Annotated in this window: 49 protein-coding genes (2 of these 49 only partly in view); 27 read left to right on the forward strand and 22 right to left on the reverse strand. The window is 63.5% G+C overall.

Annotation, left to right across the window (positions count from 1 at the left end):
* Positions 1-673 carry the 3' portion of an SDR family oxidoreductase gene (locus RLQ26_07120; GenBank protein ID MEQ9088495.1) on the forward strand. It extends 86 nt beyond the left edge of the window, so 673 of the gene's 759 nt are visible here — the last part of the coding sequence; its start codon lies off the left edge, out of view; the stop codon is at positions 671-673.
* Positions 674-792: 119 nt separating this feature from the next.
* Positions 793-2121, forward strand: a complete 1329-nt coding sequence (locus RLQ26_07125; protein ID MEQ9088496.1) for an LLM class flavin-dependent oxidoreductase — start codon at positions 793-795, stop codon at positions 2119-2121.
* On the opposite strand, the gene RLQ26_07130 is transcribed toward RLQ26_07125, so the two are convergent.
* Together RLQ26_07130 and RLQ26_07135 are read right to left on the reverse strand one after the other, a co-directional pair.
* Positions 2118-3416, reverse strand: coding sequence for a CoA transferase (locus tag RLQ26_07130; protein ID MEQ9088497.1), 1299 nt, complete (start codon positions 3414-3416; stop codon positions 2118-2120). The two genes, RLQ26_07125 and RLQ26_07130, sit on opposite strands and share 4 nt — an antisense overlap.
* 34 nt (positions 3417-3450) lie before the next feature.
* Positions 3451-3942: a MarR family winged helix-turn-helix transcriptional regulator gene (locus RLQ26_07135; GenBank protein MEQ9088498.1), complete on the reverse strand. Its 492-nt coding sequence runs from the start codon at positions 3940-3942 to the stop codon at positions 3451-3453.
* A gap of 293 nt (positions 3943-4235) precedes the next feature.
* On the opposite strand from RLQ26_07135, the gene ectA reads away from it, so the two are divergent.
* From ectA to RLQ26_07195, 12 genes are all read left to right on the forward strand, one after another.
* On the forward strand, positions 4236-4772 hold the full coding sequence (gene ectA, locus RLQ26_07140; protein MEQ9088499.1) for a diaminobutyrate acetyltransferase: 537 nt from the start codon (positions 4236-4238) through the stop codon (positions 4770-4772).
* A 79-nt stretch (positions 4773-4851) separates the two neighbouring features.
* Positions 4852-6168: a diaminobutyrate--2-oxoglutarate transaminase gene (ectB, locus tag RLQ26_07145; protein MEQ9088500.1), complete on the forward strand. Its 1317-nt coding sequence runs from the start codon at positions 4852-4854 to the stop codon at positions 6166-6168.
* A 60-nt stretch (positions 6169-6228) separates the two neighbouring features.
* Positions 6229-6636 (forward strand): ectoine synthase, encoded by a 408-nt coding sequence (locus tag RLQ26_07150; protein MEQ9088501.1) that lies wholly within the window; start codon positions 6229-6231, stop codon positions 6634-6636.
* 2 nt (positions 6637-6638) lie between these two features.
* Positions 6639-7562 carry an ectoine hydroxylase gene (thpD, locus tag RLQ26_07155; protein ID MEQ9088502.1) on the forward strand — a complete coding sequence of 308 codons (924 nt, stop codon included), beginning with the start codon at positions 6639-6641 and terminating at the stop codon, positions 7560-7562.
* A 12-nt stretch (positions 7563-7574) separates the two neighbouring features.
* Positions 7575-9029 (forward strand): aspartate kinase, encoded by a 1455-nt coding sequence (locus RLQ26_07160; GenBank protein ID MEQ9088503.1) that lies wholly within the window; start codon positions 7575-7577, stop codon positions 9027-9029.
* A gap of 129 nt (positions 9030-9158) precedes the next feature.
* A complete protein-coding gene (locus RLQ26_07165; GenBank protein MEQ9088504.1) occupies positions 9159-9335 on the forward strand; it encodes a hypothetical protein in 177 nt (58 codons plus the stop codon).
* Entirely contained in the window at positions 9332-10795 is a 1464-nt protein-coding gene (locus RLQ26_07170; protein MEQ9088505.1) for a sodium/proline symporter, read from the forward strand. Before RLQ26_07165 ends, RLQ26_07170 begins: the two co-directional genes overlap by 4 nt.
* Before the next feature lie 120 nt (positions 10796-10915).
* Entirely contained in the window at positions 10916-12136 is a 1221-nt protein-coding gene (locus RLQ26_07175; GenBank protein ID MEQ9088506.1) for an alpha/beta fold hydrolase, read from the forward strand.
* A 222-nt stretch (positions 12137-12358) separates the two neighbouring features.
* Entirely contained in the window at positions 12359-13120 is a 762-nt protein-coding gene (locus tag RLQ26_07180; protein MEQ9088507.1) for a GntR family transcriptional regulator, read from the forward strand.
* 163 nt (positions 13121-13283) lie between these two features.
* Positions 13284-13547 (forward strand): hypothetical protein, encoded by a 264-nt coding sequence (locus RLQ26_07185; GenBank protein MEQ9088508.1) that lies wholly within the window; start codon positions 13284-13286, stop codon positions 13545-13547.
* Positions 13548-13608: 61 nt separating this feature from the next.
* Entirely contained in the window at positions 13609-14436 is an 828-nt protein-coding gene (locus RLQ26_07190; protein MEQ9088509.1) for a protocatechuate 3,4-dioxygenase, read from the forward strand.
* A gap of 8 nt (positions 14437-14444) precedes the next feature.
* Positions 14445-15059, forward strand: coding sequence for a 2-hydroxychromene-2-carboxylate isomerase (locus tag RLQ26_07195; protein MEQ9088510.1), 615 nt, complete (start codon positions 14445-14447; stop codon positions 15057-15059).
* 55 nt (positions 15060-15114) lie between these two features.
* Here RLQ26_07195 and RLQ26_07200 read toward each other — a convergent pair whose 3' ends face one another.
* The 3 genes from RLQ26_07200 to RLQ26_07210 all read right to left on the reverse strand — a co-directional run bounded on the left by RLQ26_07200 (position 15115) and on the right by RLQ26_07210 (position 17818).
* A complete protein-coding gene (locus tag RLQ26_07200) occupies positions 15115-15735 on the reverse strand; it encodes a winged helix DNA-binding protein (GenBank protein MEQ9088511.1) in 621 nt (206 codons plus the stop codon).
* 96 nt (positions 15736-15831) lie between these two features.
* Positions 15832-16569: a nuclear transport factor 2 family protein gene (locus RLQ26_07205; protein MEQ9088512.1), complete on the reverse strand. Its 738-nt coding sequence runs from the start codon at positions 16567-16569 to the stop codon at positions 15832-15834.
* Positions 16570-16579: 10 nt separating this feature from the next.
* Complete coding sequence (locus RLQ26_07210; GenBank protein ID MEQ9088513.1) at positions 16580-17818, reverse strand: aromatic ring-hydroxylating dioxygenase subunit alpha; 1239 nt, start codon at positions 17816-17818, stop codon at positions 16580-16582.
* 294 nt (positions 17819-18112) lie between these two features.
* Between RLQ26_07210 and RLQ26_07215 the strand changes: the two genes are divergently transcribed.
* From RLQ26_07215 to RLQ26_07230, 4 genes are all read left to right on the forward strand, one after another.
* A complete protein-coding gene (locus tag RLQ26_07215; GenBank protein ID MEQ9088514.1) occupies positions 18113-19171 on the forward strand; it encodes an aromatic ring-hydroxylating dioxygenase subunit alpha in 1059 nt (352 codons plus the stop codon).
* A 142-nt stretch (positions 19172-19313) separates the two neighbouring features.
* Positions 19314-20378 (forward strand): aromatic ring-hydroxylating dioxygenase subunit alpha, encoded by a 1065-nt coding sequence (locus tag RLQ26_07220; protein MEQ9088515.1) that lies wholly within the window; start codon positions 19314-19316, stop codon positions 20376-20378.
* 39 nt (positions 20379-20417) lie between these two features.
* Positions 20418-20819: an EthD family reductase gene (locus tag RLQ26_07225; GenBank protein ID MEQ9088516.1), complete on the forward strand. Its 402-nt coding sequence runs from the start codon at positions 20418-20420 to the stop codon at positions 20817-20819.
* 42 nt (positions 20820-20861) lie between these two features.
* Entirely contained in the window at positions 20862-22115 is a 1254-nt protein-coding gene (locus RLQ26_07230; GenBank protein MEQ9088517.1) for a Rieske 2Fe-2S domain-containing protein, read from the forward strand.
* Positions 22116-22145: 30 nt separating this feature from the next.
* Here the strand turns inward: RLQ26_07230 and RLQ26_07235 are convergent, their stop codons facing one another.
* Positions 22146-23174 carry a dihydrodipicolinate synthase family protein gene (locus RLQ26_07235; protein ID MEQ9088518.1) on the reverse strand — a complete coding sequence of 343 codons (1029 nt, stop codon included), beginning with the start codon at positions 23172-23174 and terminating at the stop codon, positions 22146-22148.
* 303 nt (positions 23175-23477) lie between these two features.
* Here RLQ26_07235 and RLQ26_07240 point away from each other — a divergent pair, with 303 nt between their 5' ends.
* Positions 23478-24080, forward strand: a complete 603-nt coding sequence (locus tag RLQ26_07240; protein MEQ9088519.1) for a type 1 glutamine amidotransferase domain-containing protein — start codon at positions 23478-23480, stop codon at positions 24078-24080.
* Between the two features lie 77 nt (positions 24081-24157).
* On the opposite strand, the gene RLQ26_07245 is transcribed toward RLQ26_07240, so the two are convergent.
* From RLQ26_07245 to RLQ26_07310, 14 genes are all read right to left on the reverse strand, one after another.
* Positions 24158-24373, reverse strand: a complete 216-nt coding sequence (locus RLQ26_07245) for a hypothetical protein (GenBank protein MEQ9088520.1) — start codon at positions 24371-24373, stop codon at positions 24158-24160.
* 33 nt (positions 24374-24406) lie between these two features.
* On the reverse strand, positions 24407-25366 hold the full coding sequence (locus RLQ26_07250) for a TAXI family TRAP transporter solute-binding subunit (GenBank protein MEQ9088521.1): 960 nt from the start codon (positions 25364-25366) through the stop codon (positions 24407-24409).
* Between the two features lie 128 nt (positions 25367-25494).
* Positions 25495-27801, reverse strand: coding sequence for a hydantoinase B/oxoprolinase family protein (locus RLQ26_07255; protein ID MEQ9088522.1), 2307 nt, complete (start codon positions 27799-27801; stop codon positions 25495-25497).
* A gap of 43 nt (positions 27802-27844) precedes the next feature.
* Positions 27845-29965, reverse strand: a complete 2121-nt coding sequence (locus RLQ26_07260) for a hydantoinase/oxoprolinase family protein (GenBank protein MEQ9088523.1) — start codon at positions 29963-29965, stop codon at positions 27845-27847.
* A gap of 50 nt (positions 29966-30015) precedes the next feature.
* Complete coding sequence (locus RLQ26_07265; GenBank protein MEQ9088524.1) at positions 30016-30711, reverse strand: helix-turn-helix domain-containing protein; 696 nt, start codon at positions 30709-30711, stop codon at positions 30016-30018.
* Between the two features lie 6 nt (positions 30712-30717).
* Positions 30718-32379, reverse strand: a complete 1662-nt coding sequence (locus tag RLQ26_07270) for an FAD-dependent monooxygenase (GenBank protein ID MEQ9088525.1) — start codon at positions 32377-32379, stop codon at positions 30718-30720.
* Positions 32380-32562: 183 nt separating this feature from the next.
* Positions 32563-32787 (reverse strand): formate dehydrogenase subunit delta, encoded by a 225-nt coding sequence (locus RLQ26_07275; GenBank protein ID MEQ9088526.1) that lies wholly within the window; start codon positions 32785-32787, stop codon positions 32563-32565.
* A gap of 1 nt (position 32788) precedes the next feature.
* On the reverse strand, positions 32789-33613 hold the full coding sequence (gene fdhD, locus RLQ26_07280; GenBank protein ID MEQ9088527.1) for a formate dehydrogenase accessory sulfurtransferase FdhD: 825 nt from the start codon (positions 33611-33613) through the stop codon (positions 32789-32791).
* Positions 33614-33628: 15 nt separating this feature from the next.
* Complete coding sequence (gene fdhF, locus RLQ26_07285; GenBank protein MEQ9088528.1) at positions 33629-36466, reverse strand: formate dehydrogenase subunit alpha; 2838 nt, start codon at positions 36464-36466, stop codon at positions 33629-33631.
* Positions 36467-36490: 24 nt separating this feature from the next.
* On the reverse strand, positions 36491-38032 hold the full coding sequence (locus RLQ26_07290; protein MEQ9088529.1) for an NADH-quinone oxidoreductase subunit NuoF: 1542 nt from the start codon (positions 38030-38032) through the stop codon (positions 36491-36493).
* Positions 38029-38502, reverse strand: coding sequence for an NAD(P)H-dependent oxidoreductase subunit E (locus tag RLQ26_07295; protein ID MEQ9088530.1), 474 nt, complete (start codon positions 38500-38502; stop codon positions 38029-38031). Before RLQ26_07295 ends, RLQ26_07290 begins: the two co-directional genes overlap by 4 nt.
* A gap of 49 nt (positions 38503-38551) precedes the next feature.
* Complete coding sequence (locus RLQ26_07300) at positions 38552-39478, reverse strand: MBL fold metallo-hydrolase (GenBank protein ID MEQ9088531.1); 927 nt, start codon at positions 39476-39478, stop codon at positions 38552-38554.
* A 74-nt stretch (positions 39479-39552) separates the two neighbouring features.
* Positions 39553-41178: a Na/Pi symporter gene (locus RLQ26_07305; GenBank protein ID MEQ9088532.1), complete on the reverse strand. Its 1626-nt coding sequence runs from the start codon at positions 41176-41178 to the stop codon at positions 39553-39555.
* A 42-nt stretch (positions 41179-41220) separates the two neighbouring features.
* Positions 41221-42753 carry a CYTH and CHAD domain-containing protein gene (locus RLQ26_07310; GenBank protein ID MEQ9088533.1) on the reverse strand — a complete coding sequence of 511 codons (1533 nt, stop codon included), beginning with the start codon at positions 42751-42753 and terminating at the stop codon, positions 41221-41223.
* Positions 42754-43058: 305 nt separating this feature from the next.
* Between RLQ26_07310 and RLQ26_07315 the strand changes: the two genes are divergently transcribed.
* The 8 genes from RLQ26_07315 to RLQ26_07350 all read left to right on the forward strand — a co-directional run bounded on the left by RLQ26_07315 (position 43059) and on the right by RLQ26_07350 (position 55953).
* Positions 43059-43889 (forward strand): response regulator, encoded by an 831-nt coding sequence (locus RLQ26_07315; protein ID MEQ9088534.1) that lies wholly within the window; start codon positions 43059-43061, stop codon positions 43887-43889.
* 56 nt (positions 43890-43945) lie between these two features.
* Complete coding sequence (locus tag RLQ26_07320) at positions 43946-44335, forward strand: response regulator (protein ID MEQ9088535.1); 390 nt, start codon at positions 43946-43948, stop codon at positions 44333-44335.
* Positions 44336-44351: 16 nt separating this feature from the next.
* On the forward strand, positions 44352-44774 hold the full coding sequence (locus RLQ26_07325; GenBank protein MEQ9088536.1) for a response regulator: 423 nt from the start codon (positions 44352-44354) through the stop codon (positions 44772-44774).
* Complete coding sequence (locus tag RLQ26_07330; GenBank protein MEQ9088537.1) at positions 44771-47569, forward strand: ATP-binding protein; 2799 nt, start codon at positions 44771-44773, stop codon at positions 47567-47569. Before RLQ26_07325 ends, RLQ26_07330 begins: the two co-directional genes overlap by 4 nt.
* A gap of 53 nt (positions 47570-47622) precedes the next feature.
* The gene (locus RLQ26_07335) at positions 47623-49242 is read left to right on the forward strand and encodes a glycine betaine ABC transporter substrate-binding protein (protein MEQ9088538.1); all 1620 of its coding nucleotides are present in this window, start codon (positions 47623-47625) and stop codon (positions 49240-49242) included.
* A 226-nt stretch (positions 49243-49468) separates the two neighbouring features.
* Positions 49469-51334: an autotransporter assembly complex family protein gene (locus RLQ26_07340; GenBank protein MEQ9088539.1), complete on the forward strand. Its 1866-nt coding sequence runs from the start codon at positions 49469-49471 to the stop codon at positions 51332-51334.
* Positions 51335-51356: 22 nt separating this feature from the next.
* Complete coding sequence (locus tag RLQ26_07345) at positions 51357-55523, forward strand: translocation/assembly module TamB domain-containing protein (GenBank protein MEQ9088540.1); 4167 nt, start codon at positions 51357-51359, stop codon at positions 55521-55523.
* Between the two features lie 139 nt (positions 55524-55662).
* Positions 55663-55953, forward strand: coding sequence for a DUF1330 domain-containing protein (locus RLQ26_07350; GenBank protein MEQ9088541.1), 291 nt, complete (start codon positions 55663-55665; stop codon positions 55951-55953).
* Between the two features lie 99 nt (positions 55954-56052).
* On the opposite strand, the gene RLQ26_07355 is transcribed toward RLQ26_07350, so the two are convergent.
* Positions 56053-57402: a DUF1329 domain-containing protein gene (locus RLQ26_07355; protein MEQ9088542.1), complete on the reverse strand. Its 1350-nt coding sequence runs from the start codon at positions 57400-57402 to the stop codon at positions 56053-56055.
* Positions 57403-57493: 91 nt separating this feature from the next.
* A protein-coding gene (locus RLQ26_07360) for a glutathione S-transferase family protein (GenBank protein MEQ9088543.1) crosses the window boundary here: on the reverse strand, positions 57494-57671 show its final stretch. 527 nt of this gene lie beyond the right edge of the window; only the last 178 of its 705 coding nucleotides appear in the window; its start codon lies beyond the right edge, outside the window — the gene reads right to left on this strand; the stop codon is at positions 57494-57496.

A 57671-nucleotide genomic window follows, 5' to 3' on the forward strand; every position in this document is an offset into this window, starting at 1 on the left:
GATTACCGGCGCCTCCAGCGGGATCGGCGCGGCCACTGCCCGGCGCGCGGCCGAGGCCGGCTATCGGGTCGCGCTGGCCGCGCGTTCATCCGACAAGCTCGCCAAGCTCGCTGACGACATCGGCCGCGACGGGGCGTTCGCGATTCCGACCGATGTGACCGAATACGAAAGTCAGGAAAATATGGTGCGAGAGACCCTCGCGCATTTCGGACGGCTCGACGCCGTCATGGCGAACGCCGGGGTCGGGGGCAAGCCGGGCGGGTTCTCGGGCGCGCCGATCGAGGCATGGCAGCGGATCGTGAACGTCAACATCCTGGGCGTCGCCTATACGCTGCGCGCCAGTCTCGAGGCCATCCGCAACAGCCGCGGCCATGTCCTGCTGACAGGCTCGGTCGCGGGCCGGCGGATCATTGCGGGATCCATGTACGGGGCCTCGAAATGGGCTGTCTCGGCCATCGGCTATGCGCTGCGCGAGGAGTTGCGGGGCTCGGGCGTGCGGGTCACGCTACTCGAGCCCGGCATGGTGGACACACCCTTTTTCGATGAAGCGAAACCGGATGCGCTGGCGGCCGACGACATCGCGCGGGCGGCCCTTTATGCCCTGTCGCAGCCCAGGAGCGTCGATGTGCATGAGATGCTGGTCCTGCCGACGCCGCCCGTTGAAGGTGGCTGACCGCAAATCCCCCGGACATGTCGGGCAAATGAATCCTTGAGGCCCGGCCCCGGCCGCCTATGATTTCCGCCCGCGCGGTCCCAGCCGGACCGGACAGCCAGACAGGAAGACAGGCCCGCATGCCCGAGAAACGCCAGTTGCACATGGGCGCCTTCATGCGCCCCATCAGCATCCACACGGCCGCCTGGCGTTACCCCGGCGCCTATCCCGACGCCAATTTCAATTTCGCGCACATCAAGCGTTTTGCCCAAAGGCTCGAGGAAGGATGTTTCGACGCCTTCTTCATGGCCGACCATCTGGCCGTGCTCAACATGCCGATGAGCGCCCTCAAACGCAGCGCCACGGTCACCTCTTTCGATCCGCTGACGCTGCTCCCCGCGCTTGCCGCCGTGACAGAGCATCTCGGCCTTATCGCCACCGCCTCCACCACCTATAACGACCCCTATCACGTCGCGCGCAAGTTTGCGTCCCTCGACCATATCAGCGCCGGCCGGGCGGGCTGGAACGTCGTGACTTCGGCCAACCCGCACGAGGCGATGAATTTCGGCCTCGACGAGCATCTGGAGCACGACCTGCGGTACGAGCGAGGCCGCGAATTCTACGACGTGGTGACGGGGCTCTGGGACAGTTGGGCGGATGATGCCTTTATCCGCGATGTCGAAAGCGGCACGTATTTCGATCCCGAGCGCCTGCATGTCCTGAATCACAAGGGCAAGTATCTCTCGGTGCGCGGGCCGCTCAACGTCGCGCGGCCGGTTCAGGGCTGGCCCGTCATCGTCCAAGCCGGCGCTTCGGACGCGGGCCGCCAGCTCGCAGCCGAAACGGCCGAGGTGGTGTTCTCCAGCCCGGCCGACCTGGCCGCGGCACAGGCTTATTATGCGGATGTGAAGGGGCGCGCCGAAAAAGCCGGGCGCAATCCCGACCATCTCAAGATGCTGCCGGGCATGTTCGTCGTGATTGGCGACAGCCTGGATGAGGCACGGGAAAAGAAGGCACGACTGGACGGGCTCGTGCATATGGATAGCGGCCTCGCGACCTTGTCGGTGCTGTTGGGTCACGATGCGACCGCGTTTGAGCTGGATTCGCCACTGCCCGAGATTCCGGAAAGCAATGCCAGTCAGAGCGCACGCGCCAAGCTGGTCGACAAGGCGGCACGGGAAAATCTCACAGTGCGCCAACTCGCCCAGTATGTCGGCGGCAGCTATACGGCGCCCGAAATGCTCGGCACGCCCAGGATGATCGCTGACCAGATGGAGGAATGGCTGGAAACGCGCGGATCGGACGGGTTCAACGTCATGTTCCCCGACCTGCCGGGCGGGCTTGATGATTTCGTCGATCGGGTGGTGCCGGAGCTGCAGCACCGCGGCATTTTCCGCACCACATATCGCGGCAAGACGCTGCGGGAAAATCTGGGCCTGCCCCGGCCTGCCAACCGCTTCTTCGCCTAGGGGCGTCCGGCCCGCCCGCGACCGTATCCCGCCAGCCAGCCGCCCAACTTGCCGCCCAACTTGCCACCCACCTGGCCGCACAGGCGACGCCAGCGCGAGCGCCGGCCGGCCCGGCCGAGGCCCGCCAGGATGCGCGAACGGTCGCCGTCCAGGACCGGCACGCCGGCCCGCCGGGTTCCGCCCATCCGTCCCCCCAGTTTGATCGGATTACCGGCCACAGTCAGCGCCTCTCCGTTGGCGAGGTAGGCCGTCGCGACCATGTCGCGGGCATTCACGTGCGGGTCGGCAAGAACCTTGTCGACGGTATTGATCCGGGCCGCTGGAATGCCGCGTGCGACGCAGGCCTCGATCCATTCGGCCGCAGGCCGCGTCGCCAGCACCTTTTCGATCTCCCGCTTGAGGTCCTGCTGATGATCCGTGCGCGCGTCATTGCTGGCAAAGCGCGGATCCCCGGCGAGATCGCGCCGGCCCAGAAGATCGCACAAGGTTTGGAACATCTGGTCGTTGCCGGCGGCCACGACCAGAAAATCGTCGGCCGCGCGGAACATCTCGAATGGCGTGATGGAGGGGTGGCGGGCGCCGAGCGGGCCCGGGACCTGGCCGGTCGCGGCGAACCGCGCGATGGCGTTTTCGAGAATAGCGACCTGACAGTCCAGCATGGCGACATCGACCGTCTCGCCCCGCCCCGTCCGCGCACGGTCAAAAAGGGCCGAGACGATCCCGATGGCCGTGAAAAGCCCGGCCGTGATATCGCCGACCGAAGTCCCCACGCGGACCGGCGTCTCACCGGCCTGGCCCGTGACACTCATAATTCCGCCCATCGCCTGTACGATCATGTCGTAGGCGGGACGCGCGGCATACGGGCCCGTCTGGCCAAAACCGGATACTGCCGCGTAGACGAGGCGGGGGAAACGCTGGCGCAGCTTTGCGGCCCCGTAGCCGAGGCGCTCCATGGTGCCGGGCCGGTAATTTTCCACCAGCACGTCGGCCTCGGCCAGGAGGCGCTCGAAGAGGGCGCGGTCGGCCTCGTCCTTGAGATCCAGGGCGATGCTTTCCTTGCCACGGTTGAGAGAGCCGAAATAGGCCGATTCGCCCGCGAGAAAAGGCCCGTACCCACGCGAATCGTCGCCATCGCCGGGGCGCTCCACCTTGATGACGCGCGCCCCCAGATCGGCCAGCACCATGGTGCAGTAGGGTCCGGCCAGAACACGCGTCAGATCCAGAACCGTCACACCGGCGAGCGGGCCGCGGGTTAGGGCCGGTTCGCTGGCGGAAGCGGAGCTGGGATCGGTCACGGCGTGAGGTCCGGCAAGATCTGGTTGGGGATGCTTATTGCCCGTCTTTCACCGGCTCGTCCAGCGTGCCCACGTCAAGGATCGGCGGCACCTCGATGTTTTCCACATCCAGAAGGGCGGCGACGCGCTCGAAGGCGGAGATAATCATCGATTGCTCCCACGGCGCCAGCGCGGCGAACCGGGCCTGAAACCGCTCCTGCAGCACGTTCGGCGCTCCGGCGAGCGCCACGCGGCCTTTTTCCGTGACGGCAACAAGCACGCGGCGGCGATCGGTATCGTCCTTGCGGCGAAGGATGAAGCCCTGGCTCTCGAGCTTGTCCATCAGCGCTGTCACCGTTGCCTGGGTAATCGAGGCCTCGCGCGCCACGGCGCCCGGCGTCGCTTCGCCCATGCGGTCGAGGAGCTGCAGGATGACGAGCTGCGACGGAGTAAGCCCCGCTTCGCGGGCTAGCTTACGGGCGTTGATTTCCGTCGCCCGCAGAATGCGGCGGAGCGCAACAAGGGCGGTTTCCGATCGGTTCTCCATAACCCCGCTATCTATTCTCTTTTGCCGGCGAAAACGAGCGGCAAGACCCGACCCGGAACTGAAATTTAATTTGACACCTCAAAATATTATAAACCCTTGAAAAGCGACGCGTTTACACGCCCTTACCGCGATTTTTCCGGGAGATCACTTTTTTATTATTATTTTTCAATGATTTAATTCTCCTATTTCCGTTCGGCCCCCTTGAAGATATCCACAGACCCACTAGATATACCTTGACTTTTTGTTTCGTAAAGCTAAATAAACCTCGCCCGTTGGGAGCGGGTCCGGAACCCATGAGAGAACAGACGACCAGAGTGGAAGAGCGGCCTGAAGCGGCCGAGATCTCGTTCCGTCGGCCAACGGCCGAGGATGGCGAGGAAATCTGGAGTCTGGTCGGGGCCTGCCCCCCGCTCGATCAGAACACGCTCTATTGCTACCTCCTCCAATGCAGTCATTTCCGCGACACCTGCATCGTGGGCGAGCGCGACGGCCGGGCCGTGGGCTGGATATCCGGCTACCGGCCGCCGGAAGAGCCGGACACGCTTTTCGTCTGGCAGGTAGCGGTCCATTCGGACGCTCGCGGCGAGGCACTGGCCCGCCGCCTGATCCAGGCATTGCTGCACCGTGACAGCCTGGCCGACGTCAACTGGATCAAGACCACCGTCACGCCGGACAATGCGGCGTCCTGGGCCATGTTCCGTTCACTCGCGCAGGCCCTCGATGCGCCAATGGCGAGTGAGGAATGGTTTGAACAGGAAAGGCATTTCGGTGGCCGGCACCCGTCGGAGCACCTCGTGACAATCGGACCGTTCGGAGCCTCGCGGCCCTGATAGGAGACAAGAGTCCGAGCGAACGATTTTTGAAACAGCGAAATCGCAACCAACTACTGCCGAGAGCAAGGGGCCCCAGATGACACTGAATACTGTGACCAAAAAGGAAGACAAGCCGAGCGTTTTTGAACGACGTGAATCGGATGTGCGCAGCTATGCGCTGAATTTTCCGGCGAAATTCGTGCGGGCGCAGGGTGCTACTCTGGTCGACGACAAGGGCCGGGAATACATCGATTTCCTCGCGGGCTGCTCCTCGCTGAACTACGGCCACAACCCGTCCGAAATCAAGAAGGCGCTCCTTGAGTATATCGAGCGCGACGGGGTGACCCATGGTCTGGATATGGAAACCGATGCCAAGGAAGAGTTCCTCGAGGAATTCGAGCGGACCATTCTGAAGCCGAGAAACCTTGACTATGTTGTCCAGTTCCCGGGGCCGACGGGCGCAAACGCGGTCGAGGCGGCCATCAAGCTGGCGCGCAAGGTAACCGACCGGACGAACATCATCGCCTTCACGAACGGCTTTCACGGCTGCACCCTGGGCGCGCTGGCGCTGACCGGCAACGAGCATCATCGCGGCGGCGCAGGCGTCCCACTGACGGGCGTGTCGCGCATGCCCTTCGCCGATTATTACGGCGAAGAAGTGGACACAGTCTCGCAGATCGACCAGATGCTGGACGACCCGTCGAGCGGGATCGACGCTCCCGCCGCTATCGTCGTCGAGACGGTTCAGGGCGAGGGCGGGTTGAACGCTGCCTCCTTCGATTGGCTGAAAAAAATCGAAAAGCTGGCCCGCAAGCACGGCGCGCTTTTCATCGTCGACGATATCCAGGCCGGCATCGGCCGGACGGGGACGTTTTTCAGCTTTGAGCCTGCGGGTCTCCGTCCCGACATCGTCACCCTGGCGAAATCCGTTTCAGGCTACGGGCTGCCCATGGCACTTACCCTGATCCGCCGGGACCTCGATATCTGGAAGCCGGGCGAGCATAACGGCACGTTCCGCGGCAACTGCCATGCCTTTGTCACGGCAAAGGCCGCCATCGAGCATTTCTGGCGCGACGATGCCTTCGAGGCGGAAATCCGGCACAAGTCGGAGATCCTCGACGCCCGTTTCAAGGATATGGCGAAGGAATTTCCGCGCCACATCATCGGGCTCCGGGGCCGGGGCATGATGCGCGGGCTGGAGATGAAGTCGGGCGAGCTTGCCGGGAAAATCATCTCGGAGTGTTTCGCCAATGGACTCATCATCGAAACCAGCGGCGCCGACGACGAGGTGGTGAAGTGCCTCGCGCCCCTGACAATCGACGAGGCCCAGTTCCGCAAGGGGCTCGATATTCTCGCCAGCGCTATCAAGAAAGTTGTCGCTGAAGAGCTTAAATCCGCGAAATCGGCCGCGTAAGGGCGAACAGACGAACGAGAAGAAAAAGAAGAACCAGAAAAAATCCCCTGAAGGTGAGTGATGATTGTTCGCGACTACAACGAGGCGAAGAAAACCGAACGCAGAGTCGATTCAGACGGATGGCATAGCGTGCGGCTCTTGCTGAAAGACGACGGCATGGGATTTTCGTTCCACATCACGACAATCTACGAAGGTGCGGAACTGAAGATGCATTACAAGAACCATCTGGAATCGGTCTATTGCATCTCCGGCGAGGGCAGCATCGAGGACCTGGCGACGGGCGAGTCCCATGAAATCCGGCCTGGCGTGGTCTACGGGCTGGACCAGAACGATCGGCATGTTCTGCGGGCACGGAAGGAACTGACCCTGGCCTGCGTTTTCAATCCGCCCGTGACAGGCAAGGAAGTGCATGACGCCACTGGCGCGTACCCGCTGGAAATGGAGATCAAGCAGCAGGGACCGAAGTAAAAATGACGGAAGACCTTTATCCCTCCCGGGTCGATGTCTACTCCCGCCTCATCGACCGCCAGGAGCCGGTCGTCTACAGCGACTGGACGCGGGACGCGCCGCTGAGCGCCGAACAGGTCGTCGCTTACGAGCGCGACGGCTACCTGGTGCTGAAGGACATCTTCACCCCTGCGGAAATCAAGACCCTGCAAGGTGAGGCCTTCCGATTACGCACCAGCCCGGAAATGCTGGAAGCGGAGACCGCGATCGCGGAGCCGGGCGAAAATAACAGGGCGGTTCGATCGGTGTTCCGAATTCACAGGCAGAGCGAGATTTTCTCGCGCCTGGCAGCCGATGCCCGCCTGGTGCGGGTCGCCCAGTTTCTGCTGAACGATGAGGTGTATATCCACCAGTCGCGCCTTAATTATAAGCCGGGCTTCGAGGGCCGGGAGTTCTATTGGCATTCGGATTTCGAGACCTGGCATGTGGAGGACGGCATGCCCCGCATGCGCGCGCTTTCGGCCTCGGTGCTTTTAACCGAGAACGTGCCGGCCAATGGCCCCACCATGTTCATGCCGGGCTCGCACTGGCAATACGCAACCTGCATCGGTGAAACACCGGACGACCACTACAAGGAGTCTCTCAGAAAGCAGGAATTTGGTGTGCCCGATTACGAGACGCTGACCCGGCTCGCCCAAAACGGGATCGACGTGCCGACGGGGCCAGCCGGGACCGTTGTCCTGTTCGACTGCAACACGATGCACGGTTCCAACTCGAACATTACACCGCTACCGCGATCAAATGCGTTCTTCTGTTTCAACGCCCTGTCGAACCGACTGGAAGCGCCCTTCGGCCCGGACCGTCCGCGGCCGGAATTTATTGCGACGCGCGAAACAGTGAACGTGATCAAGCCGGCATACAGGCGGCTTGAGAAGACCGCGGCCTAAGGAGTGGATTTGATGAATACCCCCAGAAAACCTGTGAGCGTCGAGAAGATCGGTGGCACGTCCATGCGAGACACGGACGCGGTTCTGAACAACGTGCTGCTCCGAAAGAACGGAAAGGACAGCTATTACAACCGCGCCTTCGTCGTCTCCGCCTATGCGGGTCTCACCAACCTGCTGCTGGAACACAAAAAGACCGGCGAGCCGGGCGTCTACGCGCTCTTCGTGAGCTCGGAATCCGACGGGTCCTGGGGCGATGCCCTCAGCCGTGTCAGTGAGGAGATGCGCATGATCAACGCTGACATCTTCGGCGATCATGCGGACCGGACGACGGCGGACCACTTCGTGCGCGAGCGGATTGAAGGCGCGCGGTCCTGCCTTCTGGATCTCCAGCGCCTTTGCTCCTATGGGCATTTCAGGCTCGACGAGCATTTGATGACCATTCGCGAGATGCTTTCCGCCCTGGGTGAGGCCCATAGCGCCCATAACACGACGCTCTTGCTGCGCCAGAAGGGTGTCAATGCGACCTTTGTGGACCTGACCGGGTGGCGGGACGAATGCCATCCCACACTCGACGAGCGGATCGAGAAGGGCCTTGAAAACATCGACTTCGAGAAAGAGCTTCCCATCGTCACCGGATACGCTCACTGCCAGGACGGTCTCGTGAAGCGCTTCGACCGCGGCTACACGGAGGTGACGTTTTCATGGATCGCCCAGCATCTGAACGCGGAACAGGCGGTGATCCATAAGGAATTCCACCTGTCCAGCGCCGATCCCAATATCGTCGGAATCGACAACGTGCGCACGATCGGGCGGACCAATTACGATGTCGCCGACCAGCTCTCGAACATGGGCATGGAGGCGGTCCATCCCCGCGCCGCGAAGGGCCTTCGGCAGGCGGAAATTCCGCTTCTGGTCAAGAACACCTTCGATCCCGACGACGCGGGAACGGCGATTACCGGCAATTACGTATCCGACAAACCCCAGCCGGAGATCATCACCGGCCTGCGCTCGGTCATCGCGCTTGAGTTCTTCGAGCAGGACATGGTCGGGGTGAAGGGCTACGATTCGACGATCCTGGAAGTCCTGAAGCGGCACAACGTTCGCATCGTGACGAAATCCTCGAATGCCAACACGATCACGCATTACCTGGCGGGGTCGCTGAAGGCGGTCAAGCGGGTCGTCAGCAGCCTCGAGGAACGTTATCCCTCGGCGGATATCAATATGCGCAAAATCGCGATCGTCTCGGCCATCGGCAGTGATATGCGGGTCGACGGGATGACGCGTACGGCAGTCTCGGCACTGGCGGACGCCGGCGTACAGCTTCTTGGCATGCACCAGTTGATGCGCAATGTCGATATCCAGTTCATTGTTTCGGAAGATGATTACGACAAGGCGGTCAAGGCGCTGCATGAGGCGCTGATCGAGACTCGGACGCCGGCGGCGGCGTCGATCTCGGCCGCCGCCTGATCGGCAGGCCTTTTTCCGACAGGTGGCCACGGCACCTGGTGCCGCCGGGCGGCACGCGAGTTTGGGGGACAGCCGATGACACAACTGAGCGGTGCGTGACGCGGCATGCGAGCCAGGCGACGTCAGTTCATGTTTTCAAAAAAGCTGGAACGCAAGCGCAAGTGGCGGCGCCTGGCGCTTGCAGCCTCCGTGGTCGTGGGCCTGGTCGCGTTCGCCCTGCTACTGCTGTCGACCGACACGCTCGCAGGCGAGGCGACGCCGGGTGGCGTATCACCCCCTCTCGCCCGTGAAGACAACCGGGCATGATCGTCGCCAGTTTTCTTTTTTTTCTGATTTTGTTTCTCGGTATCGGCCTCGCCTCCGCCCTGCGGGCGCGCGGGTCACGGACCGATTACTACCTGGCCAGCCGGGAGGTCAGCCCGTGGCTGGCGGCCCTGTCGGCGGTCGCGACCAACAATTCCGGCTATATGTTCATCGGTGTTATCGGCTTCACCTACGCCACCGGACTGCCCGCCATCTGGCTCATGGTGGGATGGATACTGGGCGATTTCTGCGCTTCGCTGTTCATTCACGGGCATCTGCGCGAGGCAGCCGGACGCACCAACCAGGGCTCCTTCGCCGCCGTGCTCGCCACCTGGACGGGTGATAATTTCGCGACCTGGCGGCGCATCGCGGCGGTCATCATGGTTCTTTTTCTCGGTGCCTATTCGGCCGCCCAGATCAGCGCCGGCGGCAAGGCTCTGCAAGGCGTGCTCGGCTGGAACCCGGAGACCGGCGCCGTGGTCGTCGCCGCGATGATCCTCGCCTACAGCTCCGCCGGCGGGCTTCGGGCGTCGATCTGGACCGATGCCGCCCAGTCCCTCGTCATGCTGGCCGCCATGTCGGTGCTCTTCGCCGTGGGTGTGATGGAACTGGGAGGCCCCGCGGCCACGGTGGAACAGTTGCGCACTGTGCCCGGCTTTCTTGACTGGTTCCCGGATGATTTGCTGTTTCCGGGCGCGCTCGGCATGGGGCTGTTCGTGCTTGGCTGGATGTTCGCGGGATTCTCCGTCGTCGGCCAGCCCCATGTGATGGTGCGTTTCATGGCGCTCGACAACCCTCACCACATGTGGCGGGCGCGCGTCTGGTATTACGGATATTTTACCCTGTTCTACGCGCTCGCCACGGGGGTGGGGCTCCTCTCACGGCTGTACCTGCCCGAGCTTGGCAGTTACGACCCGGAACTGGCGCTGCCCAATATGGCGCTTCAGCTTCTGCCGGAAATTTTCGTGGGAATGATTCTGGCCGGCATATTCGCCGCCACCATGTCGACCGCCGATTCCCTGGTCCTGAGCTGCTCGGCCGCCCTGACCCATGATCTCCTGCCGCGACGACTGGAAAACCCGTGGCAGATGAAGGGGGCGACGGCGCTGGTGACAGCGCTGGCACTCGCCATCGCGCTCGGCGAACCGCGGAGCGTGTTCAGCCTCGTGATCCTCGCCTGGTCGACCCTCGCCTCCGCCTTCGCACCCCTTCTGACGATGTACGCGCTGGGCCGGCGGATCAGCGAAGGGGGCGCGATCCTTGCCATGGTGCTGGGCGCCGCAACGGCACTCATCTGGCGCTATCTCGACTGGCACGGCGATGTCTATGAGGGGCTGCCTGGCATCCTCGCGGGGCTTCTCGTCATCGCCCTGCTGTCTCGCCCGCGGGCCGCCGTTCCGGGACGGTCAGCCGGGCCCGAAACAGCGGCGGAAACACAACCCGGCCCTCCCTCCGCCCGCTGACCGGCTGGTTGAGTTTCGCCTCCCCCGGAGGCTGTGCCAAAGTCAGGGGCCGGAACACGACGATGCCAGGCCGCCCGGGGCGCGCCCGACAAACGGCAAACGTTTCATGGAGGATGTTTCATGGCGACGGAAAAAATACGTTTCGGCGGGCACGCGGAAAGCGAACTTGACGCGCGGCTCGACCGACCGGATGGGCCGGTCCGGGCGACAGCACTTTTCGCCCATTGCTTTACCTGCTCGAAAAGCATTCCGGCGGCGCGGCGGATTGCCTCGCGCCTGGCGGCCGAAGGCATCGCAGTGCTGCGTTTCGATTTTACCGGCCTCGGCCATTCCGAGGGCGAATTCGCCAACACCGATTTCACTTCCAATGTCGATGATCTGATCTGCGCGGCCCGACACCTCGAGAAGATGGGCCTCGCGCCCGACCTTCTGATCGGTCATTCACTGGGGGGCGCCGCCGTGCTGAAGGCCGCGGCCGAAATTCCATCCGCGAGGGCCGTTGTGACGATCGGCGCCCCGGCCGACCCGGCCCATGTGGCGGCGAATTTTCAGGACCGGATCGCCGAGATCGAGGAGAAGGGAGAAGCCGAAGTCAGCCTGGGCGGCCGGCCGTTCCGGGTGCGGCGGGAATTTCTTGACGATATCCGGTCGGCCGAGTTGCGCCCGGCGCTTGAAAATCTCAGGAAGGCGCTGCTCATCCTGCATGCACCCCGCGACGCGGTGGTGGGCATCGACAATGCCAGCGAAATTTTCACCGCCGCCAAACATCCCAAGAGTTTCATTACACTCGACGGGGCCGACCACCTCATCAGCAACAAGCGGGATGCCGAATATGCAGCCGAGGTCATCGCCGCCTGGGCTTCGCGCTATCTGGATCTCCCGCCGGCCTCCGAACCGGCCAAAGACGCTCCCGAAGCGGGCGTGCGTGTCATTGAAGCCGATCGGGACGGCTTCAAGCAGGATGTCCTGGCCGGCCGGCATCACATTCTCGCGGACGAGCCCGAGGATTACGGCGGCACCGATCTGGGACTCAGCCCCTACCAATTCCTCGCCGCCGGGCTCGGCGCCTGCACGTCAATGACGATCCGGCTCTATGCCCGACGGAAGGACTGGCCGCTCGACCATGTCCGTGTGGACGTTACGCACGACAAGGTCCACGCGAGCGATTGTGAGGGGGCCGACGCATCAGACAGCAAGGTGGATTGTTTTCGCCGGCGCATTGCGCTGACCGGCGAGTTGTCCGACGAGCAGCGCGCGCGGCTGATGGAGATCGCCGATAAATGCCCGGTTCACCGGACCCTCATGAACGACATCCGGATCGAGACAACCGGCGCCGACTAGGGCGGCGGGGCGGCCCGATCCCGACTTCCCCTACCCGCCCCGGTCTTGACATGCTAGTGTTGCAGAATTGGCTGTGACGGACGCGGTCACCGGCTGCCGACGACCTGGCCGGCTAGCTTGCGCCAATCCGCTTTGCTAGATTGCGCGCACCTGGCCAGTGCCGGGCAGAGCCACCCCGTCGGCTCTCCACCGTTGAATCCCGCGCCCGATAAGGAGAATGGCATGGATGCTCAACCCGTCACGTCGGGGAATTTCGAACGCCGCCTGCGTCATATTCTGGAAAGCCTCGAATCAGAGGACAGCCGACTGACGGGAAAGGCCGGGCGCATTTACGAGGCTCTCGAAAAGGACCTGCTGACGGGCCGCTACAAGTTCGGCGCCGATATCTCGGCGCCGGAGCTGGCCAAGCGCCTCGGGGTCAGCCGCCAGCCCGTGATGGCCGCGCTGAGCCAGTTGCGGGCGGCCGGATACGTGACGATTACGCCGCAGGTGGGCTGCCGGGTGGTGACGCCCACGACCGAGGAAATCAGCGACTTCTTCCGGCTTTTCGGCGCCATGGAGGGGGTCATGGCGCGGCTCGCGGCCGAGCGGGGCGAGCCGGGCGAAGGCGAGGTCCTGCGTCAACTGGCCCAGCAGATCCGGGAGGTCCCCACCGTCCCCGGCAACATCCCCCTCGAATATGCGGAACTTGTCGGCACCTACCATGATGTCATCCGGGCCATGGCACGCGCGCCGAATCTGGCGAGACGGGTTGGCCAGTTCTGGCGCATGTCCGATTTCCTGCTCTGGAACGGCGCGCCCAATGTGCACCCGGCCGGACTCAGGACGGCGAGCGAGCAACGCCTGGCGATCGCCGAAGCGATCGGGGCGCGCGATTCGGACAGGGCGGCGGCGCTGATGGAAGACCATGTGTGGGGCAAGCCGGAAAGGGCCGGCTTCCGCCCTCCCGAACAGCAAGGCAGGGCGCCGGGCGCCGAAGCCTGATCCCGTCGACCGAGGCGCATGGGCCGGCCCGGGGAACCCCCGCGCAAGCGCCGCTTGCGCGATCCCCGGGCTGTGCTAGCGTTTGCCGAGCGGTGGCCGGATCGCGATCGCAACGCCGTGGAAACCGGTTCAAGCGACGCAAGCAGGAGGGGGCAAGAGGCGCGTGAGCATGTACATGATGGAGAAGGTGCTTTGGGAGGTCGGGTCAGACCGTGAGAAGGCAAGCGCCTTCAACGAGGCGCCGGATGACTATCTTGCAGGTTTCCGGCTCGAGCCCGACGAGAAGCAGATGCTCAAGTCGCTCGATGTCCGGCGCATCGCCGACCGGGAGGTCAGCACGCTGCTCCTGTTCGGCGCCTGGCTGGCACTGCGCGGGCCGAAAGAGATTGGTGAATATCTCGGGCGCATGAATACACCGGCTGCATAAGGCAGCACTCCCTGTCTGCATAAGTCAAAGAAACAAAAGAAAATTCCCGGAGGAAACAGAGATGGCTGAGATCGTAGGCGGGTTTCTCATGGCGCATGATCCGCTGGCCGCCGCGGATCCGGGTCTGGCCGACCCGGAGCAGTGCAAGAATGTCATGGCCGCCTATGACGAGATCGCCCGCCGCCTCAAGGCGCTCGAGGTGGATACCGTGGTCACCGTAGGCGACGATCACTACCACATGTTTGGCCCCAACTGCGTGCCTCGCTGCCTGATCGGGGTGGGCGACGTGGAAGGGCCGCTGGAAGACTGGCTCGGCATCGAGCGCCGGCCGGTCCCCAACAATCAGCCTCTCGCCGAACACATCGTGCGCATGGGCTTCGCCGACGGGATCGACTGGTCCGTCGCCAAGACACTCATCGTCGACCATGCGGCCATGATCCCAATTCACTTCGTTATCGATCCGGATTCGGGCGTGCGCACCATTCCGGTCTACCTGAACGCATGCGTTGAACCCTTTATTTCATCGCAACGGGCCGCGGAAATCGGCGCCAGCATCCGCCGGGCGGTGCAAAGCTGGCCAGGCGACGAGCGGGTCGCCGTATTTGGCACGGGCGGCATCAGCCACTGGGTCGGCAGCGCGGAAATGGGCCGGGTCAACGAGGAATTCGATCAGAAGATCCTTTCCTTCGCCGCGGCCGGCGATATCGATTCCCTGCTGGCGCTCAGTGACGAGACCATCCTCGAGGAAGGCGGAAACGGCGCGCTTGAGATCAAGAACTGGATCTGCGCCATGGCCGCACTGCCCGGCTATAGGGCCGATGTCATCGCCTACGAGCCTATCCCGCAATGGATCTGCGGTTGTGGCTTCGCCGAACTCCGGGCCGCCTGAGAAACGGCGTGGCGGACAACCGGCACCTCGATTTCTTTTTCGATTTCCTGAGCCCGTTTGCCTATCTTGCCCATGGCGAGGTGATGGAGCTTTGCGAAAGGCATGATCTCGAGCTGCGCTATCTTCCCATCGATCTGGCGGCGGCGAAGGCGGCCGCGGGCAATACGGGCCCATCCAACCGCGACATCCCGGTCAAGCTGCGCTACCTCCTCAGGGATATCGAGCGATGGGCCGAGCATTATGGCGGCCTGCCTGTTAAATTTCCCAAAAGCCTCGAGTCGCGACGCATGAATATCGGGACCTTCTACGCCATCGCGCGGGGACAGGCCCCGGCCTACGTCACCGCCGGCTTCCACGCCGGCTGGGGCCTGGGCGGCGATCTGAACGATGACAGTGTGTTGCGCGCCCTTGCGCGCGAAATGGGTTGGGACGACGATGACTTCCTGGCGTTTCTCGCCGCGCCATCCGGCCAGGCGGCGTACGAGGCAAGCAACGCCGAGGCGCAGTCGCGCGGCGTTTTCGGCGTGCCCACGATGATGATCGCCGACGAAATGTGGTGGGGCAACGACCGGCTCTTTTTTATCGAGGCATTTCTCGGGCGCCACTCGGCCACGGGCGCCTGATCGCCGCCCTGGGCCGCCCTGAGGGGGCCTGGGGCGCCCCGGGCCGGTGCCGGTCCTAGCTCTCCGCCGGCGCTTCGGCCTCGATCGGCGCGCCGTCACCCGGGACCCGGTCAAGACCGGCATCCGTTGGCCGGTACATCCCCGTCCGCCGGGCGGCGTGGTCGTAAAGGCCGGTCAGCGTAATCAACAGCTTGGTTGCTTTTTCGAGGGTTTCCTCGAAGCCGGGCTCCTCCGGCAGGAGGGACAGGAGAAGCTCGCGGCGCAGCACCGCGTAGTAGTCGGTCGCCCGGCGCCCCTCCTCGGTCACCGCGTAGACCGTCTGGCTTTGCGGCGTCCCGGCAGCACGCTCGACCAGGCCCAGGCGTTCAAGTTTTTTCAACGTGTAGGCGACGTTTGCCGTGTCATCGCGATTGAGCGCCTGAGCGATTTCCGACCCGCTCTTCGGCCGGTCGCGCATCCGCAGCACCTGCAGGACAGACACATCCTGAAGCGGCAGGCTCTCGCCCGTGATGGAGGCATTCAACTCCACGCTCCAGCGCCGGAAGGCCTCGTGGATATGGTGCAGGGCGAATTCGAAATCGCTGAAATTCGCCTCGAACCGCGTCCGGGAGAGATGAGATGTCTTATGCAGGTAGTTGAAGGGCGACAGCGTCTCGTCGTCGGTTTTTTTTGCCATGTACCTAGTGCCCGGCCTTCTGCCTGGTGCCCGGCCTTCCGGCAGACGCCGGACACCCCGGCCCGAAATAGCCCGCTCGGGTTACTGTCTTTCGCGTCAAAGCTTAATGTTGAGATGAGCCCCGTCGCAAAGCGGCTTGGTCTTGGTCATCTTGCACCCGCACAGGACCACATCCTCGGTCTCCGCCAGTGTGAAAGGCACCGGCTCGAACTTGGTGCCTTCGTGCGATCCGTCGCAGAATGGCTGGTTCTTGGACTTGCCGCAGGCGCACCAGTAGTAGGTGCCCGGCTCCAGCTTCAGGAAGTAAGGCTGGGTCTTGGTGCCGTCGGGGAACCGTTTCTTGACCCAGTTTTCCGACGCCGGGCTCGCCATGTTCAGGATGAGCTCCATCTTGGTGAACAGCCACTTGCCGTCGATCTTCGCGACCTCCGTCTCGTAGGTCGCGCCGATCCAGTGTGGCGACGGCTCACCCGTGTGCTCGTCGGGAATCGTGGCGGATTCCCAAAGATACCAGAATGCGGTACCGGTCCGGCCATCGGGCGCGATATCGATCTGCGGCGAGATCATGTAGTGGAGAGACCACCAGATCTTCTCACCGGCAATGCCCTTGAGCCCGGCCGCGACGTTCTTGCGCCCTTCATAGCGGCCGAAGCCCTTGCATTCCCAAACACCATGCTCGGCGAAAAGCGGCGCGATCAGGGTCGGCTCATTCCCCTGGTCGCAGCCCCGCGCATAGGCGACGATCAGCCGGCGGATCTCCTCGAGATCGGACAGGCGCTGAACGTCGCCCTTGAGATCGGTGAGAAGTTGTTTGATTTCAGCGAGTTCACTCATTTTCGGTCCTTTATTCAGCGGCCTGTCGCCGAGGGGTGCCGCCAAGGTAGTCGGCCGCCGCACGATAGCGCTTGATCAGCCAGTTGTTGAATTGTGGCAGGGTTTTTTCTTTCGGCGCGTAACGGCTGCGATTGGCAAATCGCGACTTGAGTCCTTCGTGGGTCTTCGCATTGGCGACCGTATCCTGATCGTTGAACAGCATCAAGCCGTCAGCAACGGTTTTAAAGACGTGCTCGAAATTCGGCAGGGCCAGTGTCTTCTTCGGATACAGGAAGCCCACCTTCAGCGTCATGCTGTTGGCCCCGTGGGGCAGGATCACATAGTAGAAAACGCCGTCGGGCACCGCGCCAAAAAACAGATTGGGCGGCACCGTGGTGAACATTACCCGCTGGCGCTCTTCTTCCGTCAATGTCTCGATCACCGGAAACAGGCACTTGAACGCCATGTTGAAATTGCCATCAAGCTCGACAAAGCCTGTCGGGTGATAGACAGCTCCATCGTCGGCATCATCCCACTCGACGAAAGTCGCCAGCCGTGACGGGGCGAAATCGTGCGGGCCCTTGTGCAGATACCAGGTGTGATGCGGCTCGATCGCGTTCTCCTGCATGAACTTCCAGTTCCACGGATTGGGACCCCAGTATTCGTTGGGGGTCGCCCCCAGATCCGCCATGTGGTGATTGGCGATCTCGGCCGAGAGGCGCTTGAGCCGCGCCGCCAGTGGCGGAGCCTTGCCGTCGATATTCATAAAGATGAAGCCGTTCCAGATCTCGGACCTGATCTGGGGCAGGCAGGATTTTTTCCGGAGATCCTCGAAGGAGATCGTGCCCTCCATCTCGGGGGCACTCGTCAGATTGCCGCGGTCGTCATAGCTCCAGGCGTGAAAGGGGCAGGTCAGTTGCCGGGCGTTGCCCTGCTGGTCGCCCAGCACATGGCCGCGATGCTGGCAGACTGCCGAGATGATCCGGATTTCGTTGTCCTGGCCGCGCCAGACGAGCAAGGGATCATCGTTCATGTTGATATAGAAATAGTCGCCAGGATTTGGAATCGACCCCTGGTGACCGAGGCACACCCAGTCGCGGTCGTACACGGCCGCGCGCTCGAAATCGAACCATTCCTCGGATGTGTAGCATTCGGGCGGCAGGGTGACGGCGCTTTCCACCTCGCCCTCCGACGGATCGAGACGATCCAGGATTTCTCTCACCCGCTCGGTCAGCACGTCGCGGGAAACGGGATGTTCGTGCGTGGACATTTGTTCCTCCCTCTTGAGCCCCCGATCTTGCCCGCCGGTATTCCGGGGCCTGGGTCGGAGCTTGGACGCAGGCGACCGAGCCGGACGCTGATTTTTGTGGAGACATCTGCTTGTGCAGGAGAAAATCTATAAATATTTTGAAAAACTGTCAAATTATCTATTAAATGATTTTACCATCTGGCGCGGGTCACGACGGTCCCGTCGAAAGTAGGGCTTGCCGGCCTCGCGTTATTGCGGATGATCGGCTGGCCGCGCGGGCGCGGACCGCGCAGGGAGAACAGGGAGAGCACCAAGATGATCGTGAAAAACGCGTGGTATGTCGCCGCCCATACTGACGAGCTGAAGCCCGGCGGTGTGCTGGGACGGACCATCGCGGGTGAGGCCATGGTCCTGTGCCGCGACGATCAGGGGCAGATCTTTGTACTCGGAGATACCTGCCCGCACCGGCTGGCGCCCCTGTCACTCGGCGAGATGGTGGGCGCGCATCTGCGCTGCGGCTATCACGGCGCGATGTTCGATTCCACGGGTGCCTGCGTCAAGGCGCCCGGCGAGAAATCGGGCGCAGCCGAGGCCGGCGCGCGCCGGTTTCCGGCGCAGGACAAACATGGCTGCATCTGGGTCTGGCCCGGCGATCCGGCAAAAAGCCACGACGAAACCTCGATCCCCGAATTCATGGCCAAATACGGCGGGCCGCCCAACGAGTTGCGCAACGGGATGTTACCTGTAAAGGCGGACCACACGCTGCTGATCGACAATCTTCTCGATCCCACCCACGCGGAGTTCGTCCACCGCAACAGCTTCGGCGCGGCCGACTGGGCCTTCGTCGACGCAGCCTGGGACGGAGACGAGGCGAAACGGCCAAGCGCCCATTTCAACTCGAACGTGAGAGAGAAATCCATCGACTTCGTGTTCGATCTGCGCAACACGCCGGGCGGGCCCTATGCCCGCGCCTATGGCATGCGGATGGGACAGAACGACTTCGACGGGCTGATCGATTTGCGCATGGAGGTGGACTGGGCGCCGCCCGGGATTTTCTCCTATGCCCAGATCGTCAAGGGTGCTGGCGCCAACGAGGAACCGTTGCGGATGGTGAATCTCCATATCGTGACGCCGGAAACCGAGCGGACGACTCTTTATTTCTACCGCTGCTCGTTCCATGGGACAGGCGGTAATTCCGGCATCGCCGATTTCTGGTTCAAGGTGGCCGAAAAGGCTTTTGCCGAAGACAAATATATCATCGAGGCCCAGCAAACGCGCATCGGCACGCGCGAATTGATGGATTGTCCCATACAGAGCTTCGATTCCGATTATCTCAGCCTCAGGGGACGCGAGATCCTGGCGACAATGTCATAAAAATGGACCGCCGGGCCGCCGGGCCAGGGCGCCGGCACCCGCCGGTTTCCAAGCCTGTTGCGGGGCCCGGACTTGTCCGACAGAATGACCCAAGGCGGAGCCAGCGCCGAATGACCGGCTCCAAGGCCTGAGGGGAAACGCCATGATTGTCAAGAACGCCTGGTATATCGCCGCACATTCCGATGACCTGAAACACGGTGCTGTGCTGGGCCGCACCATCGCCGGCGAACCCATGGTTTTCTGCCGGGACGATCAGGGTCAGATCTTCGTGCTCGAGGACACCTGCCCGCACCGCCTGGCACCCCTGTCACTCGGCGAGATGGTGAATGGACACCTGCGTTGTGGCTATCACGGCGCCATGTTCGATTCCTCGGGCGCCTGCATCAAGGCGCCCGGTGAGAAATCCGGCGCGCCCGAGGCGGGCGTGCGCAGTTACCCCGTTCAGGAAAAATACGACTGCATCTGGGTCTGGCCAGGCGATCCGACGAAAAGCCATGACGAGAGCTCAATCCCCGAGTTCATGGAACGTTACGGGATGCCGCCCAACGAATGCCGGAGCGGCCTTCTCCCGGTTAAGGCCGACCACACGCTCCTGATAGACAATCTCCTCGATCCGTCCCACGCCGAATTCGTTCATCGCAACAGTTTTGGCGCGGCCGAATGGGAGTTCGGCGACGCGGATTGGGACGGAAAGCGCGAGGAAGACAAAGCCAGTTCGCATTTCTCCTCGAACGTGCACGAGAAAAGCATCGATTTCGCCTTCGACCTGCGCAACACACCGGGTGGCCCCGCTTTTTCGCGCGCTTACGGCATGAAGATCGGGAACGAGAGTTTCAACGCGCGGGTCGATCTCCGGATGGAGGTGGAATGGGCGCCGCCGGGGCTTTTCTCGTACGCGATTTTCCTCAAGAAGGCCGGGGCCAATGAAGAGCCGCTCCGAATCGTGAACCTGCACATCGTCACGCCCGAGACCGAGACAACCACCCACTACCTCTACCGCTGTTCGAGCTACTTCACAGGCGGCAATTCCGAAATCGCTGATTTCTGGTTCAATATCGGAGAGCGTGCCTTCGCCGAGGACAAGCGCGTGCTGGAAGCGCAACAGACGCGGATGGGCACCAGCGATCTCATGAACCTGCCGATCAAGAGCTTCCAGTCTGATTATCTCAGCCTCAAGGGACGGGAGATACTCGCAACTATGAGCTGATTACAGCCGGGGACACACCGGTGGAGGGGGGAGCCACGAATGTATTGCGTTCACATCATGTACCCGCGAAAGCCCGGGTCGGATTTCGACTACGACCATTATTTCCGCACTCATCTGACCATGGGGCTCGGCCTGTTCAGAAAGCATATGGGCTTCCTGCCCAAGCAGGTCTTCGTGCAAAAGGCCTGTTACGGCCCGGACCGCACGGAGGCGAGCGCCGATTACCACGCAATCTGCACGCTCATGTTCGAGAGCAAGGCGGATGCCGACAAGTTCATCGAACTTTTCGAGATTGATGAGGCCGCCAACCTGTTACGGGCCGACTGGCCCAAATACACCGAAATGGACCCCAGGGTCGTGGTCGGCGAAGTCATCGAAACCGATGTCGAGAGGTTTGCCGAGAAGGGCCAGAGCGTGATCGAGGAGGCCCTCGCGGGCTGAGCCGGCGCCTCGCCCGCCCGTCCGGCCCGAAAGGATAATGCCATGACGGACACGACCAGGGAGCTCATTCGGTCCACGGCCAGCCACGCCACGCGCGCCAGAGCACCCGCCAAGAAGCCGTGGCAGGGCTGGCTCGACGCGGAACTGGGTTTCCGAAATCACTGGTACCCGGCTGCCCTGTCCAGCCATATCGCGGAAGGAGCGGCCCGGGGCGTGACGCTCCTGGGCGAGGAAATCCTGCTCACTCGCCAGGACGGCCGGCTTTTCGCCGTCGAGGACCGCTGCTGCCATCGTGGCGTCCGCTTCTCCGCCCGGCCGCTTTTCTATACCAGGGATACGGTGACCTGCTGGTACCACACCTGGACCTATGATCTGGAAACGGGCCGGCTTTTCACGATCCTGACGGAGCCCCAAGCGCCAATCATCGGAAAATGCGGCCTGAAACCCTATCCCGTCACGGAAGCCCAGGGTGCCGTTTTCATCTTCGTCGGCGATATCGAGCCGCCGGAGCTGTCTAGCGACGTACCGCCCGGATTTCTCGACGACAATATCGCGGTCGCCGCCGTCGAGCCCTATGACATCAAGGCGAACTGGCGGCTTGCCTGCGAGAACGGTTACGACCCGGGGCATCATTTCATTCATAACTGGTCGAAACTCTGCATCGATGCCGACGCGCCTGTGCCGTTCGGCTGGGTGACGAGCCGCGAGGACATTGCGAAAACCACTCATTACGAGACACGCGAACCCGGCCCCAAGGGCTTCACGCGCACCATCGCACATACCGAGATGCCGTTTGAGGCGACCATCCCGGCGAAGGGCAACCGGGCCGAGGTGACCGTGCGTCCGCCGCTGGCGGAAGGCAAGTCGCCCGACGTGCTGGCGGCGGCCCAGGCGGATGCGGAGCACGGCAAGGTGGGGCTCTGGCTGCCCTGCGGCCTCAAGGTGGAGGACTGGCCGTTCAAGGATGTGTGGCACGTGGAATTCTACGTACCCAAGGATGCGGGGACACACACTTACTTCCAGTTCGGCTGCAAGCGCGTCGCAGACGAGACGGCCCGCCGGCGCTGGCTCGAAAGCGAACATGCCGAGCTCTGGAAGGCGATCCCGGACGACTTCACGGGCGAGGATGCCTTCGCCCGCGAGAATATGGAAAAATTTTACGCCGAAGAGGATGGCTGGCATCGCGAGCGTCTGTTCCGGCCCGACATCGAATTGACGATGTGGCGACGGTTCGCGTCCGAGCACGCCCGCGGCATCCAGACTCGCGACCACGCCAAGGGCGTCGCGCGTCCCTGATTTCCCGCTGTCCTCCGAGGGCCGGCGAAGTTATTGCGCCGCCGGTGCCCGGCGTGATGCGGCCAGTGACCCGCCCTCGAGACGCGCGCAGAGCGCTGCCCAGCGCCGGCCCGATTCGCGCGCGCCCTCGAGATAGGGCTCCGGCACCAGGTGGTAGGGCGGTCGCGGCGGCCCCGCCGTCATCCAGCCGGCCGCGTCCATCCGCGCTTTTTCAAGGCCGATATTGTATTTGGAGAACTCCTCGAAACTGCCGCCGGGAAAGAGGGTCTCGAAACTGTGTGTGATGGCCCCGGAAATTTCCCGGGCCCGTGACCAGTCCCCGGTTGCCTTTGCCTCGGCGACGGTATCGCGCAGCCGCGTCACCACGCCGGGGCCGCACACCGCACCGCTGGTCCAGAAGGCCGTGCACTCCTCGGGCGCCATGCGGGCGGCAGCGTAATAATCGATATCGATCGGCAGAAAGCGGATTTGCCCCCTGGTCAGCGCGAGATCCATAAGCAGGCTCGCGACGCCGATATATTTGCACGTCACGACTTGCGGGATTTCGGCGACCTGCGCCCAGAACGGCCGCGGAAAATCAAACTTGAAGGCCTGGGGGTTCGCATAGACACAGATCGCTGTCCCGGGGCAGGCCTCGGCCAGGTCGCGATAGAACTGGACGGCGGTCGGCACGTCGGCCCGGCACCACATGGGCGGACCCACCATCGTGCCATCCACGCCGATATCGGCCGCAACCCGGGTCTGGCGGACGGATTCGCGGGTGTTGAGGCTGGTGGTTCCGCCAAACACGGGGATTCGCCCGCGGGCCGTTTCGACCACGGTCGCGATGAAAGCCTGTTTCTCGTCCCAGGTCAGCGTGCTGCCTTCACCGAAGGTGCCGAGACTGAGAATGCCGTCGACCCCGGCCGCGATCAGCCCGTCCACAACCCGCGCCGTCTCGTCGAGATCGATCGTATTGGCCTCGCGCCAATCCGATGCCCGGGCCGTCGCCGGCGTCGGGATGATGGCCCAGGCGCCCTGGATGTCGTCCGGGGTGAGACGAGGTTTCGAGCGTGACATGGCGGTCCTCTCCATTTTCCTCGGGCCAGTTTTTGGGGCCAGTTTTCTTTGGGGCCATTTTTCGGCGCCAGCTTTTCTCGCGCCCGGCGCGCTGCCTTGCAGGCTAGAATTATTTCAGGTCTGGGGTCGGCCGGCAACTCCCGGACCGCCTGTCCCGACTGCGCCATGCCCGGCCGACGCCCCGGCAACGACAGGCGAAACACGGGGAAACACGGGGAAGCACAGGGAAACATAGGTGAAGGCGGCGCGCGCCCGCCTGCCCTAATCTGGGTTCAGCGCAACCGACAAGCGGGAGGCAGAACCATGGCGACCCGATCCTTGGACCAATCAACGCGCACCGTGGCTTTTCTGGTCACCGACGGTTTCGAGGAAAGCGAGCTGACCGTCCCGCTGGCCCGCCTCAGGAGCGAACGGGCCGGGGTGAAGATCGTCTCGCCCAAGAAGGACACGGTCCGGGCCTGGGACCGCGGTACCTGGAGTGGTGACTATCCCGTCGATGTTCCCCTTTTGGAGGCGGATGTCGACAGCTTCGACGCCCTTGTCCTGCCGGGTGGCGTGATCAACGCGGATTTCTTGCGCATGGACCCGCCGGCGGTGGATTTCGTCCGGGCGTTTTTCGATGGCGGAAACCCGGCCCCCCTCGAGCCTGCCCGACGGCCCGTGGCAGCCATTTGCCACGCGCCCTGGATCCTGATCGAAGCGGGCGTCGTCTCGGGCCGCCGGCTCACCTCTTACCCGTCGCTCAGATCGGATCTCGAAAATGCCGGCGCCATCTGGATGGACGAGGAGGTGGTCGAGGATGGCGGGCTGATTACCAGCCGGCGTCCCGACGATCTGCCGGCCTTCAATGATGCCCTCGTGGCCGCCGTCCGGCGCCACCTCTCGGCAGCGCGCGGTCGCGCCTAGGCCGGGCACGTCGGACCAGCCGTTTCCCCGTCGTTTCCCCGTCGTTTCCCCGTCGTTACCCGGTCGTTACCCGGTCGTTACATAGTATCGGAACTGCCGTTATCCGGCCGGCCTGCGCGACGTGCGGGCGCGCCGGGCCTTGCAGCGTAGCGGGCGATGGCGGCCTCGAGACGGGCCAGCTCCGCATTCCCGGTCGCCGAAGCTCCCGCCTCGCGCAAAGCACCGGCCCGGCGCAGGGCATCGCGGTATTCCTCCGGCGTGGAAATGACGATTTCGGGCGCACGCTCAACCATGGAACACTCGATCTCTCCGGCAGCCCCGGCTCCCTACATATAGCCGTGTTCTCGATAATAGCGCTCGGCGGCCGGGTGCAACGGCAGATCGCCAGTATTTTTCCAGACCTCGCGCGGATCGATCGGATAAGTGAGGTCGCTTTCCTCGATCGGCAGCATGCGAAACGGCATCTCCATCATGTCACGGCTATGCTCGATGAAAATCCGCGTAATGGTGTAGGCAAGCTCATCCGGCATATCGTCACGCACGAACATGAGCCAGTCCGAGAAATCTATGCAAGGGACATCGGTCTCGACGCCGGGGTAGCTGCCACGCGGCAGCATTGCCCGGCGGTAACCATAGTCGTCCTCCAGCATCGTCAGCACGTCGTCGCGGATCGGCAGGAACCGCATGCTCCCCGATTGTGCGAGCTGGCGCCAATGGGGGGTCTTGCGCCCCTCGTGAATGACCGCGTCCGCGTCGCCGCGGATGACGTGCAGCGGGATGGTCAGGCACCGGCTATCCTCGATCAAGGTCCAGCCCGCCGCCTGCAATTCGTCGAGCGACGTGCCGTAAGCCTCGAGGATACGCTCGACAGCAAAACGAACCGGAAAATCAGGTCCGGGCAGCGCGAGGCGCATCGGGTGATCCTTCATTTCGCTGATATCGGTGATGGGCGAGGCAGCCGGCACGGCCCAGAGCATCCGGTCGTCGTGGGGAAAGGACCCGATGGCGCGGAGGTTGGTCATCTTTTCGGCGAATGGCCCGATGCCCCGATAAGCCATGGTGGCGCAGGCCGCCGGCGTGGTGAAACCCATGTCCGCCTGGCCCTTCGACACGGCCGCCACGGTCGGGAATTCCTCGGTAATCATCTGGATGGTCGTCTTGCGCAACGTCGGCATTTCGTAATCGATCATCTGGGCGATGCTGGCGAAGAACCAGGCCCAGAAATAAACGACGTCCGATCGGAAGGTCAGCTCGAATTCCTGGTTGTCGAGGGGGCTGTCAGGCATGTCCGTCTCCTGGGTTGCGGTGACCTGCAGGCCCAGCATGAAGTCGCGCGCACCCGGATGCAACGTCCGAATGTCCCCGCCCGGAAAGGCCGCCCGGAAAGGCCGCCTGGCAATCGCGGCCGACAGGCCTAATCGGCGAGCGCGAAGCCGTTGATCGAAAGCGCCTTTTCTTTTGGTGCGATCGAGGTATGCACCGCCGTCATGCAGCCCGGGCAAAGCAACTGATTGAACACCACGGGCGTGTCGAGGAAAAACTCCGGCGCAGTCCGCACCGACGGCCCGGCGAGGCTGGTCGCCCCCTCGATGCGGGCGAGATGGAGAGTTTTCTCCGCATCGCTCAATACCTGCCCGCAGTGGCGGCAGGCTACCCTGCTCTGTCCGTCACCCCCAGCGACCAGCGTCATATTGTCATCGATCGGCCGACCGGCTGACGTATCTGCCTTCCCGTCAAGCGGCTTCACGGGTGTGGCCTCCCGGCGGCGCTTTTCATGTAGCTCCTCGCGCCGCTTCGCTGTGGCGTCGGGATTGGCCGAGCCGTCATTGGAAAGCACCACGCCGTAGATGTTTTCCACCGCCGTCATGGTGATGAGATCGTCCTGATAATCCCGGGCGACCGCTTCCGGATCGCGCAGCAGCGGGTCGCCATACCCCCCGCCCCCCTGGCAGTTGAGGTAGATCACGTCGCCCGGCGACAGCATGCTCTCGGCGAAACACTGGGTGATTTCGGCATTGCCCGGCAGTTCGTCGAGCGAGGCCGGGATCCGGCCGGCGGCCAGCATGCCGGTCACGCCGCCATCCTCGCCCCCGTGGACGATCACATCGTGGCCGAGCCCCCCCGCATAGCCGCCGGCAAGCCCCGGATTCTGGGCCGTCGCCTTGCCCGACGTGGCCAGCACGACCCCGGCCGGCAACGACGTGCCATGGGGCGTCAGCGCCACGGCGCAACTGGCCCCGCCGCGCTGGCGGCCGGCCCCGCCCGAATCGGGCTCCTCCCGGCGCCACAGGACGAGCAGCGGATACAGGAGTTCGGTAATCTCCGCATCGGGCACCCGCCCCATCGGGATGCAGAAGGAGCCGCCCGTGTTGATGCCGTCGCGCTCGGGCCGGGCACCGTAGCCGCCGGCCATGGTTTCCATCACGACGTTGAGGAACGGCACCGGTTGTTCCGGACGCTCGTCCACCCCGGCGACGGCGACGAAATCATAGGTGCCGCAACAGGACGCCTGCACGTTGCGCCGGAAATCGATACTGCTGTCCAGCATTTCCGACAGGCACTGGGCCACCAGATTGCCGATCATCCAGCCCGTTGCGAGCGGCGCACGGTTCACGGCTGTGGGAAAGGTACAGTTCACCAGCGAGCCCTCGGGCGCGATGATATCGAAGCACCGCATCAACCCGCTGGCAGACCACGGAATGTCTCCCGCCAGAATGGGCAGAAAAGCGTGCATCACCCCGCCCCGACACCCGCCAAAAGTGCAACTGATGACCCCCGCTTGCGGGTCCGTCCCCGTAAAATCGAAAGTCAGATGACCGTCCTTCTTGGTCATGTTGAGAACGACCTTGTAGGCCTTGCGGTCCCGCGTGTGCGCCTGGTCCTGATAGCCGATGGCTTCCCATGTGCCGTCCGGCGCTGCGCGCAGCTTTTCGCGCAGGCGGAGTTCGGCGTCATCCATCATTCTCTTCATTACTGCCTTGACCACGTCGGGGCCATATTGCTCGATCACGGCAAGAAGTCGCTGGCGGCCGATATTGTTGGCGCCAATCTTGGCCCGAAGGTCGAGATTGACCAGCATCGGCACGCGCGAGCGTCGGATCCACACATCGACCACGTCACTCTGAATCTGAAAATTGCGCATCACCTTGATCGGAGGTGTCGGCACTGATTCCGAGAATACATCCACATTGTCGATCGGCGCCGAGCCAATGGCCGAGCCGCCAAGATCGGGCTCATGGCAGACAGCGCTGGTCCAGCCGAACAACTGCCCCTCGTAGAAAATGGGTTGAAAGACCACCACATCGCTCTGATGCAGCCCGCCGCCGACCCAGGGATCGTTGCAGAGGAACATGTCGCCCTCCTCAATACCCGGATTGACTGCGCGGTTCTGGAGCGTCCAGGTGATCGCAAGGTCGATCGCGCCAATCAGCATGGTGTTGTAAAGGCCAACCTGCGCCTGCTGGCCGACTTCGTCGTTGATGGTGAAATCGAAATCGTTGGCGTCCGTCACCACGGGTGAACCGGACATGCGCTTCAGCGTCTCACCCATCTCGTCCGTGACCGACCAGAGCCGATGGCGCACCACCTCGTAAGTGAGGGGATCGAGCCCGTCGATCTGTTCCTGGCTGACCGTGTGCACCTTGAGCTTGCTCGGTAACTGGCGCAGAAGGTCTTCGGGGGCGATGGCCTTGGTGGCGAATTGCTCTGATCCGGGGATCATGGGAACGCTCCTTCGGGAATTGCCGGGCTTTCGGTCGGCCGGTTCAGGCCGGCACGACCTGGCTCCGGGTTTCAATCTTGAGAATGCCGATGCTGTCGATTTCGCCCCGTGTGCCGTCGGGGATCACGACTGAGGTGGTCGGCACCTGGATCACGGCGGGGCCGGTGATGACATGACCCGCGCAGAGCTTCTGATAATCGTAGACGGGCGTTTCGACGAAGCCTTTCCGCCCGTCGAGGCAGACGGGCCGGGTCGTCAGCAGGGCCGGGGCGGGGTCGGGACTGGCGGCGGCGGGAATTTTCGCGAAAGCGGGATTGGCCTCGAGCACGCCGACACCACGGATGCGGAACGTGATGCCATGAATGCCGGCGCCCGCGAAGCCCGAGCCTTCACCGTAAAGTTTGGCATAGAGCCGCTCGAAATCATCTACACTTTTTTCAAGGACTTCCTTGGACAGCGGCCCCGGCGGCAGGGGGGTCGTCACCTCGCCCATTTGCAATCCGTAACGGATATCGATCTCGCGGTGCAGGATTATCCTGTCCAGCTTAAGCCCCTGGCGGGTCATGGCCTCGCGCACCTGGGTTTCGAGCAGCGCGAAATTCTCCCCCACGCGCGCGGGGTCGAATGGCGCCACCATGGGATCGGAATGTTCGCGCACCAATACGATATCGGATGAGGCCAGCCCGAAGGCGGAAAAGGCGGAAGCCACCGGGCCAAGGGGCACCACCACCTCGCTCACCCCGACCTGGGCGGCGTAGGCAGCGCAATGCGCAGGCCCGGCGCCGCCGAAGGCATAGACCGTAAAGCTGCGCGGGTCGTGCCCGCTTTCAACGACGATCTTGCGCAACAGATCACCCGTCTGAGCGTTCTGGACCGTGTGGATCGCCGCCGCCGCCTCCTCTACCGTGAGGCCGAGGGGTTCCGCGATTTTTTCCCGGATCGCCTTTTCGGCCAGGTCCTTGCGGATAGGCCGGAGGCCGCCCAGGAGGCCGGTTTCGGGCAGGATGCCGAGCACCAGATTGGCGTCTGTGTTGGTGGGCTCGGTCCCGCCGGCGCCATAACAGGCGGGGCCCGGATCGGCCTGGGCGGAATAGGGCCCGACACGCAGGTTGCGGCCCGTGTCGATCCAGGCGATCGCACCGCCGCCAGATCCGATGGCCTCCACCTTCAATGTCGGCACGTTGACCGGATGCTGGTTGACCGTGGTCTGGGCGGCGCGCACGGGTTCGCCCTCCACCAGAAGGCCGGCCAGGAAGGTGGTGCCCCCCACATCGGTCGCGATGACGTTCTTGTGTCCAAGCCGTTCGGCCAGTTGCACGCAACCGACCACACCGCCCGTCAGCACGCCGCCGATTGTGGTGATCGCCGAAGCCGCGGCCTCGGCTGCCGCGATCGCACCGCCGGCACTCTGCATAACCAGGAGCGCGCCACTCAGGCCGCGATCCTTGAGCCGCTCCTCCAAATCGGACAGGTACAAGTCGAGCCCGGGACCGATCTGCGTGCTCATGATGGTGGTCGAATTGCGCGCAAATTCCCGGATGCGCGGGCTGACCTCGGACGAAAGCGCCACGAACACGTCCGGGTCTTCCTCGTGGATCATTTCGCGCAGCCGTTTTTCGTGGGCGGAGTTGCGAAACGACCAGAGAAGGGAGACGGCAATCGCCCGCACGCCCTCCGCCAGAACTTCGCGGATCACCGTGCGTGCCTCATCCTCGTCAAGCGCCACGATGACATTGCCCTCCCGGTCCACGCGCTCGGTAATCTCCCGCGCGAGGCGGCGTTCCACCAGGCCACGCGGCTTGGATTGGGACATCAGATCCTGCAATTCGTGCTGCGGCCGTCCCAGGTACCGGCCCTCGACGTTCATGATGAAGATCGAGTCCCGGTGGCCACGGGTAGTCAGAAATCCGATGCGCGGGACTTTTCCCATGACCAGTGCGTTGAGCGACGATGTCGTGCCATGCGCGATATGGTCGGTGTTGGCCAATATCTCCTCGATTGGACAATCCAGCTCTTCTGCGACGAGTGCGATGGATTCGAGCACGCCATCGCCGTAATTGGGCGGTGTCGACGGTGTCTTGGACGATACCATGTGCCCGTCCGAGCGAATCGCAACCGCGTCCGTGAACGTGCCACCCACATCGACACCGATGACGTATCTCAAATCCTGCGTTGCCATCCTGTTACCCGTCCCGTTGGAAAAACCGTAAGATGTCAGGCCCCCTGCCGTTTAGGAACCGAGGCGCGCCGGCCGTGAGTGACGGGCGAAGCGCCTTCTTCCGCTGCCATTCGGGCGTTCAGCGCGTCGAACAAAGTAAAAAGCTGTTCGAATACCCTTTGCAGATCGGGACCGTCGCCGAAATCCCAGGCGAAGAACGCTCCGTCGATCACCGATCGGGAAAACTCCGCATAGTCCCGGGCCACGGCACGGGCCGTCTCGGCTCCCCGTTCCGCGAATTGCGCCTCCAGCGCCGTCATCCACCAGTGGCGGGCGGTCTCGCGGATTTCGCGGATTACCTCGCGCACCTCCGGCGGCATGTCCTGACGTTCCAGCCCCAGCAACATCAGAAACCGTAGAAACAGCGGGTCTTCCTGAAGCGCGCGCCCGACCATTTCGGCGATCTCTTCCATCGTGCCGATGGTCCGGGCGTCCGCACCCGTCCGCCGCGGGATGATGCTGAAAAACTGGTTCGACTTGGCCCGCACCACCTCGGCGAACAGGTTCTCCTTGCTCGAAAAATGCCAGTAGAGCGAGCTGGCAGGGTACCCCGCCGCCTTGCAGATGGCCGAGATCGACGTGCCCGAGAAGCCCCGCACGGCCATGATGCGGGCCGCCGCCTCGAGGATTGCGTCTCGGGAAGGGCTGTCGGACGCGTTCTCCTGTGCCAGCCTGATGCTCTTGCCCGCCATCCCCGGTCAGGCCGCCGCCCCGCGGACCCGGTCGATCACATGGGCCGGATTGTCGGGCGCGGCGTTCGACCGCCAGGCGATCCTGTCGTCCGGCCGTACCAGGATGAGCTTGTGTTCGTAGTGCGGCCGCGCCCGGGGTTCGTGGGCGATATCCACGATATCAAGCGGCAGGTCACATTTCTTCGCCGCCCCCGTGAGGCCCGAAATATCCACATCGTCATCGTTGACGAGCAGCGTGAAGCCAGCCCCCATGCGGTCGAGCAACGGTTCGCCTGTCTCGATAAAGGTGAAGTGAGGCGCCCGGCACCCGGGCACGGTGCTGGGCGTGTAGCGTGACACCTCGTAAGGCGGCGCTTCCTCGCCATCATAGATGATCAGGGGCGAGTCTTCATAATGCCAGCCGAAATTCATGCCTTCGGCATTGAACTGGCGGGAATCGATCTCGAGCAGCTCCGCCCGCACCTTCTTTCGGATGGCCGCGCCCTCGGGGCCGGGATCCTCGATGCGGGCCCGCATATCCATGTCCTGTGTCACCTTGTGCTGGGCGCGGGCCATGCCGGACGCGGTGTGGGAGACCAGGTCATCGATCGGCAGCCGCTCGGCCTCGTAAGCGTCGAGAATGGATTCCGGCGCCCAGCCCCGGAGCACGCCTGCCAGCATCCAGGTCAGGCCGACGCCGTCCTCGATGCCGGTATTCATGCCATGCCCCGCATAGGGCGGCCAGGAATGAGCTGCGTCGCCCGCCAGAAAGACATTGCCCTCGCGGAACTTCGTCGCCAGCACACGATTAAACTGCCAGGTCTCGACGCTGAGCACCTCGTAATCGATGTCGCAGCCCATGGTCTCGCGAATCTGGCGGTCGTATTGCTCTTCGCTGACACCCTCGGCCCCCTCCGGAATCATGCAATGGGTCAGCCAGAGATCATCGCCGTTAATCGAGATGATATTGCCGAAATTGTCCGAGTTGATGACCCAGTTCATCCAGCCGGGGGGCGCGTTGAAATTGGCGAGCACGTCCCTGGAACGGAAGAAGATCGATTGGGTGCGCCCGCTGCCCGTGGCACCTCCCTCCATCTTGATGCCAAGCTGCCGGCGAACGGTGGATTTGCCGCCATCGCACGCCATGACGTAACGCGCGCTGAGGGTGCCGGTGCTGTCATCCCGGGTATCGCGATAGCCGAGCGTCACCCCGCGATTGGACTGATTGACGCTGGTCACCTCATGAAAATATCGGATTTCGATATTGGGCTGCTCGAGAGCATGGGCACGCAGTACGCGCTCAAGGAACATCTGGCTGCTGCGATGGGGGCGCTCGACGGAATTCCAGTTGGCGTCAAAGGAAAACCGGTCTTCCTCGAACCGCGCGCCGGACCCCGCCAGCTTGAAACGGGTGATTTCGATCCCGTTGATCCGCGTCATATACAGGACGTCCGTCGGATAGTCGGGCGGCAGCCCCGCTTCGCGGTAGGGCATGTTGCAGCCGTAACGGCGCAGCAGCTCCATCGAGCGCGCGCTCGTCGTGTTGCACCTCGAATGCATCGGATCGACGTCGGTCCGCCGCTCCAGGACAAGGACCGGAATCCCGCGGTAGGAAAGGTCCAGCGCCGAAATCAGGCCCACCGGGCCTGCCCCCACGATGATGACATCGCGGTCCTGCCCACCACTCATGGCCGCTCCCTGCAGATGTGTATGGTGCCCTGTTGCGGGCATCCTTGTCGCTCTGTATCGATCGTTACACACCCCGAGGGGCGGGCGCAAATGGATTCTGAGTGCCGGCGGCGCGCGACTTCAGTCTGGAAGTTATCCGGGTTTTCACCGCGCCCGGGGGTGCCGGCGCGGGTCAGCGCCAGATCAGGCGGAGACCGTACCTTCGTCGAGGCGACGGGCGGCAGCGAGCGCGATTGGTGAGAGTCCCTCACCCCCTGCCGCCAGGTGAAGGACCAGTTCGCGGCGCATGCGCCGCTCCCAGAACCGGCGGAAATGATTTTCCGTCGCGGCGATCGCTTCCTCTTCCGGATAGGCGTCGAAAAAATCCGCGATCTGGTTGGCCATGTGAACGAGGCGCGTGGCTTCCATGTCAGATCACCCGCTCGCCATGGGTGTAAAGGTTGAAATGGTCGCCCCGTGCGAAGGCGGCAACCGTCAGATTGCTGGCCTCGGCCAGGTCAAGCGCCAGCGAGGTTGGCGCTGAAACCGCCACCAGGACCGGACAGCCGAAGGTCACGGTCTTCTGTACCATTTCCATGGAGCACCGGCTGGTCACGACGATAAATCCATCCGCCGGATCGATGCCGCCTCGCGCGGCGGCGCCAATCAACTTGTCGAGCGCGTTGTGCCGGCCGACATCCTCTCGCACCACGAGAAGCTTGCCAGCCTGGTCCGCGAACCCGGCGGCGTGCACCGCGCCCGATTCGTGGTTGAGCGACTGCTGTTCGGGCAGCGCCGCAAGCGCGCGACGGATCGCCGCCGCCGGAACCGGCCGGCTCGGGCGCAGTGCCTCGAGCGGGCGCAGCGCCTGGCCGATATCGGCGATGCCGCACAGACCGCAGCCCGTCCGACCCTCCAGATTGCGCCGCCGCGAACCCAGCGCCACCGCCCGGTCTTCGGGAATGGTGACAAAAAGCAGCAGGCCGGATCCCTTGGGCGTGATATGCACCTCGCCGATCTCACCCACGTTGCCGACGATGCCTTCAGCGATGGTGAAACCGTAGGCCAGATCTTCCAGATCGCGCGGCGTGCCCATCATCACAGCGTGGTTTTCGCAGTTATAGAGGAATGCGATGGGCGCCTCGACAGCGACACGATCCCTCGTTTCCGCCCGGCTGGCCGGATCCACGCGAGAGACCGCCGTGGCCGCGAGGGCCGGAAGCTCGTCGGTCTTGATTGTCGTGCCGGCTGCCATCTTTCCTCGCTCGCGCTATTCGGCTGCAGGCGCGACACGCGTGGTGCGGGCGATAAACGTCTCGTGCTCCTCCTGCCAGTCGGACCAGCGGTTGGTAGGTCGCACCTCGACCGCCGTGACCTTGTATTCGGGGCAATTCGTCGCCCAGTCGGAATATTCCGTCGTGACCACGTTGGCCCCGGTCTCCGGGTGGTGGAAGGTCGTATAGACCACGCCGGGCTGCACGCGTTCGGTGATCTGCGCCGTCAGGGTAATCTCGCCCGACCGGCTCTGCAGGGCCACTCGGTCACCATCTCGAATGCCGCGATTTTCCGCATCATGGGGATGGATTTCGAGGACATCCTCGTCATGCCAGATGGAATTCTGCGTCCGGCGCGACTGCGCGCCCACATTATATTGTGTGAGAATCCGGCCCGTCGTCAGCAGCAGCGGGAAACGCGGGCCGGTACGCTCATCCGTCGGAACGTATTCGGTGATCATGAGCCGGCCCTTGCCGCGCGCGAACCCGCCCTCGTGCATGACGGGCGTGCCAAGGGGTGCCTTGTCATTGCACGGCCATTGCACGCTGCCCTCCCGGTCCAGCAATTCGTAGCTGACGCCGGCGAAGGTCGGGGTCAGGCGCGCGATCTCGTCCATGATCTCCGAGGGATGCGTGTAATGCATGGGATAGCCGAGCGCGTTGGAGAGCGCGACCGTCACCTCCCAATCCGCCATCCCGGCGAGCGGGCGAATGGCGCGCCGCACGCGGCCGATGCGCCGCTCCGCATTGGTGAAGGTGCCATCCTTCTCGAGGAACGACGCGCCGGGCAGAAAGACATGGGCGTAAGCCGCGGTTTCGTTCAGGAACAGATCCTGAATGACGACGCACTCCATCGCGGCCAGGGCCGCGGTCACGTGTTTCGTGTTCGGGTCGGACTGGGCGATATCCTCGCCCTGGACGTAGAGTCCCCTGAAACTGCCGTCGAGCGCAGCATCCAGCATATTGGGGATGCGCAGGCCCGGTTCGGGATCGAGCGACACGCCCCAGGCGCCCTCGAAGGCCCCGCGCGTATCATCGTCCGACACGTGGCGGTAACCCGGCAACTCATGGGGGAAAGACCCCATGTCGCACGAGCCCTGGACGTTGTTTTGCCCTCTGAGCGGGTTCACGCCGACACCCGGCCGACCCAGATTGCCGGTCACCATGGCAAGATTGGCCATCGCCATGACCATGGTGGTGCCCTGGCTGTGTTCCGTCACGCCGAGCCCGTAATAGATGGCCGCATTGCCGGCTTGGCCATAGAGCCGGGCGGCGGCCCGGATTTCGTCGGCCGGGACGCCCGTGGTCTCCGCCACGACCTCGGGCGCGTTCTCGGGACGGGCGATAAAGTCGAGCCAGCGCCGATTGTCCTCGGCCTCGCAGCGCTCGGCCATGAAGGCTTCATCCATCAGTCCTTCGGTCGCGATCACATGGCTCATCGCGTTGACCAGGGCGACATTGGTCCCCGGCAACAGCGCCAGATGATGGGCGGCTGCGACATGCGGCGAACGGACGAGATCGATACGCCGCGGGTCGAGGACGATCAGCTTCGCTCCCTGACGCAGACGCCGTTTCATCTGCGAGGCAAAAACCGGATGCGCATCGGTCGGGTTGGCGCCAATGACCATGATGACGTCGGCCTGCTCGACGGAATCGAAATTCTGTGTACCGGCCGAGGTTCCAAAGGCGGTCTTGAGTCCATAGCCCGTGGGCGAATGACAAACCCGCGCGCAGGTGTCCGTGTTGTTGTTGCCAAAGGCGGCCCGGACCATTTTCTGCACCAGATATGTTTCTTCATTGGTGCAGCGTGAACTTGTGATCCCGCCAACGGCGCCCTTGCCGTATTTCTCCTGGATGCGCCGGAATTCGCTGGCGGCATAGCCGATCGCCTCGTCCCAGCTCACCTCGCGCCAGGGCGCCTCGATCGACTGGCGGATCATCGGCCGGGTAATGCGGTCCTTGTGCGTGGCATACCCCCACGCGAAACGCCCCTTGACGCAGGAATGGCCGTGATTGGCCTTGCCGTCCTTGTTGGGAGTCATGCGGACGACCCTTTCGCCCTGCAGCTCGGCGACAAAGGAGCAGCCCACCCCGCAATAGGCGCAGGTAGTTTCCACCTGCCGCTCCGGCTGGCCGTGGGTCACGACACTCTTTTCCATCAGTGTCGCCGTCGGACAGGCGTTGACGCAGGCGCCGCACGATACGCATTCGGATTCGAGGAAAGCCTCGTCCATGCCGGCGGCTACCTTGGACAGGAAACCGCGGCCCTGAATGGTCAGCGCGAAAGTGCCCTGCTGCTCTTCACAGGCGCGCACACAGCGGGAGCAGACGATGCATTTGGACGGATCGAAGGTGAAATATGGATTTGACTCGTCCTTCTCCGCATCCAGATGGTTTTCGCCATCGAAGCCGTAGCGCACTTCACGCAGACCAACCGCGCCAGCCATATCCTGCAATTCGCAGTCGCCATTGGCCGAGCAGGTGAGACAATCCAGCGGATGGTCGCTGATATAGAGCTCCATCACCCCCCGGCGCAGCCGAGCCAGCCGGTCTGTCTGGGTTGACACCTTGATCCCGTCGGCGACCGGGGTCGTGCAGGACGCGGGCGTGCCCCGCCGGCCCTCTATTTCGACCAGGCACAGCCGGCAGGACCCGAACGGTTCGAGCGAATCGGTGGCGCAAAGCTTCGGGATGCTGGAGCCGGCGAGCCGGGCTGCCCGCATCACCGAGGTACCCGCCGGAACCGAGACACGCGTGCCGTCGATTTCAAGCGTGACGGCTTCCGCATTCTGCGGCGCAGGCGTGCCGTAATCGGTCTCAAAATGCCTCGTCATGACTGCCGTGTCCTATCCTGGGTTTTATTCCGCCGCGCGCCGGGCGTTTCTCGCGAAATCTTCCGGAAAATGATCGAGGGCGCTGAGCACCGGCATCGGCGTGAGCCCCCCCAGCGCGCAGAGCGACCCGTCGCGGAGCACTTCGCAAAGGTCGCGAACCAGATCGATCTGTCCTGCGACGTTCTCGCCGCGCAAAATCCTGTCCATCGTTTCCACGCCGCGCGTCGAGCCGATCCGGCAGGGCGTGCACTTGCCACAGGATTCGATGGCGCAGAATTCCAGCGCGAACCGCGCCTGCCGGGCCAGATCCACCGAATCGTCGAATACTACCACACCCCCGTGGCCGATCATCCCGCCCTTCTCGAGGAAGGATTCGTAGTCGAAGGGGGTATCGAAAAGCCGGGTAGGCCAGTACGCGCCCAGGGGTCCGCCCACCTGCGCCGCGCGCACCGCGCGGCCCGACCGGGTGCCGGCGCCGTATTCCTCGATGATCTCGCCCAAAGTCAGGCCGAAGGCCCGCTCGATCAGTCCGCCCTGCTTCACGTTCCCGCCAAGCTGGATGGGCATCGTGCCCCGGGAGCGGCCCGTGCCGAAATCGCGATAGTAAGCCGCCCCTTCCGCCAGGATGGTAGGGACGGCCGCGAAGGAGAGCACATTATTGAGCGCGGTCGGCCGCGCGAACAGCCCCGATATGGCGGGCACCGGCGGCTTGGCCCGGACCTGGCCCCGCTTGCCCTCGAGACTGTCGAGGAGAGAGGTTTCCTCGCCACAGATATAGGCGCCCGCTCCCAGACGCAGTTCGAGATCAAAAGCATGCCTGCTGTCCAGTATATCGCCGCCCAGCAACCCGCCGCGATAAGCCGCGTCGATGGCGCGCCCCAGTTGAAGGCCGGCATGGGGATATTCGGAGCGCAGATAGATAAAACCCCGGTTCGCGCCCACCGCGAGGCCGGCGATCACCATCCCCTCGATCAGAAGAAACGGGTCGCCCTCCATGAGCATACGGTCGGCGAAAGTGCCGCTATCGCCTTCATCGGCATTGCAGACGATATATTTCTGCGCGCTCTCCGTCTCCAGTACCGTGCGCCACTTGATCCCGGTAGGAAATCCCGCGCCACCACGACCGCGCAGACCCGATTCCGTCACCTCCGAAACGATTTCCGCCGGGCTCATCCCGAGTGCCCGCCGGAGCCCCTTGAGACCGCCATGGGCTTCATAATCGGCCAGCGAGAGCGGGTCGATCACACCGCACCGCGCGAAGGTCAGCCGCTGCTGGGTCTTGAGATAGGGTATCTCCTCGACCGGCCCGAGGCAGGCGGAGTGACGCGTATCGCCAGCTACAATCGCGGCCGCTTCCGCCGCCGTCGCCGGGCCGAAACCGATCCGCCCCGAATTGGTCTCCACCTCCACCAGGGGCTCGAGCCAGAAGAGTCCGCGCGAGCCGGTGCGCACAATAGTGGCGTCGCTCTGCTGCGCGGCGATCTCTGCCTCGACGGCGCGGGCGACATCGTCCGCCCCCACGGACAGGGCGGCCGCATCCATCGGAATGAAAATACGTGCGCTCATGCGCGAACTTTCTTCAGCGTGCCTTCGGTATCGAGTCGGCCATACAGTGTCCCGTCGATCAGCGCGGCGGGAGAGAGGGCGCAATTGCCGAGGCAGAACACTTCGCGCACCTCGATATCCTCGTCCCCGGCGCAGGCTGCCGTCACCTCGTCGAACAACCGCGTCGCCCCCATGGACTGGCAGGCCTCGGCGCGGCAAATCTGCACCTGCCGGGCTGGGGCGGGGCGGCGACGGAAGTCATGGTAGAAGGAGATCACACCATGGACATCCGCCCGCGTCAGGTTGAGCGTCTCGGCGATTACCGGCACGGCCCCGTCGTCGATGTAGCCGAAGGCCGCCTGCACGGCGTGCAGCACGGGCAGGAGCGGGCCGTCCAGATGCATCAGGCTCTCGGTCATCTGGCGCGTGAGTTCGGGACCGGTCGCAGGATCCCATGGCCCCGCCCGGCCGCTGCTGAATTTTTCTGTCATGGGCTGGATTATCCCGCCGGACCCTTGGGAATCCAACAGCTTTTCGCGTTTACGCCGGCTCTTCCGGGTTGGCAGGACGGAAATCGAACCCGGCGTCCGCAACGCTGAGAAAGCCCGCACTTGGCAAAGGGAAATGGGCCGGCAGAAGAAGGCTGCCGTGCTCGACGCAGGATTCGAGCAGGGCGCGCCGCGTGCGGCGGGACGCCTCGGCATCGGCGCAGAAATGTGACGTGATGTCGGGGTAGCGACATTGCAGGGGCGTGTGGATCACATCGCCCGAGAAGACTCCCCGCGCCCCCTGCGACCGGGCCTCCACGATCATGTTGCCCGCCGTATGCCCGGGCGCGAGCGCCACCGTCAGGCCGCTGTCGAGCGCGAACCCGTCATCGACGAATTCGGCCAGCCCCGCCTCCAGCACTGGCAGCACGCTATCCTCGAAATAGGGACCGGTGGGATCGGGCTCGGTGCGGGTCCGGGCAACTTCCTGCCAGAAATCGAATTCCAGCTTTCCGAACAGGTATTTCGCGTTGGGAAAAGTCGGCACCCATTTGCCGTTTTCAAGCCGGGTGTTCCAGCCCACGTGATCCATGTGCAGATGGGTGCAGAAAACGAAATCGACATCCTCGGGCGTGAAGCCGGCGGCGGCGAGATTGTCCAGCCAGGGCCAGGTCTTGTCGTGAAAGGGCGGCATGAGCCGCTCCTTGTGCTCGCCCACGCAGGCGTCGATCAGAATGAGGTGCCTGGGTGTTTTAACGAGATAAGACTGCATGACCAGAACCAGCAGCCCCTGATCCAGATCGATGATGCCTGGATGAAGCCAATCGCGATGCGCGGCGAATGCCTCCAGATCGATGTCGGGGAAAAGATCGGCGACGCCGAAACCCGGTGGTATGGATTCGACGATCTGCCAGATTTCCAGGTTGCCGAGTCGGCGATGGATGACATGGTTTTCGGCGGGCGAGTGGGGCTGGGACATGAGCGAAGTCTAGGGACAAGCTCCCTGCCCGTCAAAGCGGATCGGGCGAAAAAGCGCGGCCCGACCCTCGACGGTCAGTCATCCATAATATCAAGGGCACGATCCGTCCCCTCGAGCGGTCCCGGATGCTCTTCTCCCGCCCGGCCAAGATGATGATAGATCCGCCAGAGATGGTAGCTGACACGGTTGAGCCACCGCATGCTATCCAGCCGGTGGAGGGTCGTCTGCGCGCCAAACTCGCGCCGCGCCGCGCCGGCCACCGCCCCTTCACGGAAGCGCTGGCGCTGCCGGCGAAAAACATCCCAGAGCCATTCCAGGCGATCCCTGACGGTATCGGGCGTCTCGGCCGCGAGGGCGCGCGCCACGGTCGCGTGCAACAACGACGAAAGGCGACGCAATCGCGGCTGGGTGTGAAGGATTTCCACCCGCCTTGTCTGGCGGCACCGGTTGGACAGACGAAACAAGTGATCCAGCGCATGCATGGCTGCCATGTGACGCGCATACAGGCTTTCCTCCTCGGGGCCGGTACGGATGCGCTCGAGAAAGCTTCGCGTCGCCTCGAGGCCTTCATCGACGATACGCAGTTTCGCCAGGTCCAGTCGGGCCGGTCGCCGAGGGTCGGTGAGACCGACCAGTATCTCAAGCAGCAATCTCGTGATGTCGCGCACGGTCTCCACGGCTGCGGCCAGGGCCGCGTGCGGCTCGCGGAGGAGCCGCTCTTCAAGCCGGCGCAACAGCGGCGGTCCGCGCTCGGGCACGAGACGGATGATCAGGCGCGCGAAGGGACCGGCAAGCGGAACGGCCAGCGCCGTGCCCAACACATTGAAGGCCGTGTGGAAGGTGACCAGTGCGATCTCGGGCTCGGAGAGGCCGTCCCCGCCAAACCACGCCGATGCCACCGCGACATAGGGTCCCAGAAGAAAGAACGCCACCACACCTGTCAGAACATTGTAGACGACATGGGCGTACCCCGTCTGACGCATGGCTGTGGAACCGCCGATGGTCGCCACCAGCGCGGTAATTGTTGTGCCGACGTTCATGCCGATGACCATGGCTGCGGCCTGGGCGAAGGAGATCGAGCCCGTGCTCAGGGCGACGAGGGCTGCGGCCACGCCGGCGCTGGAGGACTGGGTGAGGACCGTGACCGCGATACCGATCGCGACCAGTTGCAACCGCCCCAGATAGGTATCTTCGGGAAAGCTGGCCGGCGTGACGACGTTCTGGAATTGCGACAGCCCCTGCTGCATGGCGTCGATTCCGACGAAGAGAAGGCCGAAGCCGGCGATCGCCCAGCCGACCTGCCGCGCCCGCCCCCGGCCGAAAAGGTGCAGCAGCGCGCCCGCCAGGACGAACATCAGCGCCACCGGCCCCAGCTTGAGCTTGAATCCGATAATGGCGACCATCCAGCCGGTGATCGTGGTGCCGACATTGGCGCCGAAAACGATGCCAAGCCCTTGCGAGAAGCTCAGTACGCCGGCGCCGACGAACCCCACGGCGAGCACAGTGGTCGCGCTGGAGGATTGCATGGCCGCTGTCGCGGCGGCGCCGGCCAGCGCCCCTCTGAGCGGCGTCGAGGTGAAGCGCACAAGGATCTGGCGCAGCCCGTCACCGGTAATGTCCCGCAGGCTGCTGGTGAGGATGGCCATCCCCAGCAGAAAGAGCCCCACGCCACCGAGGCCGAGCATGATGTCCGCAGTCATGGCGGCAGTATGGGCCTCGTGCGGCCCGGCGGGCAATTCGCCTCAGCCCTGCCAGAAGGGCCGGATCCGCCGAAACTTCTTCCACCGCGCCCGGAGACGGGGTTCCAACTTCGCGCGCCGATATGTCGCCCAGGCCTCGACCTGCCCGAGTTCGGCCGCGATGGGCGTCCCGGCATCCCTGCCGGCGCCGTCCGGGGTCTGACCGGGCGGTGGAGGGGTGAACCCGGCCAGCCGGGCCGCAAGCTTGGGCGCCAAGCGCGCGTCATTCGCCCGGCCCAGATATTTCTGCATCTGCGACAGGCCCTTGATGTATCTCTGTGCCCGCTTCCGGGGAAAGAGGCTCTCGAAGAATGTCGCGGCGTAGTGAAGTTTCTTGAGTTTGAGACGCAGCTTGTGCCGTTCTTCCGGAGTCAGGTGCCGGAATTTTTTTCCGGCCCGGATCAGTTTCCGGTGTCGCTTCGCGAGGCGACGACGCGCGATCGGCAGAACCGGACCGCTCCCGTACAAGGTCGCATCATTCGCCCTGGCCGACGCCAGGCACAATTCGATCACCAAAAGGCTGAACACTGGATCCGTCACCAGGTGGCGCACCTCGGCATAGGCGATCGCCTGCTGCGCCCGTACATGCGCGGCGAGTTGACCCAATCCGCCAACGTCGCCCGCATTCCCGCCGGTCGCCGTCTTCTCGATCGCCGGCAGCGTCTCGTACAGGAAAACATCGAGATCGCGGGCCGGCCCCAGTATTTTCAGTGCCTGCTCGACTTCCTTGTCCAGGCTGCGCAAAGCGGGGGCCAGAAGCGGACGGAACAGGCCCAACCCCGCATGCAGGCGACGCAGCCCGAGGCGCAGTTGGTGCACGCCTTCGGGATCGCGGCCGTCCGCCGCGGCGGCGAGATTACCGACGATCTGGCGCACCGTCGCGCCGATGATCCGGCGGAGCGCCTGTTCGGCCGATGCTCGACCATCCAGCCTCGGCGCTGGCGCCGTGACCGTCCGTGGCGGGCCGTCATCGATGAGCGCGAGCGCGCGTTCGAATTTGGATCGGGCCTCGAGATGAAACGGATGATCGCGCAACAGGCGGCGGGCGAGATGAAAAAGGGCGGCGTCATCGCCTTCCAGCAGTTCGATTTCGATCTCGCAAACCGGCCACCGGTGAACACCGGCCTGAATTTCACCCTCGTCCAGCGACACCGCCAGGAGACCGTCTGCCTGGCGCAGCCGCATCGTTACACGTTCGATATCGGTGACGATCCAGGGTCTCAGGGAGTCGGGTGGCGCCAGCGCGAGCACCGCCCGCGCGTCCGCCGGCAGGAGAGCCGGGTCCACCACGGGGCTGTCGAGGCAGGCCGTCCATTCTCCACGCCGGAACACGTCGCCGCCCGCCGATTTGAGAGTGAGCTCGTGGCCAGCCGGAGTCTCGCGAAGCCGCAAGGTGTGCCCGGCCCGCCACAGCCGCCCATCGGACGTATCGTAATATGTGCTGACAAGGCGCGCCGGCTCCCCGTCACCCGGCAGCCCGGCAAAGCCAGCGCGGACGCGTGTGGCGTCCCCTGTGAGTTTGAGTTCGATTTCCAACCGGTTTTTCGCTCCCTGACGCGGCCCGCCAATGCGGTGGACATCATCCCGGGCATATCCCGGGCACGTAAAGTATCCAAACTCGAGCGGGAATTCAGGCCCGACGCGGCCCGGCGATTCCCGCAATGGCCGATTACGGCGCCATCCAGGCGAAAGCCTTTCAATCAATCCAATATGAACATGATCCAAGTTACATACTGCATCGAATAAGAGTACGGATAACGAAAAATTAATAAGTAACCAGATGTCGAACACGGGACAATTTTCCCAGTGCCGTTATCCAGGCGTCCATGTAGGAAAAGGCTTTGAGTCTCCTGAACCCAGGCAAAAATTTATACCGAGAAACCGAGATCCTCGTGGTGGACGACGACGCGGGCAGCCGCGAGGAACTCAGCGACGTGATCAGCACGCTCGGCTTCGTTTGCCATCAGGCAGGTGATGGTGAGGCTGCGCTTTACAATTTTGCCCAGAATCCGGATGTCGGCGTTGTTGTCACCGACCTCTGCATGCCTGGCGAGAACGGCCTCGACCTTGTGCAGAAGATCTCGCTGCACGCCGAATCCCGGCGCCCGCCGGAAACACTGGTCGTGACCGGATTCGCCGACCTCGACAAAGCAATCGGCGCGCTCCGGCTATCCGTCACCGACTTCCTTAAGAAGCCGGTTTCCCGGGAGGCGCTGGTGATCGCCGTTCACCGAGCAGTCGGACGCTGGCAAAGCCGCGACCGGCGTGCCGATTTCGGCAGTCATCGTCGCTCAGCTGTCCAGGGTGAAGCGACAGGACGTTTTAGCGCCGCCGAGGCGGATACGCTCAAGCGTCTTATCGACAATCATGTATGTCGGGAGCGGTATTTCGATGCACAACTTTTTTCGGACCCAATCTGGGCCATGCTTCTGGACCTGGCCCTCGCCGAAGCCCAGGGCCAAAGCGTATCAGTCACCAGCCTCTGCGCCGCCTCAGGCGCTCCTTACGCGACAGCGTTCCGGAAACTTGATCTGCTATTGACCCGGCGCATGATCTCGCGGCGGCGGGATCCGAAAGACAAACGCCGCGTGATTGTCGAATTGACAGCCGACACCCGGGAAAAGCTGAAGAACTTGGTTGGTGATATTCGCCAACAAGAAATGATGGCCTGAGGAATCGTTCGATTGATTCAGGCCTATACGGACCAGCGGCGGCGAAAGGGAACTTCATGACTGCCATCGAAAAACGGAATCTGCCGGCCGAACCGATTGTCGTGGCCGACGATGATCCTGCGCAGCTTGAGGAAATCTCCGACTATTTGCGCCGGCGAGGTCACGATGTGGTGGAGGCGCGAGACGGTTTTTCAGCTCTAGCGGCGATCAAGAAATACCAGCCACGCATCGCGCTGATCGACGTGAACATGCCAAACTGGGATGGCGTCCGGGTGGCGGAGGTAGCGAGTAGCTTCAATCACAAGCTCGCCCTGATTCTGTTTTCCGGAGACAGCGAGGCAATCGTAAGGGCCAATCAGAGCCACACCCATGCCTTTGCCGTCATTGAGAAGCCCCTAGCCATGCGCCATGTCGAGCGCTTCGTCAACGCCGCCCAGGCGCAATAGACGGCTGCGGATCCCCATGGCCAATGCCGATCGGCCCGGGCCGGCCCTCCTGCTTGTCGACGATGATTCGGACACGCTGGACGAATTGTTGGATTTTTTCGAGAATCGTGGAGTCCGGGCGCACGGCGCTTCAAATGTCGATGGTGCGATCGAGCTTCTCAGCCTTAATACCTACATCGATGTCGTCATCACCGACATCCGTATGCCGGACCGGCCGGGACAGCACCTGCTGGCCGAAATCGCATCGCTCAGACGCGAGCGCGGTCGTGCCGTCGTGGCAATCGTGATGACGGGACATGCAGGCCAAGCAGAGGCCAATGAGTCCGACGCGCTTGGGGCGGCTGCCTTCCTCACCAAGCCCGTCAGCCCGCGCCGTTTGATCAAAGAGGTCATAAAGGCCCGCCAGTGCCTGGCCGGCGGCGCCGGAGATAGGCCGTGACGTTCGTCACCCGGAAAAACGGGGATATGAGAGGTCGCGCTGTGACGGCGCGGCCCCGCAACGATTTGACGGGCTGGCACTTGCTTGCCGGCGGCCTCGCTCTCGGGCTCGCGGGGCTCGGCCTCAATGCGCTGGCCATCCCCCTAGGCTTCAGCCTGCATTTCCTTCTGGGCAACATCGTTATTTATATTGCAATCCGGTTCTTCGGGCCCGGCGCCGGCGTGCTGGCCGGCGCACTGGCTGGCGCCTCCACCGTGGCTTTATGGGGCCATCCATGGGCGTGGATGATCTTCGCGATCGAGGCGGTCGCTGTCTCGCTGGCAGGAAGTCGCAACGTTCCCTTTGCCATCGCTGACGGCGTCTTCTGGGTCCTCGGCGGCATTCCACTGGTTTGGCTGACCTATGGTGGGATCATGGGCATGGACGCCTCCTCCGTCTGGCTCGTGGCCTTAAAGCAGTCCTGCAACGGGGTTCTGCTTGCATCGCTCGGCAGCCTGATTGGCCTTATCAGCGCCCGAACGGGCGGGCGACCCCATTCCCTGCGAGTGGTCACGGTCGACCTGTTGTTCATGTTCTCGCTATTGCCCGTTATCGCCTCGATGCTCTGGAATATCACCCATTTCGAGAATGAGGCGATTCGGGACATCAAACACCAAACCAGGTCTGAAATTACCCACCTCACGTTGGCGCTGGACACCTGGGTGGAAGGTCAAAGCACCCTCCTTTCAACCTTGGCCTTACCGTCTCTTACCTCAACCCGAGATATCGAAATAACAAGGGAAGGCCGCATATCAGGCCTCGATAAACGCCACGTCGACGCCGTGGCCGTGGCCGTGTTTGATCCATCGGGGCAGCGGCGCAGCCAATGGCCGGCCGCCTCGCCGGTGGCCCCTCTGGCCCTGAGTTCCGCACAAATCGATACCATTGTTCGCAAAGACGCGGAGTCTGGCGGCCCTGTCCTGCGCTATTTGCCCAATGGGGGCGGCATTATCGAACTTTGTCTCCCGCTGTTCCGAGACGGCAATCTGCTTGGCATGGTCCTCGCGTTTTATGACCGTGACCGGATCGGGGACCAGCTTGCCCTGACCGACCGGAAAATCCGGTACACCCTACTCGCGCCGGACGGGACGCCCATCCTCTGGTCGGAAAAGCGCCTGTCCGGCCCAGCGTCGTTTGCAACCAGAGAGTTCGTGTCCTGGGGCGGCCTGTCGCTGTCCTTGCCCGCCGCTATTCCCGGGCAATCGACTATGCAGGGCTGGAATAACGCCTTCGTTATTGTCGAGAAGGACTTGGATGTCCCTGGCAGCGCATCAAGGGTCCGGTTCTACATTCCATTCTCCGAGACTGTTCTGCGCTTCCGCCAATCCCAGCGCGAGAACCTCGTAATCGCACTCCTGATATCGGTCGTGGCGGCGGGGCTGGCCTGGTTCGCCGGTGGGCGGACCACGACAACCTTCAATAATCTGAGTAGGGATATTAGGGAAATTTCGGGCCGCCATCAGGACGTGACAATGGTGAGGAACCATCCAATCACCGAAGTTACCCTGATGACAGCCGCGATCTCGGATACGCACAATAAACTGGTCGCCCACAAAGACAACGTCAGCCGCTTGCAAGAACAACTGCGAACACTCTTGAGGTATGCACCGATGGTCGTCTTTACACTGTCGCGCACCGCGACCGGCGACTGGCATATTCTTTATCGTAGCCCTCCCAACGAGCGACTGAACTGGCTCGACGACAGCGCGCTCGATAATCGTCAGGAGTGGCTCGCCCTTATCCATCCTGACGACCGAGAAGCTGCTCTGAAGGCCTTTAACCAGCTTTCCGCAACCGGCCGCAAGGCCGTTGAATATCGCATCCGGACCCGGTCTGGAGACTGGCGCTGGGTGCTGGACGAGGCCTTTCCGATTACCGAATCGGACGACGGGACAAATGTCGAGGCCGTGGGAGCGATCATCGATATACAGGAAAGGCGGGATAACGCCGAGCGACTTTCCACCTCGGCGCGCCTAATTACGCTCGGTGAAATGGCAACCGGCTTGGCGCACGAGTTGAACCAGCCTCTTAACACCATCCGAATCGCCGCCGAGAACGCGGCGATAGCCATCGAAGATCTTTCTATCGACGAAGAATCCCGCGCGTATCTGTCTAAACGCCTGGCGCGCATTTGCGACCAAACTGACAGAGCTTCGCTGATCATTGATCATATGAGAATTTTTGGCCGGCGGCCCGAACACTTGCCCGAGCATTTCGAGATTTCAGAAGCGGTCGAGGGAGCCATGACAATTTTGCGCCCTGAACTCCGGGTTGCCGGGATCGACCTGCTCGTAGGTCATCAAGATTCGGAATGTCCGCCACTTCACGGCCATCGACAGCTTCTGGAACAGGTGATCGTCAACCTGGTGCTCAACGCCAGGGATGCGGTTTCGAGTGAACAGCAGCGCAGGCGGGCCGACAAGGGGTCATTCCGCGGCCGCATATCCATCGACTACGATTACCATAGACTCGACTGTCACGTATTGCTTCGCGTGTCGGATAATGGCGGCGGCGTTCCACAAGAATACGAAAAACGCGTCTTCGACCCATTTTTCACAACCAAGCCTCCAGGGAAGGGGACAGGCCTGGGCCTTGCCCTAAGTTTTGGCATCGTCAACGAGATGAACGGCCGCATCGACTTCTTCAATAACGGCGCCGGTGCTGTCTTTACTGTCCGGTTGCCCATCGGCCGGCTGCGCAGAATTTCCGAAATACCCCAGGATGCCGGGCCAGATGCACGGGATGATCGCGCCTGAAGTGACATGAGTGGGGCGTTCTGCTAGCCTTTGAAACCAGACTGGAGGTCACCGTGAGGCCCTTGATAAGTGCGGCCCTCGTCCTGGTCTGCCTCGTCACGGAGGCCAGTGCCGAGCCACTCGACCCGAAAGAGGTTTTTGCGCGGATCCAGCCGGCCCTCGCGGCCGTGACGGTAGCCACCGTGCGCGGCAAGGCGGGCCGTGCGACCGGCTTCTTCATCAGCCCCACTGTCGTCGTTACAAACTATCACGTCGTAAAAGATGCGCGACTCGTGACGGTGACGCGCCTGGGCAGCGGCAGGAGCAGTCCGGTCGTCGACATTCTGGCGGCCGATTGGGCCGGCGATATCGCCATTCTGAAAATCAGGGAATCTCCCGGGCCGCATCTGGAGGTGCGCCGCCGCCCCATCCCCGCGGTCGGGCAGCGCGTTTACGTGATCGGCAACCCCAAAGGACTTACGGGCTCGCTGTCCGACGGGCTCGTCAGCGGCATCCGCAGCGAGGGCGGGCGCAAGGTTATCCAGATATCTGCGCCCATCGCAGGTGGAAGCAGCGGCAGCCCGCTGGTCGACGACACGGGGGCGCTTATCGGCCTGGTCTACGCGCGCGAGACCGGGGAGCAGCAAATCGGCTTCGCGACCCCGGTCGACCGCCTGCACGCCCTCTTGAACGACGACGCGGTGACCCGCGGAACGCGCGAACTGACGAGGGAACAGTTCAGTTCGCGATCCATCCCTCCGCCCGCGGCCTCACCGATCGCGACATCACAAGGCGACGCCGCGGAGAAAATACGCACGATCCGCATCGGTGTCCCGCATTGGGACAGCGCCAACGCGGTCGCGCATATCCTTCAGGCCGCCATTGAAAAGAGACTCCCCTATCAGGTGGACCTCGTTCGGGCGGAGAACGAGGAGATATTCGAGTCCCTTGAAAAACAGGACGGTACTTACGATGTCCATCCCGACGTCTGGCTGCCCAACCACGAGCCATTCCTCTCTGAAAGCAAGAACATTGTCCTCAATGACGCTCCCTATCTGGGACGCCAGGGCATCTGCGTGCCGCGTTATGTGGCCCAGCAACTGGGTATCAAGCGGGTCCACGACCTGATGACACCCGGCGCCCACACGCTCTTCGACGTGGACGGCAGCGGCAAGCCCGATCTGTGGATCGGGGATGAGAGCTGGGAAGCAGCCCGGATCATGCGGCTCAAGGCGCGGGATTATGGATTTGAAAGAGTCTACCAACTCACGACCTGGGACGAGGCGCGGCTGTGGGACCACGTGGAAGCGGCCTTTCGTGACCATCGCGCCATCGCTTTTTATTGTTACGAGCCCCATTGGGGAATGGAAAAATACCAACTGACCATGCTGGAAGAACCGGCCTACAGCTCAGACTGTTTCGCGCTGGCGCCGGCGGTCCCGAGCCCGGCCGCAAACGATGACTCCAAGGCCGGCTGTGCCTTCCCGCCGGCCCGTATCCATGTGGGCTTCAGCCGGGAACTGGCAAAGACCGCGCCCGATCTGGCCGGGCTGCTGGGCGCGGCCCGGTTCACGTCCAAAGAGGTCAACCGCTGGATCGAAGGCATGGGCGACGCGCGCGCGCTGCCCGAAGTCGTCGCCCGCCGCTGGGCGACCGAAAACGCCCGCCTGATCGAGAACTGGACCGAATCGTAAAGGACGGCGAAGAGGTATTGCCTGGCTGGCCCGGGGCACAGGGCTTGATTCCGCTGTCTTCACGCCTATGTCGATATTACAAGGGCGCACCCCAAGCCAAGAATTCCCGTACACCCCTGGTCAGGCGATGATGCCGGACGGGCGACAGGCCCGGGAAACCGCCCGACTGCGGTTCAGGCCGGCGGCGTGGTGACAGACAATAATCAGGCACCGGACCCGGTAAGCGATGATCCGATTTGCGGAAGCCCGATGGGCAATCGTTACGTTCTGTATATCCCTCGTCACCTCCCTCGCCCTGCTCGCCATTGCGCCGGGATGGGCGCCGGGATGGGCGGCGGGATGGGCGGCGGGGCCGGCGGGCGCGGAACCCGCCGGGACGTCCGATGCCCTGACTTACCGGATGACCATTGAGGGCATCACGGACGAGGCGTTGCTCGAGCGACTGCGAGAGACCTCGCGGCTCGTCGCCTTTCAGGACACGCCGCCGCTGACTTCGGGCGGCCTCCGGCGACGGGCGCGCGAGGACCAGGAGCTGTTCGAGGCCGTCCTGCGCGCCGACGGGTATTACGCGAGCCGGATCGACTTCTCGATCCGCGAGGACAGACAACCCGTCGACGTCATTTTCCGGATCGAGCCCGGGCCGGTCTACCGGCTCGAGGATTACACGGTCGCCTTTTCGCCGCCGCTCGCCGAGGACATCCAGGCCACCCTCGATCTGGACACGGTCATCCCCGCTCTCGACACGCCCGCCCGGGCCGCCCCCATCGCCGACGCGCGCCGCCGGTTACCGCGCCGCCTGGCCGGAAAAGGCTACCCGTTCGCCGAAATCACGGACCACAAGGTCGTTGTCGACCACACGCAGGAAGCCATGTCGGTCGAGGTCGAGGTTTCGACGGGAGCGCGCGCGCGTTTCGGGCCCCTGACGATCACCGGCCTGGCCGATGTCTCGGAAGACTATATCCGCCGTCTCACCCCCTGGCAGGCGGGTGACATCTATGACCAGGACAAAGTGGACAATTTCCGCCAGACCCTGGCCGAGACGAACCTCTTTCAGGGTGTGAGCATCGAGGCGGCAGAGGCGCTATCGGCCGATGGCATGCTGCCCTTGCAAATGCGGGTCGTGGAGCGCGCGCGGCGCTCGGTCGGTTTCGGCGCCAAATTCTCGACCGATGTCGGGGCCAGCGTCAGCGCCTCCTGGAAACACCGCAACCTTTTTGGTGCGGCCGAGAGAAGCACGGCGGCGGCCGAGATCGGCGAAATTACGCAAAGCCTGTCGCTCGATTTCACCAAACCCCATTTCCGGATGCAGGGGCAGGACCTGTTTGCCAGTCTGGCGCTCAACCGGGAAGATGACGACGCTTTCGACGAGAGAAGCCTGGCCGCCGCCATCGGACTCGATCGGGCGCTTGCCTGGGGCTGGCGCCTGCGCGCGGGACCGACTTTCGAAATTCTGGAACTGACCGACACAGCGGGCGAGAAAGAGACCTTCCTGACCGGGTTTCCACTTTCTTTCAGCCGAGACGACACCGACAATCTTCTCGACCCTACGCAGGGCAACCGCCTCGGGTTCCGGGTGTCCCCGTTTTTTGGCACACTCGACGAGACGACATCCTTTCTCGTGACCGAAGCCAACGGGTCGCACTATCTGTCGCTGGACCCGGAAGATGGCGTGGTGCTTGCCAGCCGCCTGCGTCTCGGAACCATTGTCGGCGAAAGCCGGGCCGCAGTGCCGGCCAACAAGCGTTTTTACGCGGGCGGCGGCGGTTCGGTGCGCGGGTTCGAGTTTCGCCGGGTCGGCCCGCTTGATGCGACCAACGACCCGCTGGGCGGCCGCTCAGTCATCGAGCTGGGGCTGGAGACACGGATCCGCATTACCGAATCCATCGGTGCCGTGCCGTTTCTCGATGGCGGCAATGTTTTTCGGGACCCGATCCCGGACGATCCGGCGAGGTTACGCTGGGCAGCCGGTCTGGGCCTGCGCTATTTCACGCCGTTCGGGCCGCTGCGCTTCGACCTCGCCTTTCCCATCGACCGGCGGGACGGGGTGGACGACCTCTTCCAGTTCTATCTGAGCGTCGGGCAATCCTTTTGAGACGTCTTGAAGCAGCCGGAATATGAAGCTGATACGAAGAAGCCTGATCGTGATCGCGGGGATGCTGTTCCTCGCAGCCGGGACACTCGTTGCCGCGCTCGAAACGCGGGTCGGCGGGGAAATCACTGTCTCGGTCCTCGGGCAGATGCTCAGCGCGCCGAACCGCCGGGTCAGCCTCTCGGGATTCGAAGGCAGGCTGCGGGACTCTTTCAGGATCGGCCGCGCGACAATCGCCGACGACGCGGGGCAGTGGGTCGAAATGACCAGCCTTCGAGTCGACTGGTCTCCGGCCTCGCTCCTGCGGGGCCAGGCGCGGATTCACCAGCTGTCCGCCGGGCACATAAAGATCAGCCGCCCGGAAAGGACGGTATCCGAGCCGGGCTGGCCCGATCCGGCGGATTTCATGTTGCCGGTGGATCTCAGCCTCGCGCGCCTCGATCTCGCGCTGATCGAGTTCGGCCCCGCCTTTACCGGAAGGACGGCGCGGATGAGCGCCCGCGGATCGTTGAAGGCCGACCTGGAAGGAGAAATTGTCTCGCGCCTGACCGTCGCCTCGCTGGAGAGCCCTGAAGATCGGATCGTCGTGGCCGCAACCTATCGCCGGCGGGACGATTTTCTCGACCTGTCGGCGCGGCTGACATGGACTCGCGAAAGCATCTTCGGTGTGCTGACGGGGCTGGACCGGCTGGGTAGCCCCGATCTGCGGCTTGCCGGGGCGGGACAGCTTGCCGATTGGCGAGGTCATCTCACCGGACACCTCAACGGCGCCTCCTTGATCGAGGCGGAGATTGCGATCGCGCGGGCGGCGGACATCTCCCTCACCGCCCGGGGCACGCTCCATGCGGAACAGATGATGCCGCCCCTGCTGCGCGCGTCTTTCGCCGATCCCCTCGATTTCTCCCTCACCGGCACCTGGCTTCCGGCAAGGGACCGCGCGCGGCTGGACACGCTGACGCTCACTCTTCCGAAAATCCGGCTCGCCGCTTCGGGCGAGTTCGATTTCGCGACCAGCGAGATCAGGGGAGAAGCACAACTTGCGTCGGATGACGTGAGCAAACTGACCTTCTGGCCGGCCTCCCTTGCGGGCCGTTCCGTCTCGCTGACGGCACTTGTCGGCGGCCGGCTGACAGCCCCGCGCGTTACCCTGACCGCGACCCTGGCCGAGCCGGCCGCGACCGGGCTCACCGCCGACGCGCTCGATGTCTCCCTCGACCTGCGGCCGCGAGGAGGCGCGGAGGCGGCTTTTTCGGGCGAGGTCCGGCTGCGCGGTTTGGCCGGCCCGGACAGCCCATGGCAGACTCTCGCAGGCCCGGCGCCGCGTCTCGATTTCAACGGACAAGCCGACTGGCGCGAGCGCCGCCTCGTCCTCGAGCGACTGCATCTTTCCGCCGCCGGCGGCGAAGCGGTGGGTGACGGAGCGCTTCACCAGCAAGGTGACGGCGCCAGCGGCCGTCTGCGTATGACTGTCAGCAACCATGCGATGGGAACGGGCGCGCTCGGGCGTATTCTGGGACCCGACATCGAGGCGGCGGCGACGTTCCGGTTTGATCCGGCCAGGGAGCTTGTTTTCGACGAGCTCACGCTCGACGCCCGGCATGTGCGACTCGGCGCCAATGGGCGATGGCACGATGATTTCGGGAAGATCGAGGCGCGCTACACAATTTCACTGCCCGATCTGGCGCCCCTGTCGGAGGCCGCCGGCATCGCGCTGCGAGGGCAGGTGACGGGCGAAGGCTCGATCGCGGGAGATCTGGACGGGCCGGGCGCGGACCTGGTGCTCGAGCTTGGCGAACTCTCGATCGGGCCCGAGGATATTGGTGAAACCCGCATCAGTCTCCAAACCCCCGCGCTCACTCGCTTGATGGCGGGCCGGGTCTCGGTGACGAGTGTCCTTCGTGGCGCCACCGTCACGGGTGGCGCGACCCTGGCGCGGGCCGACAGCGCGGTACGGCTTACCGACGCCAGGATCGTCATGCCGGGCGCAACCCTTTCAGGCGACGCTGCGGTTTCGCCCGACGGGCGACCGGTCGCGGTCAATCTGCACGCCGACGCCACGGATCTTTCCTCGCTGGCACGCTGGCTGGACTTGCCGGATATCAGTGGCGCGGCCAGGGTCAGCCTCACCCTGGATGGCGACAATGGAGGCAATGGCGACAATGGCGAAGAGGCGCGGCTTCAGGTTTCGTCGGACGGGCTTCGGGCCGGCGGCGCGGGCGGGCTCGATCCCGTCACGCTGGCGGGGACCATTCGGGCGCGCCGGCCCTTCGATCAAGGGTCTTTCGAGGTGACGCTGGGCGGACGTCCGGCACTGGAGACGCGGATTTCTGTGGCGGGCGGGTATTCGCGGCGCGCTGCGGGCATCGCGCTCGAGATCGACAGACTCTCGGGCCGGCTGGGAGGTGAAATCATCGAGACCCGCGCGCCTTTCGTCCTTGCCCTCGAGGAAGGCACAGCCCGGATGACGCCCCTCGAGGCGGATCTCGGCGACGGGCGGATTTCGATTACGGCCAGGCTCGGCCCCGGCACCCTGTCGCTCGACGCGACGGCCAAGCGCCTGCCCCTGGCCGCAATCACCCGCTTTCGCCCCGCGATCGGCGTGGCCGGCGCGGCCGATCTTTCCCTCTCCCTGGCAGGCACGCCCGACGAGCCGACCGGCACGCTGGAGGTAACTGCACCCGCCCTGTCGCTGGCTGGGGTTCGCGGGTTCGAGGGCACATCCTTTTCCCTCGAGTCGCGGGGAACCCTTCGGGCGGGGCGCCTCGACATGACTCTCGCCGCCGGCCAGTCGGATACCGGCGGGGAAATCCTTACCGCGACAGCGAGTCTGCCGGTATCGACTTCACTTCAGCCATGGAACGTGACTATCGAACGTGACACGGCGATCCGGGGCAATGCCCGGATTGATCTGCCGCTCGAGCTTGCGGGGCGCGTAATGGCGCTGGACCTGCACCGCCTCGCCGGTCGGCTCGCAGGCGAAGCCGGCCTGTCCGGCACCCTCGACGATCCGGAAATAACCGGCCGGCTGGTCAGCACGGACGCACAATACGAATATCTCGCCTCCGGCACTCTGGTGACCCGGATCGAAACCGAAATCGTCTTTCAGGAGGATACCGCCCGAATCAGCGGGACAGCCAGGGACGGGAACGCCGGCCGGCTGACCATCGGGGGCCGGCTGGAATTTGACCGCGCCCCGCGCGCCGCGCTCGAGTTTAGTTTCACCGATGCAACCCTGGTGCGCCAGGACCTGCTGACAGCGACGGCGGATGGTTCGGTGCGGGTGAGCGGCCGGCTGGAGGCGCTCGCAATTTCAGGCGAAATCCGAACCCAAGAAGTGGAGGCCCGCCTCGTCAGCGATCTGCCGGCCGATATCATCCGGCTTAACGTGGTCGAGATCGGCGGTGGCGCGGGAGTGGGTGCCGAGGATGCGCCGGCTCCTTCCGGACCGGCGCCCCAGACTGCGGAACTTGTTGCAATCTCATCGCTTGACCTCACCCTCGACGTACCCAACCGGCTTTTCGTGCGCGGCCGGGGCCTCGATTCCGAATGGGGCGGGCGCGTTTATATCGCCGGCACACCCGGCGAGCCGGAATTCCGCGGTCAGCTCGAAATTATCCGAGGCCGTTTCACCTTCGCGGGCAAGGTTTTCCAGATCGGCCAGGGGACGATCAGCCTTGCGACGCGCGATGAAGAGATCATGCCATCGCTTGACGTCGAGGCGATTTATGCCGAAGGGGATTTCCGCGCCACCATCGGCATAACGGGCGAGGCAGATAATCCGCAATTCGATATTTCGGCCCAGCCCGTCATGCCGCGCGATGAAATTTTCTCCCAGATCCTGTTCGGGCGGGGGACGGCCCGGCTGACGCCGATCGAAATGGCGCAGGTCGCCGAGGCTGCCCTTCTCCTTTCGGGGAAGACGGCCGGGACCGGCGATTTCCTCGGCCGGATCCGCGATGCGCTCAATGTGGATGTCCTCAGCGTGGGCGCTGGCGGCAATGGCGGCGGGCCCAGTGTGAAGGCGGGGAAATACATCAGCGACGGCGTCTATCTCGGTGTCGATCAGGGCGCCTCGCCGAACAGTACGGCGGCGACGATTGAGGTGGAGATAACACCCAACATCACGGTCGAGAGCGAAACCACCGGCAGCGGCCGCAGCGGTGTCGGGGTCGAGTGGGAATTCGACTACTGATCCGGCAGCCCGCGAGCGCCGGCTCTCTTTCCGGCACGGGGCGGCTGGCCAGGCGGGGGCGAAACTGTATGATGGCGGGAATCACCGGGTCCGGACGGCCGGGCCACGCAACGCGATCACAGCAAAGGGGGGTAGCCCGATGAGCGCCTATTTCATCATGATGCACGAAGTCGCCGACGTGGAACGCTACAAGAGCGAGTACATCCCGGCCGCCATCGAGTTCCTTGAAAAGCACAAGGGCGAGCTGGTGGCGACTGATCTTGCGGCCGAAGCGGTTCAGGGGAACCCGCCCAACGCCGTTGTGGTGCTGCGCTTCCCGTCAAAGGAGGCGGTCCATGATTTCCTCAATGACCCCGGCTATCAGGCGGCCAAGGCCGTGCGCATGGAACTTTCGCGCAACGCCAACGCGGTGATCATACCCGGGCCCTGAGGTCCGGGCCATTTCCCGCCCCGGGGCCGCGGCTATCGGGAGGCCAACGAGGGCAGCAGGTCCTGACCCCCTTGGCCTCCCTGGCCCCCTTGGCCTCGCTCAGGATCCCCCGGCTTCCAGCTCGGCCAGGCTGACGGATTCCTGATCGACATTCGGGGGGTTGATCGCGCAGCCGGCGCCGACGTTGAACATCGTTGCATGGCGGCGCTGCCAATCACTCGCCACTCCCCAGGCGCTGAACATATAGATGGCGGGCCGCCCGGTTGCCGGATTTACCCAGCCATCCTGGGACTCGTACGCCTTGCTTGCGAAGTGGAGCCATTTCCAGAACTCGCCCTTCTTGTCATATCCCTCGCCGTAGTAAGGGCGCCAGTTGTTCGCATCGAACCAGTTGGTTCGCTTCGAGTACGGGTGAAATTCGGGCGGAATCGCCTCCGTAAGATATACTTCCCGAACTTCATATACGTCCTTCGGATTCCAATGGGGCGCTGTCTCCCACTGCAGCCGCGGGAACTGCGCGTCCAGGCCTTCGGCACCGGGTCGCCAGGCCCACCGGTCGTTCAGGTCCGGCAGATGTCCCTGGCTATTGGCCGGGGCCAGAACGAATTTCTTGCCCAGGAGCTTGTAGCGCGAATACCAGGCGGGATGGGCATTCCAGGTTTCCACGTCGTCCTGAAGCAGATCCGTGCTGCCGATCGGATCGATCCACGCTCCGCCTGAAAGGCGGCGAACGCGGCGTACGGTGCGAATATACGCCCACGTGTCTTCCAGCCTGGGGCCATTGTAATGAATGGCGTAGAACCCCAGCCCCTTGATGTCGTGCGGGGCAGTCGCCTGAAAGATGCTCCTGTGAAAAACCTCCCCGTCCCCCATGACCGGCGGGCCGCCGGTCACGCGGCCTGTCATGTAATACCGGTTGAAACGCCATTCCTGTATGCGGTTGACCCCGGACTCACCATCGATCAGCACGTAGGTGAAGGGGCATATGAAATGATCACCACGCGGCTGCGCATACTGGTAGTTGTAGATGACCTTGACCGGCGCAAGGGGATCGTTCATGTCCACGTCGGGAAACGGGATCCCCGCCTTGTAGCCGCTCATCTCGTAAGTTTCCGGATCGAGGCTGACAGCGCCGGAATATTTCGCCGTCGCTTCCAGAATCCTCGGATCGTACGGTAGACCTCCGGGTTCCGATTTCTTGACCGTTATCTTCAGACCATGGTCTTTGATCTGCCATGCCAGCCGCTCCGGAATCAGGTCCGCGACCTTGTGGCCCTCGAAGGTCCTCTCCCTGAGGGAGTCGAAATTCTCGGCGCTTATGACCGTGAATTCCTCAAGTTCCCCGCCCGCCTCATTCGCGCCCGCCGCGTTCAGGTTGGCGGTCAACGCGAACGAGATGAGGAGAGACCCTACCAGCAAGAGTGGTTTTGGTGTTGTGCCCTCGTACATAACAGCTCCCTTCCCTATCTGTTTTGCCTGCGGCGGATTGGCCCGCCGTTATTTTTTCGGATCCCGTGTCCCGGGCCACGGCAGTGATGGATCATAAAAGCCCAGTTTTCCTGCCGGCCTGGAAGTCGTTGGAGAAAATCCGATCAGCCTGGAAACTCCGCCTTTCCGACAGGCGATGCAGCCAGTCCCTGACATGTGCGTATGGGCGAAGATCGAAATCCATGAGCGGCGAAAGGACGACATGACAGGCGAGAGCGATATCCGCGGCC

Source organism: Alphaproteobacteria bacterium (assembly GCA_040220875.1).
Lineage (GTDB): Bacteria > Pseudomonadota > Alphaproteobacteria > JAVJVX01 > JAVJVX01 > JAVJVX01.

Excerpts from the sequence above, each read along its gene's own strand:
- RLQ26_07240 (MEQ9088519.1), top strand. The coding sequence starts at position 23,478 with ATGGCGACCCGATCCTTGGACCAATCAACGCGCACCGTGGCTTTTCTG.
- RLQ26_07135 (MEQ9088498.1), bottom strand. The coding sequence starts at position 3,942 with ATGGAGAACCGATCGGAAACCGCCCTTGTTGCGCTCCGCCGCATTCTG.
- RLQ26_07340 (MEQ9088539.1), top strand. The coding sequence starts at position 49,469 with ATGATCCGATTTGCGGAAGCCCGATGGGCAATCGTTACGTTCTGTATA.
- RLQ26_07250 (MEQ9088521.1), bottom strand. The coding sequence starts at position 25,366 with ATGCCTGACAGCCCCCTCGACAACCAGGAATTCGAGCTGACCTTCCGA.
- thpD (MEQ9088502.1), top strand. The coding sequence starts at position 6,639 with ATGACGGAAGACCTTTATCCCTCCCGGGTCGATGTCTACTCCCGCCTC.
- RLQ26_07125 (MEQ9088496.1), top strand. The coding sequence starts at position 793 with ATGCCCGAGAAACGCCAGTTGCACATGGGCGCCTTCATGCGCCCCATC.
- fdhF (MEQ9088528.1), bottom strand. The coding sequence starts at position 36,466 with ATGACGAGGCATTTTGAGACCGATTACGGCACGCCTGCGCCGCAGAAT.
- RLQ26_07235 (MEQ9088518.1), bottom strand. The coding sequence starts at position 23,174 with ATGTCACGCTCGAAACCTCGTCTCACCCCGGACGACATCCAGGGCGCC.
- fdhD (MEQ9088527.1), bottom strand. The coding sequence starts at position 33,613 with ATGGCAGCCGGCACGACAATCAAGACCGACGAGCTTCCGGCCCTCGCG.
- RLQ26_07165 (MEQ9088504.1), top strand. The coding sequence starts at position 9,159 with ATGTTTTCAAAAAAGCTGGAACGCAAGCGCAAGTGGCGGCGCCTGGCG.
- RLQ26_07320 (MEQ9088535.1), top strand. The coding sequence starts at position 43,946 with ATGACTGCCATCGAAAAACGGAATCTGCCGGCCGAACCGATTGTCGTG.
- RLQ26_07255 (MEQ9088522.1), bottom strand. The coding sequence starts at position 27,801 with ATGATCCCCGGATCAGAGCAATTCGCCACCAAGGCCATCGCCCCCGAA.
- RLQ26_07160 (MEQ9088503.1), top strand. The coding sequence starts at position 7,575 with ATGAATACCCCCAGAAAACCTGTGAGCGTCGAGAAGATCGGTGGCACG.
- RLQ26_07220 (MEQ9088515.1), top strand. The coding sequence starts at position 19,314 with ATGATTGTCAAGAACGCCTGGTATATCGCCGCACATTCCGATGACCTG.
- RLQ26_07190 (MEQ9088509.1), top strand. The coding sequence starts at position 13,609 with ATGGCTGAGATCGTAGGCGGGTTTCTCATGGCGCATGATCCGCTGGCC.
- RLQ26_07300 (MEQ9088531.1), bottom strand. The coding sequence starts at position 39,478 with ATGTCCCAGCCCCACTCGCCCGCCGAAAACCATGTCATCCATCGCCGA.
- RLQ26_07265 (MEQ9088524.1), bottom strand. The coding sequence starts at position 30,711 with ATGGCGGGCAAGAGCATCAGGCTGGCACAGGAGAACGCGTCCGACAGC.
- RLQ26_07245 (MEQ9088520.1), bottom strand. The coding sequence starts at position 24,373 with ATGGTTGAGCGTGCGCCCGAAATCGTCATTTCCACGCCGGAGGAATAC.
- RLQ26_07270 (MEQ9088525.1), bottom strand. The coding sequence starts at position 32,379 with ATGAGTGGTGGGCAGGACCGCGATGTCATCATCGTGGGGGCAGGCCCG.
- ectA (MEQ9088499.1), top strand. The coding sequence starts at position 4,236 with ATGAGAGAACAGACGACCAGAGTGGAAGAGCGGCCTGAAGCGGCCGAG.
- RLQ26_07210 (MEQ9088513.1), bottom strand. The coding sequence starts at position 17,818 with ATGTCCACGCACGAACATCCCGTTTCCCGCGACGTGCTGACCGAGCGG.
- RLQ26_07150 (MEQ9088501.1), top strand. The coding sequence starts at position 6,229 with ATGATTGTTCGCGACTACAACGAGGCGAAGAAAACCGAACGCAGAGTC.
- RLQ26_07325 (MEQ9088536.1), top strand. The coding sequence starts at position 44,352 with ATGGCCAATGCCGATCGGCCCGGGCCGGCCCTCCTGCTTGTCGACGAT.
- RLQ26_07225 (MEQ9088516.1), top strand. The coding sequence starts at position 20,418 with ATGTATTGCGTTCACATCATGTACCCGCGAAAGCCCGGGTCGGATTTC.
- RLQ26_07180 (MEQ9088507.1), top strand. The coding sequence starts at position 12,359 with ATGGATGCTCAACCCGTCACGTCGGGGAATTTCGAACGCCGCCTGCGT.
- RLQ26_07230 (MEQ9088517.1), top strand. The coding sequence starts at position 20,862 with ATGACGGACACGACCAGGGAGCTCATTCGGTCCACGGCCAGCCACGCC.
- ectB (MEQ9088500.1), top strand. The coding sequence starts at position 4,852 with ATGACACTGAATACTGTGACCAAAAAGGAAGACAAGCCGAGCGTTTTT.
- RLQ26_07295 (MEQ9088530.1), bottom strand. The coding sequence starts at position 38,502 with ATGACAGAAAAATTCAGCAGCGGCCGGGCGGGGCCATGGGATCCTGCG.
- RLQ26_07290 (MEQ9088529.1), bottom strand. The coding sequence starts at position 38,032 with ATGAGCGCACGTATTTTCATTCCGATGGATGCGGCCGCCCTGTCCGTG.
- RLQ26_07170 (MEQ9088505.1), top strand. The coding sequence starts at position 9,332 with ATGATCGTCGCCAGTTTTCTTTTTTTTCTGATTTTGTTTCTCGGTATC.
- RLQ26_07175 (MEQ9088506.1), top strand. The coding sequence starts at position 10,916 with ATGGCGACGGAAAAAATACGTTTCGGCGGGCACGCGGAAAGCGAACTT.
- RLQ26_07355 (MEQ9088542.1), bottom strand. The coding sequence starts at position 57,402 with ATGTACGAGGGCACAACACCAAAACCACTCTTGCTGGTAGGGTCTCTC.
- RLQ26_07215 (MEQ9088514.1), top strand. The coding sequence starts at position 18,113 with ATGATCGTGAAAAACGCGTGGTATGTCGCCGCCCATACTGACGAGCTG.
- RLQ26_07205 (MEQ9088512.1), bottom strand. The coding sequence starts at position 16,569 with ATGAGTGAACTCGCTGAAATCAAACAACTTCTCACCGATCTCAAGGGC.
- RLQ26_07305 (MEQ9088532.1), bottom strand. The coding sequence starts at position 41,178 with ATGACTGCGGACATCATGCTCGGCCTCGGTGGCGTGGGGCTCTTTCTG.
- RLQ26_07350 (MEQ9088541.1), top strand. The coding sequence starts at position 55,663 with ATGAGCGCCTATTTCATCATGATGCACGAAGTCGCCGACGTGGAACGC.
- RLQ26_07275 (MEQ9088526.1), bottom strand. The coding sequence starts at position 32,787 with ATGGAAGCCACGCGCCTCGTTCACATGGCCAACCAGATCGCGGATTTT.
- RLQ26_07200 (MEQ9088511.1), bottom strand. The coding sequence starts at position 15,735 with ATGGCAAAAAAAACCGACGACGAGACGCTGTCGCCCTTCAACTACCTG.
- RLQ26_07345 (MEQ9088540.1), top strand. The coding sequence starts at position 51,357 with ATGAAGCTGATACGAAGAAGCCTGATCGTGATCGCGGGGATGCTGTTC.